The organism is Microvirgula sp. AG722 (genome assembly GCF_003269145.1).
In the GTDB taxonomy this organism is placed as follows: domain Bacteria; phylum Pseudomonadota; class Gammaproteobacteria; order Burkholderiales; family Aquaspirillaceae; genus Microvirgula; species Microvirgula aerodenitrificans.
In genome coordinates this window covers 55,942-112,141 of sequence record NZ_QLTJ01000005.1, presented here as the reverse complement: position 1 = coordinate 112,141, position 56,200 = coordinate 55,942, and the positions used below count along the sequence as shown (strand labels likewise).

Genomic DNA, 56,200 nt, shown 5'->3' with positions numbered 1-56,200 from the left:
GCCGGTATCAAAGAGGTCATCGAGCAACAAGGCGTTCCAGCAACCTTCGTTCGTGATGCACTCATTGATACTGATCCGGCCCGACAAAGCGGCGTCCTTCTGCTCTCTGGTGTACAGGTTCTTGAGTGCAGGGCTGCCGGGCAGGGCCGGAGCTTTCACGATCATCTCGTCAAACACCCGGATATCCGTCAGCCGGCCGAGCGCATGGGCCAGCTCGTACACAGGTTGTCTGGCACGCACGATCGAGGCCGGCATCGGGACGATCAGCCCAATCTTGCCGAACAGGGGCAGGAGCGTCTCCCTGACTTGCGCGGCCAGCAGTTCGACTTGCTTCCAGTCACTTTGATACTTGAGTTTATAGAGGGCTTCACCGGGTTCCGACCGCGTGTTGTCAAAGCGATCGTGCCCCCACTCGTCCACCCCGAGATAGACACTCGAAAGTGTGTGCTTGTGCAGCGCATAGCCCGCATCCCAGCTGCCTTCGATTTTCTTGACCTGGACGTCCATATTCGCGGGGCTTCCTTTGCCGTAGCCGCTGGACCTTCACTCGGGCCGGGCCAGAAATCTTTGCGAAAACCATACAAAATTTTGTATTGATTCGCAAGCCCTGCCCATTTCCCGTGCACCGTCAATGCAGGCTTCCACGGCCAATCATCATCTCGGCCTCGCTCGTACCCAGTGATCATATCCAGCCCCGTGCGGAGCTTGCCGTTGCATCAGCGCATCCAGTGTCCCGCAGACCCAGACATCCTTTTCGATTTCCTGAACCGCCGCGTCAAGCGGGCTGCGCTCTCCACTGAACAGAAGTCTGCTCATACAAACAGGGCATGGCCCACTCCGAGTGGGCCATGGAGTTGAGTTGCGGTGTGCCGTCATGCCTGCCTGGCGTTTTGAGGCCAACGAAACAGCAAGCAGCGTATCCACTCACACATGGGTTATCTGCACATGTTGCCCATTGCTCCAGTTCCCCGGAGTCAGAACAGCCGGGGTGCATGGTGCCTGTCCGGCAAAGCGGCCCGCGTCAGCCCGCCGGCTGCAGACAGCCGATGCACTGTTCGACGTAACGACGCACTTCGGCGTCGGTTTCCAGCAGCGCGTCGATCGACTCGCCATGGCGACCGGCAAAACGCGACATCGCCTGCGCATTCAGCCGCGGAATGTCGCCAAAGCCGATCCGCCGCGACAGGAAGGCATCGACCGCGATCTCATTGGCGGCATTCAGCACGGCGGACGCGTCACCGCCTTCCGCCAGTGCATCGAAAGCCAGTTGCAGGCACGGAAAGCTGTCGCGGTCCGGTTGTTCAAACGTCAAACCGCCCAGCGCCATGAAATCGAGCGGCGCCACACCGGCCTCGAAGCGGTCCGGCCAGGCCAGCGCATGGGCGATCGGCGTTTTCATGTCCGGCGTGCCAAGCTGGGCCACCACCGAACCGTCGCGGTAGCGCACCATCGAATGAATCACGCTCTGCGGGTGGACCACCACTTCGATGCGTGACGGATCGGCATTGAACAGCCAGCGCGCCTCGATGACTTCCAGCCCCTTGTTCATCAGCGAGGCCGAGTCGACCGAAATCTTGCGCCCCATCACCCAGTTCGGGTGGGCAACCGCCTGCTCCGGCGTCACGGCCTCCAGTGCCGCCGCCGTATAGCCGCGGAACGGCCCGCCGGAGGCGGTCAGCACGATGCGCTCGACCCCGACCGCGTCAAGATCGCCACGGAAGCTGGCCGGCAGCGACTGGAAAATCGCATTGTGTTCGCTGTCGATCGCCAGCAGCACGCTGCCCGACTTGCGGACCGCATCCATGAACAGGCGCCCTGCCACCACCAGGCTTTCCTTGTTCGCCAGCAGGATGCGCTTGCCGGCACGGACCGCTGCCAGCGTCGGCGGCAGGCCGGCAGCACCGACAATGGCCGCCATTACGGTATCGGTTTCCGGTGCGGCGGCGACCTCGGCCAGCGCGGCGGCGCCATGGCGGATATCGATCGGCAGCCCGTCCAGCAGACCAGCCAGCGCATCCGCGGCGGCAGCGTCCGCCACCACGGCGACTGCCGGCCGGAACTGCCGGCACTGTCCGGCCAGCAGTGCGATCTGTCGATGCCCGGTCAGGGCGTGGATGGCAAATCGCTCCGGATGGCGGGCGATGACATTGAGCGTGTTGACACCGATGGTGCCGGTCGAACCCAGAATGGTGAGGCGTTCAGTCATGTTCCTGCTGACTGCCGGTCAGACGCCGGCGAAATAACGCGCGGCACTGGCGACGGACAGTACCGCGATCAGGCTGTCGATCCGGTCGAGTACACCGCCGTGTCCGGGCAGCAACTGGCTGGAGTCCTTGATGCCGGCGGCGCGCTTGAACCACGATTCCAGCAGGTCGCCGACAATGCTGACCGCCGTCAGCCCCCAGCCGATCAGCAGCCAGCACGGCAGCGACATCTCGATGTCGAACAGCCCGGACTGCCGGATCCACAGGGTATAAAGGGTAACGGCGACCACGGCGCCGGCCACGCCCTCCCAGCTCTTGCCGGGACTGATTGCCGGTGCCAGCTTGTGCCGGCCGAAGGCCTTGCCGCTGAAATAGGCGGCGGTATCGGCCAGCCAGACCAGCGCCATCAGCGCCAGCAACTGCCAGGCCGCATCGGCATTGGGTCGCCAGTCCAGAAACGCCAGCCAGGTCGGCATCAGCAGCGCCAGCCCGAGGGCGGCAGCCGCCAGCCGGTTTTTCAGCACCCAGCGTCGGGCCAGCCACAGCGGCGCCAGCACGAACCACAGCGCCAGCACGCCGGCATGCAGCGACGTGCCGATCATCGGCGTCGCCAGCCACACCCAGGCGGCCAGCACCAGCGCCGTGCCAAGCAGCAGCACATGCTGCCACGGCCGATAGGCGAACATGCGCCCCCATTCCCACAGGCCAAGCAGGGTGATCAGCAGCGTGAATGCCGCCCAGCCCGCCTCGCCAAGACCGAACAGCGCGCCCAGCATGACAGGCAGAAGCACGAGAGCGGTCAGAATCCGGGTGATAAGCATGAGTCAGGGGCGCTGCTGCGCGGGGGGAAGTTGCTCGCTGGTCCGGCCGAAGCGTCGTTCGCGGCGGTGATAGGACGCAATGGCAGCCTCGAACGCCAGGCGATCGAAGTCCGGCCACAGCGTGTCGGTAAAATAGAGTTCGGTGTAGGCCAGCTGCCACAGCAGGAAATTGCTGATCCGCCGCTCGCCGCCGGTGCGGATGAACAGATCGGGCTCCGGCGCGTACGACATGGACAGATACGGGGCCAGATCGGCCTCGGTCAGGGTCTGCGACGGGTCGAAACCGGACTGCAGCAGTGCATTGGTGGCGCGCAGGATGTCCCAGCGGCCACCGTAGTCGGCACAGATGGTCAGTGTCAGGTCGCTGTTGCCAGCCGTCCGCGCCTCGGCCTGCTGGATGCGCTCCTGCAGGTCAGGGGAAAAGCGGGTCAGGTTGCCGACGATGCGCAGCCGGATGCCGCGCTGGTGCAGCCGGTCGACCTCGCGTTCCAGCGCCTGCAGGAACAGGCCCATCAGGAAACTGACTTCTTCCGGCGGCCGGCGCCAGTTCTCGCTCGAAAACGCGAACAGCGTCAGGAAATCGATGCCGGATTCGCAGCAGAAGCGAACCGCCTCGCGTACGGCTTCCAGCCCGCGCTTGTGCCCCGCGACGCGGGGCAACAGCCGTTTTTTCGCCCAGCGTCCGTTGCCATCCATGATGATGGCGACGTGGCGGGGCACGTCGCGGACTTCGGGAATCGTGAGGGTGCTGCTGTGCAAAGCCGTATCCTCAGATAGCCATCAGTTCTTTTTCTTTGTCGGCGAACGCCTTGTCGATCTCGGTGATGTACTTGTCGGTCAGCTTCTGGATTTCGTCCTGGGCGCGACGTTCCTCGTCTTCCGAAATCGACTTGTCCTTCAGCAGCGCCTTCAGGTCGTTGTTCGCGTCACGGCGGACATTGCGCACGGCAACGCGGGCGTCCTCGGCCTCGCCCTTGACCACCTTGGTCAGATCGCGACGGCGCTCTTCGGTCAATGCCGGCATCGGCACGCGGATCAGTTCGCCGCTGGAAACCGGGTTCAGGCCCAGGTCCGAGTCGCGGATGGCCTTTTCGATCTTGGCGGCCATGTTCTTTTCCCACGGCTGCACGCCGAGGGTACGCGCATCGACCAGCGTCACGTTCGCGACCTGGCTGATCGAGGTGGCGGCGCCGTAGTAGTCGACGGTCACCTGGTCGAGGATGCCGGTGTGGGCACGGCCGGTACGGACCTTGCCCAGGTTGTTCTTGAACGCTTCCAGCGACTTCTGCATCTTGCTGTCTGCGGTTTTCTTGACGTCGTTGATCATGACAACTCCGGGGGGAAAGCGGTTTTTCGTTGCGTCAGAATGGAACGGCGGAACGGCGTCGAACGCCGTTCCGCCGTATCGGGCTGAATTTTGTCAGCAGTGTACCAGCGTGCCTTCGTCCTCGCCAAGCACCACGCGCTTCAGCGCGCCGCTCTTGAAGATGCTGAACACCTTGATATTGAGTTTCTGGTCACGGCACAGCGCCAGCGCCGTCGCGTCCATCACCTTGAGGTTCTTGATGATGGCTTCGTCGAAGGTCAGCGACTGGTAGCGCACCGCTTCCGGGTTCTTCTTCGGATCATCGGTATACACGCCGTCGACCTTGGTCGCCTTCAGCATGATGTCGACGTTCATTTCCATGCCGCGCAGCGCTGCAGCGGTGTCGGTGGTGAAGAACGGGTTGCCGGTGCCGGCGGCAAAGATGACGATCTTGGACTCTTCCAGATACTGCATGGCCTTGCCGCGCACGTACGGCTCGGCAATCTGCTGCATGGTCAGCGCCGACTGCACGCGGGCAGTCAGCCCGGCACGGGTCATCGCATCCTTCAGCGCCAGCGCGTTCATCACCGTGGCCAGCATGCCCATATAGTCGGCCGTGGCCCGGTCCATGCCGCTCGCCGCGCTCGACACGCCGCGGAAGATATTGCCGCCACCGATAACGATGCCGATCTGCACGCCGAGTTCGGCGATTTCCTTCACCTGCGCGACGATGCCGTCGATCACCCCGCGATTGATGCCGTAGGCATCATCCCCCATCAGGGCTTCCCCCGAGAGTTTCAACAGGATGCGTTTATAGGCAGTGGCTTGGGTCATCGGGGGTCCTTGGCGGGTTTCATCATCGAGCAAGATATATCCACTTGGGCATAAAGCCAAATGCACATAGCTTGGCAGACGGCGGTCGAAAAAAGGCGCCCCCTCGGGGGCGCTTGGCGGCGGTCGAACGACCGGCCGCAAACGGCCGGATCGTCACGACGTCACATTACGCCTTGGCAGCAGCGGCGGCAGCGGCCACTTCAGCAGCGTAATCTTCCTTCTTCTTCTCGATGCCTTCGCCAACCACGAACATGGTGAACGCATTGACTTCGGCCTTCTGCTCGGCGAGCAGCTTTTCGACGGTCTGGTCCGGGTTCTTCACGAACGGCTGACCCACCAGCGTCACTTCGGCCAGGTACTTGGTCACGCGGCCTTCAACCATCTTGGCGATGATGTCGGCCGGCTTGCCCGACTGGGCAGCCTGTTCGGTGTAGATGCGGCGTTCGGTTTCCAGCAGCTCGGCCGGCACCTGGGCCTTGCTGACGCAGACCGGCTTCGAGGCGGCGATGTGCATGGCGATGTCGCGACCCAGCGCTTCGCTGCCGTTCAGGTCAACGATCACGCCGATCTTGGTGCCGTGCAGGTAGGTTGCCAGCTGGCCGGCGGTGTTGAAGCGCACGAAGCGGCGAACGGTGATGTTCTCGCCCAGCTTCGAGATCAGTGCCTTGCGGACTTCCTCGAGCGAACCCTGGGCGGTCGCGACATTGCCCAGCGCGTCGACATCGGCGGCGTCGCTGTTGGCAGCGGCTTCGGCAGCCAGCCGGGTGAAGGCGACAAAGCCGTCATCCTTGGCGACGAAGTCGGTTTCGCAGTTCACTTCGACCAGCGCACCCTTTTTGCCATCGGCGGCAACGAAGGTCGCCACGGCGCCTTCGGCAGCCACGCGGCCAGCCAGCTTGCCGGCCTTCGCACCCGACTTGATGCGCAGGATTTCTTCAGCCTTGGCGGCATCGCCGTCGGCTTCCACGAGCGCCTTCTTGCATTCCATCATGCCCAGACCGGTGGCGGCACGCAGATCGGCAACCATCTTCGCGGTAATATCAGCCATTGTTGACTCCTGTATTCAGTACATGACGTCACAGCCCGGCTGTGGCGTCGATCATTCTTTGGACAGCCGGCACGGACTCGAAAAAAGGGGCAAGAGGCCCCTTTTTTCAGACGGTGCCGATATGAATTACTCGGCGGCCGGCACTTCGGCGGCAGCAACGATCTCCTGGATCGATTGCGCACGGCCTTCCAGCACGGCGTCAGCGATGCCGCGAGCATACAGGCGAATGGCGCGAGCCGAGTCGTCGTTGCCCGGAACCACGTAATCAACGCCATCCGGATTGTTGTTGGTGTCGACGATGCCGATGACCGGGATGCCCAGCTTCTGCGCTTCGACCAGGGTACCCTTCTGGTAGCCGGTGTCGATGATGAAGATTGCGTCCGGCAGACCCTTCATGTCCTTGATGCCGCCCAGGCTGCGTTCGAGCTTCTCGACTTCGCGTTGCAGGTCGAGCAGTTCCTTCTTGTTGTAACCCGATTGCTCGGCGTCACCCAGCAGGGCCAGCTTGTCTTCCAGGCGCTTGATCGACTGCTTGACCGTCTTGTAGTTGGTCAGCATGCCGCCGAGCCAGCGGTAGTCGACGAACGGCATGCCGGCGCGGGAAGCTTCTTCACGCACGATTTCGCGGGCAGCGCGCTTGGTGCCGACGAACAGGACCTGGCCCTTGTTGGCGGCGAGGCGGCGAACGTAGTTCTGCGCTTCGACGAACAGCGGAAGGGTCTTTTCCAGGTTGATGATGTGGATCTTGTTGCGGCTGCCGAAAATGTACTGAGCCATCTTCGGGTTCCAGAAACGGGTCTGGTGGCCGAAGTGAACGCCGGCTTCCAGCATTTGGCGCATGGTGACTTGAGTCGACATGGTGCTGTGTTGTCCTTAAAGGGTTAGACCACGATTCGCGCGCTGTAACCGCCTGTGCGGCACCCTTATGGCGCGAATGTGCGAAATTTGCCCGAAATCGGGCAGGCCGAGACTATACAAGCTTTCCGCTTCCGGCCGCAAGCGAGCAAGTGGATTTAATTAGGCGCGCCGGCAATCACGGCCGGCGCCGGCGCGGCGCGATGAAGCCTTCGGCGCGCAGGCGCTGACGGCGCCGGATCACGAAAAACATCAGCAGGCTGGGCAGCACGCCGAGAAAGAACAGGATCAGTCCGCTGCGGACGAGCGAGTCCTGCCCGACCGCAATCATCAGCACCACATAGATCCAGCCTATCCAGACAACCAGCATGACACCCACCCCGCCTTGGCAGTTCGACCGGGCGGCATTGTAGAAGAAAACCACACCCGCCGGCTTGCCCGCCCCGTCCTTATTGGGGAAAATCGTCACCGCCCCGGCGGGAAGCAAAAATCGTTGCGCACAAAAGTGGGACTGATTATCATTCTCAAATGCTCAAAACCGACTCGCCCCCCGCCCCTCCGGCCCCCGTCAGCCGTCCGGACCCGCTCCGGCTGCAAAGCCGGGAACTGTTCGGCTCACGCAACGAAATCCTGATCGAGCACCAGGGCGAAACCTACCGCCTGCGCCTGACCCGCAACGACAAACTGATCCTCACCAAATAACCCGACCCTTCCCCTGCCCGCCAGCCCCTGCGTCACCGCAGGAATGCAAGCCAGCGAACCCCTTCCCCTTACAAGGAGCTGTTCCCGGCCATGCGTCCCCTGCTCTCCCCGTTCCTCGCCTGCGTCACCATCATCAGTCCGGCCCTCGCGCTGGCCGAAACCGCCCCGGCGGAACTGGACCCGGTCCAGGTCACCACCGACCGCAGCCGCAAGAAACTGTCCGAAACCGCACCCAATACCACGGTCGTCGACCGTGATCGGCTCGATGCCGGCCCGGCCGGCAACATGGCCGACGCCATCCGCTACGAGCCGGGCGTGAGCGTAGCCAGCGACCCGAACCGGCGCGGCAACGCGGGCTTTACCATTCGCGGCATCGGCGGCAATCGCATCCTGATGCTGATCGACGGCATCCGCCTGCCCGACGCCTACCTTGGCGGCGGCACCGCCATCTCCTCCCGCGACTACGTCGACATGGCGTCGCTGCAGGCCATCGAAATTGTCAGGGGACCGCAATCCAGCCTGTACGGCTCCGATGCCCTTGGCGGCGTGGTCGGCTATCGCAGCAAGCGCGTCGATGATGTGCTGAAACCCGGCGCCCGGATCGGCGGCGGCTTCAAGGGCTTCGGCGCCAGCGACGACGACTCGCACGGCGCCACCGCCAGCCTGGGCTTCCGCACCGGGCAGATCGACGGCCTGCTGGTCTACACCTACCGCAAGGGCCAGGCGACCGACACCATGGGCCGCAACGACAGCGACGGCTTCGCCCGCACTGCGGCCAATCCGCAGGACTGGCATCAGGATAATGTGCTGGCCCGGTTTGGCTGGCAGCCCGGCGAGCGGCACCGGCTGGAATTCACGGCCGAGAACTTCTCCCGCCTTGTCGATACCCGCCTGCTGGGCTCGCTCAACAATGCCCGCACCGGCCTCACCCCGCGTGCAGCGCAGGTCGACAGCCAGGACGCGAAAGACCGCCTTCGCCGCCAGCGTCTGTCGCTGGGCTGGCACGCGCACCAGCTCGGCCCGTTCCAGCGCCTCGCCGCGACGCTGTACCGGCAGGCGCTGAGCGAGCGCGACAGCGACGTGGCACTGGGTACGGAAACCGCCTGGCAGGGTCGGCGGCCGGTGTCCAGGCCGGGCACGCTGACCCGTTCGTCCCATGCCTTCACCCAGACCCAGACCGGCCTCAACCTGGAGCTGGAGCAGCAGTTCGACGCACTGGCCGCCTCGCACCGGCTGGTATGGGGGAGCGATCTGAGCCGGACCGACAGCGCCCGTCCACGCGACCGGTGGCGCACCTATGCCGACGGCAGCATGACCCGGCTGATCCCGTCGCCACGACCGGGCATGCAGGCGGAGCGCTATCCGAGCAAGACCTTCCCGGACAGTACGTCCGACCGGATCGGCCTGTTCGCCGAGGACGACATGCGCTTTGCCGGCGGACTGGTCGTCTCACCCGGACTGCGCTGGGACTTCTACCGGATGCGGCCGCGGCCGGACCTCGCCTACCGCAATGCCAATACCACCGGCCAGACCGTCAACCGTTTCCGCGACAGCGCACTGTCGCCGAAGCTCGGCGTTGCCCTGCCCTTCGCCAGCCATTACACCGGCTTCCTGCAGCTCACGACCGGCTTTCGCGCCCCGCCATTCGACGATGCGAACACCGCTTTCACCAATACCGCGCATGGCTACACCATCCTCAGCAATCCGGCACTGCAATCGGAAAAAAGCCGGGGAGCCGAACTGGGGCTGAAAGGCGCATGGCCGTCCTTCGATTTCGGCCTGACCGCCTTCCATACCCGCCACAGCGGCTTCATCGATTCGGTCTTCCTGCACGAGGACCACAACCGGGTCCAGTTCTACCAGTATCGCAACCTGTCGCGGGTCGACATCAGCGGCGCCGAAGCCCGCATGGCATGGCGCTTTGCCCCGGGCTGGCGGCTGGTCACCACGCTGGCCCATGCACAGGGCGAGGACCGGGACAGCAAGCGGCCCATCGACACGGTGGCACCGACCACCGCCATCACCGGGCTGCGTTACGGCAACGACACGTATGGCGCCGAGGGCTTTGTCCGGGCCGTCGCACGCCAGGGCCGGGTCCGGGATCCCGGCGGCTTCAGGGCGCCGGGTCATGCCACGCTGGACCTGAGCACCTACTGGCGGCCGGGCAAGCACATGACGCTGCGTGCCGATGTGTTCAATCTGTTCGACCGCAAGTACTGGCACGCCAGCGACATCAGGGGGCGCAAGCCCGGTGACCGTGCGCTGGATCGCCATACCCGGCCCGGTCGCAATTTCAGTGCAAGTTTCGAACTTGCCATATAGAATGTAAATCATTCTCATTTAAAAACTGAAAGTGCAGCTTGCGCGCTGACGGCCTCCCCCTCTGCCGTCGGCGCGGTTTTTTCACCAGCAACGGAATCACTCACCATGGAACGCGCACCTTCTGCCTTGTGGGATGCCTACCGCACTCTGAAATCCGGCACGCCGATGCTGCGTGCCCGCGACGCCGCCAGAGCACTGGCCGTTACCGAGTGCGAGCTGGCCGCCGCTGACCCGTCCAGCACCTGGCTGCGTCCGGACTGGAACGCCTTGCTGACCTCCCTGGCACCGCTCGGCACCGTCATGGCCCTGGTCCGCAACGAGGCCTGCGTCCATGAACTGACCGGCAATTATGCGAATGTGACCCTCGCCGGCCAGACCGGGCTGGCGCTGCGTCCCAATCTGGATCTGCGGCTGTTCCTGAATCACTGGCACCATGCGTTTGCCACCCGGACAGAGACTCCGCGCGGCCCGGTGCGCAATCTGCAGTTCTTCGACCGCCATGGCGAGGCAATCCAGAAAGTCTATCTGCGTGCAGACAGCCATGCCGACGCCTTCGACGCCCTGGTCGAGCGCTTCCGCGTCCCGCCGACGCTGCTCTGCATCGACCTGCCGCCCGCAGCGCCAGCGCTCCCCGCCGACATTGATGTCGAGGCTTTCCGTACCGGGTGGCTGTCGCTGCGCGACATTCACCAGTTCCATCCATTCCTGCGCCGCTGGGGACTGCCGCGCAGGCAGGCATTCGAACTGGCGCCGCCGGGCCACGCATGCCGCGTCGATGCCGGCGCGGCCGAGCGTCTGCTGAATGGCGCGGCTGCAGCCGGGGTGCCGATCATGGTCTTCGTCGGCAATCGCGGCGCAATCCAGATCCATACCGGCCAGGTGCATCGCATCAAGCGGCTTGGCGAATGGCTGAACGTGTTCGACCCGGGCTTCAACCTGCATCTGCGCACCGACCTGATTGCCGACGCCTGGGTGGTGCACAAGCCGGGGGACTGCGGTCCGCTCGGCTCGCTGGAACTGCTGGACGCAAACGGCGACAGCATCGTGACCTTCTTTGGCGAACGGCAGCCGGGCCACCCGGAGCGGGCGGAATGGACCGCCCTGCTCGCGTCGCTGCACCCGGAGGACCGCGCATGCGCCGGCTGATCTGCGCCCTGTCGCTGCTGCTCGTCATCGCGCCGGTCGCTGGCGCCGGGCGAGTGGTCGTGCTGACGCCGGATGTGGCCGACATCGTCGTCGCCATCGGCGCGGCGCGCGACGTGGTCGGCCGGGACAGGAGCACCACCCTGCCGGCGCTGCAGGCGGCACAGGAGATCGGCTTCTTCCGCAACCTGAATGCCGAGACCATCGCCCGCCTCAAGCCGACACTGGTCATCGGCAGTGCCACGGCACATCCGGTCAGCATCTGGCGCCAGCTGGACGGGCTGCAGATCCGCGCGGCCGAAGTGTCGTCACGGGAGGACGGCCGCGACTTCGCGACGGCCATCCGCCGCGTCGGCCAGTTGCTGGGCCGGGTCGACCAGGCCGACCGGCTGGCACGCGACTGGCAGGCCGGCATGCGCGAACGCCCCGCCACCGGCATCCGTTACGCAATCAGCTACGACGGCAGGCTGGTCGCCGGCAGGCATACCGCCGCCGATACGCTGATCCGCGCCGCAGGCGGCATCAATGCCGCGGCCGGGCTGTCCGGCACCAAAGTGCTGTCACGCGACGCCTGGCAATCACTGAAACCCGATGTCATCATCCTCTGCGCGCATACGGCCGCCGTCCACGGCGGCGTCGACGCCTTCCGCCAGCGCCCGGAAATCGCCGCGACACCGGCCGGCCGCGACGGCCGCATCCATCTGCTGCCGGCCAGCGACGCGATGATGATCTCGATCCGCAGCCCCGACGTGGTGCAGCGGCTGCGCGGGCTGTAACCGGCATGGCAGTCACGTCGTTGCTCCCTGCCCGCCATCCCGAACGTCTGGTCTGGTCACTGCTGCTGGCAGCCAGCCTGCTGCTGCCGCTGCTCGGTGCCAGCCTCGGCGGCGGCGAGTTCCGCTGGCCGGACCTGACCGACCCCATTTTCACCACCCTGCGCCTGCCACGCATCGCGGCGGCACTGCTGGTCGGCGCGTCGCTGGCGGCCAGCGGCGCCGCCCTGCAGGCGCTGTTCCGCAACCCACTGGCCGATCCGGGCCTGATCGGCACCTCGTCCGGCGCTGCGCTGGCCGTGGTGATCGTGCTCGCCACCGGCATTGCCGGCAGCATGCTGCCGTTCGCCGCCTTTGCCGGCGGGCTGGCGGCCACCTGGCTGATCGTGGCCCTGGCCAGGCTCAGTGGCGGCGGCATGGCCGGCCTGCTGCTGATGGGACTGGTGATCTCGGCCTTCTGCGGCGCGGTAACCAGTCTGGCGCTGTTCCTGTCCGATGACCTGACGCTGCGCGGTGCATCCACCTGGCTGGCCGGCAGCCTGTCGTCGGCCTCACCGTCGCTGCTGCTGACCTGTTCGCTGGTATCCGGACTCGGCCTGCTGCTGCTGTTTGGCATCGGCCGCGATCTCGACTGCCTGCTGCTTGGCGAGGATGCCGCGGCGTCACTTGGTGTCGACGTGGTCCGTACCCGCCGGCTGGCGGCAATCGGCGCGGCACTGGCCACCGGTGGCGCCGTCGCCCTGTCCGGCATCATCGGCTTTGTCGGCATGATGGTACCGAATGCGCTGGCCATTCTGGTCGGCGGCAGCCGGCGCCGGCTGATCGTGCTGTCGGCCTGGGTCGGCGCACTGTTCCTGCTCGGTGCCGACACGCTGGCGCGCAGCCTGGTCTGGCCGATTGACCTGCCGGTCGGCATCGTGGCGGCCTTTGCCGGCCCGCCCTTCTTCCTCTGGTTCTACCGTCGTCAAACAAGGAGTCTCCTCCATGGCTGATCCCATCGCCTTGTCCGCCCGTGATCTGGGCTACCGGATCAGCCGCAAGCCGATCCTGCAGGACATCAATCTGGACATTCCGGCCGGCAGCATCAGCGCGCTGCTCGGTCCCAACGGCGCCGGCAAGACCACGCTGCTGAAGCTGCTGGCCGGCCTGCGCTCGGCCAGCACCGGCGTGGTCCGCATCGACGGCATCGCCGTGTCGTCGATTCCGCCGGCCGAACGGGCACGGACCCTGGCCTTCGTCCCGCAGCACATCCCGGATGGCATCCCGCTGTCAGTATTCGAGTTCATTGCACTGGGACGCGTCCCGCACCTCGGTGCCTTCGGCCGGCTGGCGGCCGGGGACCGCGACGCCGTCTGTGATGCGCTGGAGACAGTCGAGCTGGGTGACAAGGCCGAAGTCCGCCTCGATACACTGTCCGGCGGCGAACGTCAGCGCGCAGCCATCGCCCGGGCGCTGGCGCAGTCGGCGCCGATCCTGCTGCTGGACGAACCGACCAACCACCTCGACCTGCGCCACCAGCACAAGCTGCAGCAGTTGCTGGTCCGGCTGGCGGAGTCCGGAAAAACCGTGATCGAAGTGCTGCACGACCTGGCCCTGGCCGCCAATTACGCCGACCACGTGGTCCTGATCGACCATGGCCGGCTGGTCGCCGACGGCAGCCCCGAGCAGGTCATGCGCGAAGACTGCCTGCGGGCCGTCTACGAGTGCCCGCTGCGGCTGGTTCGCCATGCGCCGCGTGGCTGGCATATGGAAATGCCGCAGGCAGCCTGAATACCCTGCAAAAACAACGCCTCCGGCAAAGGCCGGCACGGGAGGCGCGCGCGGCCGTCCGCGGGACCGGCTCGTGTGCCGGCCCCGAATCACGATATTACTGCTGCCAAAACCACAAATTCATGACTCGCGAATAATTTCACTTGCGCAGAATCCAAACATTCGTTTGAATCATCGCTCCCGCGAGTGGCGGCACGCGCTGCGTTGCCGATCCGGACAACAGATCCGGCCCGCCATCTCGCGCCCTGTCACGAGGAGGAGGGACACACTATGACACTCGGCGAATGGTTCATTCCCGCCAGCGTCCGCCAGGACGCGGACCGGCTGATCAAGGCACGCACTGTCGTCAACGTCGCGCTGCTGGCGGCGGTGCTGACACCGCTGTTTTCCATTTCCTATTTCAAGCTCGGCCATCTGGCGATGGGCTACGGCATTCTGGCCGGCGGCATGGCCATGGCACTGGGTGCACTGCTGCTGCGCCTCAGCGGCCTGGTCGGACTGACTGCCCAGTTCATCATCGCCATCATGTTTGCCATGGTCAGCTGGATGGTATTCGTCAACGGCGGGCTGATGGGCACCAGCGTGGTCTGGTATGCGTCGATCCCGTTTACCGCCGTCTTTGTCGGCGGACGGCGCTCGGGGTATCTGTGGGCGGCGCTGACGCTGCTGGCGCTGGTAGTGTTCCTGCTCGCCAATGGCGATCCCGGCATCCTGCCATCCACGCCGATTCCGGAAGCCGAACACCCACTGCTGCAGATGAAGTCGCTGGCCGGCCTGAGCATCGTCGTGCTGGTGCTGGCGCTGGCCTTCGACGGCGCCAAGCGCAAGGGCTTCAGCCAGCTGGAGCTGGCGCGCGAACAGGCCGAGACCGAACGCAACAACGTATCGACCATGCTCGACCACATCACCCAGTCGGTCCACGCCGCCAGCCAGGAAAGCCGCGATATCGCGGTCACCGCACGGCTGATGGTAGCCACCATGACCCAGCAGTCGGCGCGCACCCAGGAAATGGTCGTGACCGTGCAACAGATGAGCGCGCTGACCGAACACAACGCCGAGCAATCGTCGCAGGCCGCCGCCGTTGCCATCGATGCCCGCAAACAGGCGCACCAGGGCGGCGATATCATGAACAACGCCATGCAGCACCTCGACGAGGCCGGTACGGCCATGGCGCGCTCGTCAGAAGCGATCGAGTCGCTGGGACGCCGTTCGAGCGAGGTCAACGGCATCGTGCAGCTGATCGGCGAGATTGCCGACCAGACCAACATGCTGGCATTGAATGCCGCCATCGAAGCCGCCCGGGCCGGTGACGTCGGCCGCGGCTTTGCCGTGGTCGCCGACGAGGTACGCAAGCTGGCCGAGCGCACCCAGACCGCAACCAAGGATATCGAGACCAAGATCGGTCTGATCGTCAACGGCACCCAGGATGCGCTGGTGGCCATCCGCGAAGGTGTCGACCGCATGCAGGGCGGCGCCGGCAACTCGCGCGCCGCGCATTCCAGCCTGCGCGAACTGATCGGCGGCGCACAGAACCTGGCCGAGGTACTGGAGCAGGTGGCGGGCGCGGAAAGCAGCCAGTCGGCCGGTTTCAAGACCTTTGCCGGCGATATCGGCAATATCGGCCAGTCGACCCAGACGCTGTCGAACGAAACCGCTGCCATTGCCGAGGCGACGCGCCGGCTGGACGGGCTGATGGCGGAACTGGCGGAGCGAATTCACCATTTCGAGCAGTCCCGACGGCAGCCGGTCGCGATGGCGGCATGAGCCGCCGCTTCCCATCCGCCGCCGCCTTGACCAATGATCTTGCAGGCCCTGGCATAAAAGGCTCTAATTCGCCCTTATGGAATGGCTTTTCAAAAAAATAGGTCTGGTCGCCCGGCACTCGAAACCGGAAGTGGTCCAGTCGCTGCTGGAACTTGCCCGCCACCTGGAGCAACAGGGGCTGCACGTTTTCATTGACCGCGACAGCGTGACCCGGGCCGAGGCCCAGGGGCTGACGCTGATCGACCGCAATGATTTCGGCAAGATTGTCGATGTCGCGATCGTGCTCGGTGGCGACGGCACCATGCTGTCGGTCGCCCGCCTGCTGGCGCCGTACCGCATCCCGCTGATCGGCATCAACCAGGGCCGGCTCGGCTTCATGACCGACATCCCGCTGCACACGATGATCGCCTCGGTCAGCAGCATCCTGCAGGGCGAGTTCCTGCCCGAGGAACGCATGCTGCTGCAATCGAGCGTCATGCGCGACAACGTCGAGGTCGCCCAGCACCTGGCACTCAACGATATCGTCATCAATCGTGGCGCCATGGGGCAGATGATCGAATTCGAGATCTTCGTCGACAACCAGTTCGTCTACAGCCAGCGCTCGGACGGCCTGATCGTCAGCACGCCGACCGGCTCGACCGCCTACGCGCTGGCCTCCGGCGGGCCGATCCTGCACCCGACCGTGCCGGCCATCGCCCTGGTGCCGATCTGCCCGCAGTCGATGAGCAATCGTCCCATCGCCATCAACGACTCCAGCGAAGTCGAATTCATGCTGACGCGCGGCGAGGATGCCCGCGTTCATTTCGACGGCCAGTCGCACTGCGACCTGATGGAACTCGATCGCGTGCTGATCCGCCGCTACCGCAATCCGCTGCGCCTGCTGCATCCACTCGGCTACAACTATTACGACATGCTCCGTCACAAGCTGCACTGGGGTGAGCGTCTGCTGTAACCCCTGCCGCACCCCGCCCTCTGCCCAATCGCTACCGGAATCCGCCCGCCGATGCTGCTATCGCTTTCAGTCCGCAACTTCGTCATCGTCGACCAGCTCGAACTCGACTTCCGTCCGGGCTTTACCGTACTGACCGGTGAAACCGGCGCGGGCAAATCCATCATCCTCGATGCCTTGTCGCTGCTGCTCGGCGGCCGTGGCGATGGCAGTCTGGTGCGGCATGGCGAGGAGCGCGCCGAACTGTCGGCCACCTTCGCCATCGGCGACATGGCCGACGTCCGCAGCTGGCTGGTCGGCCAGGAACTGGCCGACGACGGCAACGATGAACTGCTGGTGCGCCGCGTCGTCGATGCCGGCGGCCGCTCGCGCTGCTGGCTCAACGGCCGCCCGGCCACGCTGGCCCAGCTGCGCGAGGCCGGCGAGTGGCTGGTCGACATCCATGGCCAGCACGCCCATCAGTCACTGGTCAAACCGGATACCCAGCGCCGGCTGCTCGATGCCTATGCCGGCGCACTCGATATCGTCCAGGCGGTAAAGGGCGCGTTCGAGCAGTGGCAATCGGTCAAGCGCCAGCGGGTAGCCGCCGAACAGCACGTGGCCGAATTCGAACGCGAACGCGAACGCCTGCAATGGCAGATCAGCGAACTGACCGAACTCGGCGTGCAGGCCGGCGAATGGGAAGACGTGTCCGCCAGTCATGGCCGGCTCGGCAATGCCCAGGAGCTGATCGAGGCCGCGCAGACCGCCATCGACACCCTGTCCGAGTCGGATCACGACATTCTGTCCGCCGTGGGCCAGGTGCAGAACCGCCTGTCGCGGCTGGTCGACGTCGACAGCAAGCTCAAGGACACCGTGGCCCTGCTCGACTCCGCCGAGGCCGAGTTGCGCGAGGCGGTCTATGCGCTCCGCGATTACGCGGAGGGAATAGACCAGGACCCGGCCGAATTCGCGCGCATCGAGAAGCGCATCGACGCGCTGTATTCGATGGCGCGCAAATACCGCGTCCGTCCGGAAGAACTGCCGGAGAAACTCGCCGCCTGGCGCGAGGAACTGGAGCGGCTGTCGCAGTCGGCCGACGTCGACGAGCTGGTGCGCCAGGAAAGCGATGCCGAGCGCCTTTACCGCGACCTGGCCGACCAGCTGTCGCTGAAACGCCAGCAGGCGGCCGTCGAACTGGCCGACCGCATCAGCGAGGAAATGCAGGGGCTGGCGATGCAGGGCGCGCGCTTCGCCATCGAACTGGCCCCGCTGGCGGCACCGGCGGCCAGCGGCATGGAATCGGTCGAATACCTGGTCGCCGCCAATGCCGGCACCGCGCTGCGGCCGATGTCCAAGGTTGCGTCCGGGGGCGAGCTGTCGCGCATCAGCCTGGCGTTCCAGATCGTCGCCAGCCAGGTGGCGGCGGTACCGACGCTGATTTTCGACGAAGTCGACGTCGGCATCGGCGGCCGGGTGGCCGAAGTGGTCGGCCGGCTGCTGAAACGGCTCGGCCAGCGCTACCAGGTGCTGTGCATCACCCACCTGCCGCAGGTGGCCGCCTGCGGCGACAATCAGTGGCAGGTCGCCAAGCATCTGGAGGCCGGCCGCACGGTCAGCAGCATCCAGACCCTGTCCGACCGCGAGCGGGTGGAGGAAATCGCCCGCATGCTCGGTGGCGAGCAGATTACCGACACGACCCGGCAGCACGCGGCCGAGCTGCTGGCGCTGGTCGCCTGAGCGGCTACCGGATACTCGTGCACGCTCGCTGACGCCGGCCCGTCCTTCCCTGCCTGCGCCCGCCACCATGGCGGGCGTATGCCTGTCGGACCATTACTGTTTCATTTCTCTCAGCCCGTTCTAAGTCACACGGTTTTACCATCCATGGTGTGCTACAAAGGATATCCCATCCGGATACCAGTAGCGGCAAACATGAGGATGGACAAATGCGTGTGCTGTTGATTGAAGACGACCCGATGATCGGGGATGCCGTGATGCTGGCATTGCGGGATGCGACCTATGCCGTCGACTGGGCACGCGACGGTGAAGCAGGTCTGGCCCTGTTTGCCAACCAGCAATACGAAATGGTGCTGGTGGACCTGGGGCTGCCAAAAATGGACGGCTACGCCGTACTGACCCGGCTGCGGCAGAAGGACGCCCAGGTACCGATCCTGGTCGTGACCGCCCGCGACGGGCTGGACGATATCGAAAAGGGGCTGGACCTCGGCGCTGACGACTATGTGTGCAAGCCGTTCGAATTCCGCGAACTGCTGGCCCGCATGCGCGCGGTGACCCGGCGCAAGGCCGGTTCGGCCGCCCCCATCCTGTCCAACGGCGAAATCGATCTCGACCCGGCCAGCCGCGAGGTCAGCTACCGCGGGCAGTCGCTGCGCATGACCAGCCGCGAGTTCTCGCTGCTGCAGGCGCTGCTGCAGCGCCCGGGCGCAATCCTGTCCCGCAGTGACCTCGAGGAACGCATCTACAACTGGGATCAGGAAATCGACAGCAATGCGGTCGAGTTCCTGATCCACTCGATCCGCAAGAAACTCGGTTCCGACATCATCCGCAATGTGCGCGGCCTCGGCTGGATGGTGGCCAAGCGCCAATGAACTACTCTCTCCGCTTTCGCCTGTGCGCCTGGATTACCGCAGCCGTGCTGCTGGCGGCCGCTCTTGCCGGCTTTGCCTCTTTCGAAAGTGCGCGGACGGAAGCCAACGAGCTGCAGGATGCCCAGCTGACCCAGATCGGCACGCTGCTCGATGCACGCGACCTGTCGGTGCCACCGCCGCAGAACCTGGCGTCGACCACCACCGACCCGGACCTGTATATCGAGGTGCAGATCCTCGGCCGGCCGGATGTCGGTGACAAGGCCGTGTTCCCGTCCAATCTGCTCGACGGTCTGCACACGCTGAGCATCAACCATGAGGAGTGGCGGCTGTACGTGATTTCGCTGGACAACGGTGACCGTATCGCCGTCGGCCAGCGCACGGCCGAGCGCGACGAGATCGCCAATATCGGCGCCATGTCGACCATCGTGCCGCTGCTGGTGCTGATCCCGATCCTGCTGACCATGATCATCGGCGTGATCACGCTGGCGCTGCGGCCGGTCGCCCGCCTGAGCCAGCAGATCGACCATGATCCGAACCGCTGCCTGCAAAGCCCGCTGTCGGTCGCACAGCTGCCGGACGAGGTGGCACCGCTGGTGCGATCGATCAACCGGCTGCTGGCGCGCCAGTCGCGACAGCTCGAGCAGCAGAAGCGCTTTATTTCCGACGCCGCGCACGAGCTGCGCTCGCCGATGACCGCGCTGATGCTGCAGGCGGAGAACCTGTCCGCCGCCGACATGTCCGAGACCGCCCGCGAGCGGCTGCAGCGGCTGCAGGCCGGGCTGGGTCGCAGCGCCGCGCTGATCGAGCAGTTGCTCAGCCTGTCGCGTGCGCAGGCGCAGACCGCCGCCGCCACCCAGTCGGTCAGACTGGTGGATGTGCTGCACAAAGTGCTGGAAGACCTGGTGCCGCAGGCACAGGCGCGCGATATCGATATCGGCGTCGTTGCCCACGATGACGTCGGCGTTGCCGCCTACGAGCTGGATGTCGCCACCCTGATGCGCAACCTGCTCGACAACGCCATCAAGTACACGCCGCCTGGCGGCACCATCGACATCGGCATCCACCATGTCGGCGACGAGGCGACTTTCGAAGTTCGTGACAGCGGGACGGGTGTGCCCGACAACCTGATCGACCAGTTGTGGCGGCCCTTCTTCCGCGTTCCCGGCACCACCGCGCCCGGCGCCGGCCTCGGCCTGTCCATCGTCAGCAATATCGTCGACAAGCTGTCCGGCCGCGTGTCGGTTCGCAATGTCGCCCCGGATGAAGGCAGCGGCCTGATCATCGCTGTCCACCTGCCCGCCCAACCCTGACCCCATCACAATGACTCTGAACCAGAAATTGCTTCGCCACTCCGGTGGCCTGGTGTTCTGGGCGTGCCTGGCCATCGTCTGGCTGGGTACGCTCGGCCAGCGCGCGCTGATCACACCGGACGAAGGCCGCTATGCGACCCTGTCGCTGGGCATGCTGCACAGCGGCGACTGGATTACTCCGCGGCTGAACAACCTGCTGTATTTCGAAAAGCCGGCCATGCAGTACTGGGCGGGCGCGATCGCGTTCAAGCTGTTCGGCGTCAACGAATTCGCCGCCCGCTTCTGGCCCGGCCTGACCGGCCTGCTGACGGTGGCGCTGGTCGGCCTGACCGGACGGAAGCTGTGGTCGCCGGCCGCCGGCCGCAACGCCGCACTGGTTGCGGCCGGTTGCGCCTGGATCGTCGGCAACAGCCATTTCCTGACCCTGGATACCGGGGTGACCTTCTTCCTGACCGCCGCGCTGTCCGGCTTCCTGCTCGCCCAGCGCGACGGCGCCGATACACGCGAGCGCCTGTTCTGGAACCTGTTCATGTGGGCGGCCATGGCCGGGGCCACGCTGAGCAAGGGGCTGATCGGCATTCTGATTCCCGGCACCACGCTGGCGCTGTACTCGCTGCTGGCCCGCGATGTCCGGCCGTGGACGCGGATGAACTGGCTGCCCGGGCTGGCGCTGTTCCTGGTACTGAGCGTACCGTGGTTCGTGCTGGTGTCGCAGCAGAATCCCGGCTTCGCCCGCTTCTTCTTCATTCACGAGCACTTCCAGCGCTTCCTGACCACCGAACACCGCCGCACCGGCCCGGTCTGGTATTTCGTGCCGCTGCTGCTGGCCGGCTTCCTGCCATGGACCTCCCTGCTGCCGGCCACGCTGCGTGCCGGCTGGCAACGGGAGCCGGGCCGGTTCCAGCCGCGTCGGCTGCTGCTGGCCTGGTCGCTGTTCGTGTTCGTGTTCTTCAGCGTGTCCGGTTCCAAGCTGCCGTCGTACATTCTGCCGATGTTCCCTGCGCTGGCGCTGCTGCTCGGCCGGGAGCTGGAAGCGATGACGGCGCCGCGCCTGGCCCGCCACCTGATCGCCCCGGCCCTGCTGTGGCTGGCGGTGCTGGCGGCACTGCCGTTCCATGCCCGCTTCGCCTCGGCCGAGACGCCGCCCGCCGCACTGCACGCGCTCGCCGTCGGTCTGGGCATTGCCGCCATCCTGTTTCTGCTGTGCGCGTGGTTTGCCTGGCGCGCGCTGCGCCGTGACGAACGCGGTCTGGCACTGGCAGCCTGGGCGCTGGGCGGCTTCCTGGCCGTCACTGCCGGGGCGCTGGGTCACAACACCTACGGCCAGCTGAAAAGCAGCAAGGCCGTTGCCGTGGCCGCCGCGCCGCTGCTGACGCCGGCCACGCCGGTGTTCTCGGTGGCGATGTATGACCAGACACTGCCGTTCTATCTGCGCCGGCCGGTCACCCTGGTCGCCTACAGCGACGAGTTCGCCTTTGGCCAGGCCGCCGAGCCGGACAAGTCGCTGCCCGATATCGCCTCGTTCATCCGACGCTGGCGCGAGCTGCCCGCCGCGGCCGCCATGATGGGCCCCGGCACCTTCACCACCCTGAGCCAGGGCGGCCTGCCGATGCGCGTGGTCTACCGCGATGCCCGCCGCCTGTTCGTCATCAAACCCGCCCCTCCGGCCAATGGAGCCAATTAGTGAAACCGCTTGAATTTCTGCTGATCCTGATCGGCGTGCTGCTGAATGCCGGCGCACAACTGCTGCTGAAGGCCGGCGTGCGCCAGATCGGGCACTTTGAATTTACCGCCGCCAATGTGTGGCCGATCGGCCTGTCGCTGGCCGGCAACCCGCCGATCCTGGCCGGACTCGGCTGTTACGTGATCAGTGTCGGCGTCTGGATCATGGCGCTGTCACGCGTGGACGTCAGCATCGCCTATCCGATGCTGTCGATCGGTTATGTCGTCAATGCGCTGCTCGCCTGGTGGCTGTTTGGCGAAGCGGTGACCGTCATGCGTCTGATGGGGATCGCCATCATCATCGTCGGCGTGCTCGTCGTCGCACGCAGTTAGCATCAAGGAGTCGTCATACATGGATTTCCTGCCCTTCACCCGCCCCGATATCGACGAGGACACCATTGCCGACGTGGTCGGCGTGTTGCGCTCCGGCTGGCTGACCACCGGCCCGCGCTGCAGCGAATTCGAAGCCGCGCTGTCGGCCCATGTCGGTGGCCGGCCGGTGCGGGTGGCCAATTCGGCCACTGCCACGCTGGAATTCGCATTGCGCATCGCCGGGGTCGGTCCCGGTGACGAAGTCATCACCACGCCGCTGACCTGGGTCGCCACCGCCAACGTCATTCTGGCCGTTGGCGCCACGCCGGTGCTGGTCGATGTCGATCCGGCCACCCGGCTGATCGATCTCGATCTGGCCGAAGCCGCCATCACCCCGCACACCCGGGCCATTATCGCCGTCGATCTGGCCGGCCTGCCGGTCGACCGCGACCGGCTGTATACGCTGGCCACCCGCCATGGCCTGCGGGTGGTCGAGGATGCTGCCCAGTCGATCGGCGCCAACTGGCGCGGCCGGCGCATCGGCAGCGACGGCGACCTGGTCAGTTTCAGCTTCCATCCGAACAAGAACATCACCAGTGGCGAAGGCGGCTGCCTGGTCATGAACAATGAAAACGAGGTGCGGCTGTTCGAGAAGCTGCGGCTGCAGGGCGTGACCCGCCATGACGACGGCACGATGGATGTCGACATGCTGGGCGGCAAGGCCAATCTGACCGATATCGCCGCCGCCATCGGCCTGGGCCAGCTCAAACGGCTGGACGCGTTCAACGCCCGCCGCCAGGCACTGGCGCGACGCTATTTCGAGCAACTGCCGGACGATCTGGGCCTGGTGCTGCCGCCGGAGGATTTCCAGCATGGCAACTGGCACATGTTCCAGCCGCTGCTGCCGCTGGCCGACATGCAGGGCACGCGTCACGACTTTATCGCCGGCATGCGCGAGCACGGCATCGGCATCGGCGTCCATTACCCGGCGCTGCACCTGTTCTCGCTGTACCGCGGGCGCGGCTTTGCCGAGGGGGATTTCCCGCATGCCGAGGATATCGGCCGCCGCACCGTCACCCTGCCGCTGTTCCCGGCCATGCAGGATGACGACGTCGACCGCGTCTGCACGGCAATCGCCCGCGTGCTCCCGCCCCTGCTGGGGAGAGCCGCGTGACCAGCCCGGCTATGCTTTCCGTGGTCATTCCGGTCTACAACGAGGAAGCCACCCTCCCTGCGCTGTTCGACAGGCTGTACCCGGCACTGGACGCACTGGATGTCCGCTACGAGATCATTTTCATCAATGACGGCAGCGTCGACCAGTCGACGTCACTGCTGGCCAGCCAGTTCCATGCCCGGCCGGACGTGACCCGCGTCATCCTGTTCAACGGCAACTTCGGCCAGCATCGCGCCATTCTGGCCGGCTTCGCCCATGCGCGCGGCGAACGCATCGTCACCCTGGACGCCGACCTGCAGAACCCGCCGGAAGACATCCATTTGCTGCTGGCCGAGATGGACAAGGGGCACGACTACGTCGGCACCATCCGCCGCAGTCGCCACGACAGCCTGTGGCGCCATGTCGCCTCGCGGATGATGAACCGGCTGCGCGAGCGCATCACCCGCATCCACATGACCGATCAGGGCTGCATGATGCGCGCCTACAGCCGGCGCATCATCGACACCATCAACCAGTGCAATGAACTGAATACCTTTATCCCGGCACTGGCCTACCAGTTCGCGCAGAACCCGGTCGAGACCGTGGTCGGCCATGAACAGCGCCATGCCGGCGAATCCAAGTATTCGCTGTACAGCCTGATCCGGCTGAACTTCGACCTGGTGACCGGGTTCTCGGTGGTGCCGCTGCAGATGTTCTCGCTGCTGGGCACGCTGATCTCGTTCGGTTCGGCCATCCTGGTGGTCTACCTGCTGCTGCGCCGGCTGATCGTCGGTCCCGAGGCCGCCGGGCTGTTCACGCTGTTCGCCATCAGCTTCCTGCTGATCGGCGTGGCGCTGTTCGGCATCGGCCTGCTCGGCGAATACGTCGGTCGCATCTACCAGGAAGTGCGCCAGCGGCCGCGCTACCTGATTGCCGGCATCCTGGAACACAAGGAAGACGCATCATGACCCGTGCCGTCGTTTTCGCTTATCACGACGTTGGCGTCCGTTGCCTGAAAACCCTGCTGTCGCACGGCATCGATGTGGCGCTGGTGGTGACCCACCGTGACCGGGCTGACGAGAACATCTGGTTCGCCAGCGTCGCCGATACCGCTGCCGACTACGGCATCGAGGTCATCACCCCGGACGATCCGGATACGCCCGAAGTGCTCGACCGCGTTCGCGCCGCGCATCCGGACCTGCTGTTCTCGTTCTACTACCGCCACCTGCTCGGCACGGCACTGCTCGACAGCGCGCCGCTGGGCGCCTTCAACATGCACGGCTCGCTGCTGCCGGCCTATCGCGGCCGCGTGCCGGTCAACTGGGCGCTGATCCACGGCGAGACGGAAACCGGCGCCACGCTGCACGCCATGACCAGCAAGCCGGACAACGGCGCCATCGTCGACCAGATGGCGGTGCCGATCCTGCGCGACGACGATGCGGCCGACGTGTTCGCCAAGATCACGGTCGCCGCCGAAATCGTGCTGTCGCGCAGCCTGCCCGCGCTGGCCGCCGGCCGCGCGACGCTGACGGCGCAGGACCTGTCGCGCGGCGGTTATTTCGGCGGTCGCCGGCCGGAAGACGGCCATCTCGACCCGGTCTGGGACGCCGCGCGCCTGCACAACTTCATCCGTGCCCTGACCCGCCCGTTCCCCGGCGCCTTCGCCAGTCTGGCGGGGCGACAGTTGCGGATCTGGCGCAGCTTCCGTGCCCCGTTCCCCGTCGGCGCCCCCCGGCCCGCACGCGCCAGCCTGATGGCGGCCGGCGGCACCCTGTGGCTGCTGGCGGCCGACGGCCAGGCACTGCGCCTCACCGACGCCGAACTCGATGACCAGCCGCTCGACGCGGCGGCCTTCCATACCCTTTTTGATCAACAGACCCTCGAGCTGGCCTGACGCCTGCCCCGGCCTCCACCTGCTGGAACCCACCATGAAAAAAGTCCTCATCCTCGGCGTCAACGGCTTTATCGGCCATCACCTGACCCGGCGCATCATCGACACCACCGACTGGCACATCTACGGCATGGACATGAACTGCGACCGGATCCAGCCGTGGCTCGACCATCCGCGCTTCCATTTCTTCGAGGGCGATATCGGCATCAACAAGGAGTGGATCGAATACCACGTCCGCAAGTGCGATGTGGTGCTGCCGCTGGTGGCCATCGCGACCCCGGCCACCTATGTGAAGGCACCGCTGCAAGTGTTCGAGCTCGATTTCGAGGCCAATCTGCCGATCGTTCGCCAGTGCGTGAAGTACAACAAGCGCGTGGTGTTCCCGTCGACCAGCGAGGTCTACGGCATGTGCGGTGACGCAGAATTCGACCCGGAGAACTCGCCGCTGGTCTACGGCCCGATCAACAAGCCGCGCTGGATCTACGCCTGCTCGAAGCAGCTGATGGACCGGGTCATTGCCGCCTACGGCCAGCAGGAAGGGCTCGACTACACGCTGTTCCGCCCGTTCAACTGGATCGGGCCGGGCCTGGACAGCATCCATACGCCGAAGGAAGGCTCGAGCCGGGTCATTACCCAGTTCCTCGGCCATATTGTTCGTGGCGAACCGATCAAACTGGTGGATGGTGGTCAGCAGAAACGCGCGTTCACCTTTGTCGACGACGGCATCTCGGCCCTGGTCAGGATCATCGACAACCCGGCAGGCCGCGCCAGCGGGCAGATCTACAATATCGGCAACCCGACCAACAATTTCTCGGTGCGCGAACTGGCGACCATGATGCTGGAACTGGCCGCCACCTATCCGGAGTATCGCGACAACGCGGCCAGGGTCGAACTGATCGACGTCAGCTCGGGCACGTATTACGGCGATGGCTATCAGGACGTACAGAACCGGGTACCGAAGATCGAGAATACCTGTGCCGATCTGGACTGGGCACCGCGCGTCAGCATGCTCAGCGCACTGAAGAGCCTGTTCGACTTCTATCGCGACGAAGTGGCCAGCCAGCGCGACCTGGTGAGCTGAGCGATGAGCACGCTGGCGCTGAAAATCGACGTCGACACCTGGCGTGGCACGCGTGAAGGCGTGCCACGCCTGGTCGAACTGCTGCAGCGGCACCGGGCCGGCGCGACCTTCCTGTTCAGCCTCGGCCCGGACCATACCGGCCGCGCCATCCGCCGGGTGTTCCGTCCCGGCTTCCTGTCCAAGGTATCGCGCACCTCGGTGCTCGAACACTACGGGCTGCGCACACTGCTGTACGGCACCGTGCTGCCCGGCCCGGATATCGGCCGGCGCGCGGCAGCCACCCTGCGCGCCGTGCGCGATGCCGGTTTCGAGGTCGGCGTGCATTGCTGGGACCACATCCGCTGGCAGGATCATGTCGCCGGCCTTGATGCGGCCTGGACCCGGCGCGAGATGGAGCGGGCCCGCGATCGCTTCAGCGATATCTTCGGTGAAACGCCGCGCGTTCACGGAGCCGCCGGCTGGCAGATGAACGACGCCGCCTATGCACTGGAACGCGAGCTGGGATTCGCCTACGCATCCGATGGCCGTGGCAGCGGGCCATTCCAGCCGGTTGACGCCAATGGCCGGCCATTCGGCGTGCCGCAGTTGCCGAGTACGCTGCCGACGCTGGACGAGCTGATCGGCATGGACGGACTGACGCCGGACAATGTGCACGCGCATCTGCTGGCGCTGACGGCCGACCCGCCAGCGCAGGGCCATGTCTATACGCTGCATGCCGAACTGGAAGGCATGAAACTGCTGCCGACCTTCGAACGCCTGCTGGACGGCTGGACGGCACAGGGCTACCAACTGGTGTCGACCGGCGAACAGTTCGCCCGGCTCGACCCGTTTGCCCTGCCGCACTGCAGGGTGTCGATGGGGGAAATCCCCGGCCGCAGCGGCGTGCTGTCGCTGCAGGGGGCGGCAGTCTGACACCGGCCGGGGAGCTAGCGTTCCCCGGCCGGCGCCACCCATGTCACCAGCAGCAGCGCCGCCAGCAGCGCACAGCTGCCGGAAAAGGCGAACGCCAGCAAGGGCGAGCCCAGGGTATACAACCAGCCGAACAGCAGGGATGCCGGCAGCAGCATGATGCCGGTCACCAGATTGAACCAGCCGAAGGCGGCCCCGCGCCCGCTGACCGGTGCCATGTCGGCCACCAGCGCCTTCTCCACGCCCTCGGTTGCGGCAATGAACAGCCCGTAACCGGCGAACAGCCCGAACAGCCAGGCGCCACTGTGCGTCGCCAGACCGAGCCCGGTGTAACACATCCCGTAGGCGGCATAACCGCAGACCAGCATGCGGATGCGGCCGACCCGGTCCGACAGCGCCGACAGCGGGGTCGAGAACAGCGTCGCCACCAGCGAGACTGCGGCCCACAGCAGCGGCACCTGCGCCTCCGGTACGCCCAGCTCCCGTGCGCGCAGCAGCAGGAACAGGTTCGACGCATTGCCCAGGGTGAACAGCGCAACCACCAGCAGGTAGCGGCGAAACGCCGGCGGCATGTCGCGCAGGCGCTGGCGACGGGCAAAGGCGGTTTTCAGCGCGCTGGCCGCATGCCGGGCGCCGATGCGCTCTGCAGTCACGACCGCCGGCTCGCGGATCGCGCACGCCAGCAGGATGCACAGCGCCGCCGGCAGGGCCGACCACAGGAACAGGTCGCGCAGCGGTACGCCGCGTGCCAGCAGCATGGCGGCCAGCAGCGGACCGATGACCGCACCGGCATTGTCCAGCGCCCGGTGCAGACCGAACACCAGCCCGCGGCGGTCGTCAGGCACGCTGGAAGCCAGCAGCGCGTCGCGCGGTGACGAGCGCAGCCCCTTGCCGACCCGGTCGCCGAAGCGGATCAGCAGCAGCCACGGCCACGAGCTCACGAAGGCGATCAGCGGCCGGCCAACGCCGGCCATGCCGTAGCCGACCAGTATCCACGGCCGCGCGCGGCGGGTGCTGTCCATGACGATGCCGGACAGCAGTTTCAGCAGGCTGGCGGTGGCTTCGGCTATGCCCTCGATCAGGCCGAGCACGCGCGGGCCGGCCATCAGCACCGATGACAGATACAGCGGCAGCAGCGGATAGAGCATCTCGCTGGCGCTGTCATTGACCAGACTGATCAGGCCGATCAGCCAGACCGTTCGCGGCAGGGCCCGCAACGCGGCGAACATATGCCGTCTCCGGTGAGGAATGGGAATGCGGGCAGTTTACCCCACAAGCATGGCCGTCTTGGCCAGCATGCCCAGCGCCACCGCCATCAGCACCAGGGCAAAACCCCGCTGGACCTGCGCCTGCGACCAGCGCCGCGACAGCCAGCGCCCGCCGAGCGCGCCCAGCGCCGTGGCAGCGGCAAAACCGAGCGTAATGCCGGCCGGCATGCTGACACCGTGTGCCAGTGCCGACAGCACGCTGCCGCTGCCGACCAGGGCGATGGTCAGCAGCGAGGTGGCAACGACCCCGTGCATGGACAGATTGGTGAACCGGCGCAATGCCGGCACGATGACAAAACCGCCGCCGACACCGAGCAGCCCGGTCAGCAGGCCGGTCAGCGCCCCGATGCTGCCGAGCAGGCCGGCGGTGGCCAGGTTCCAGTCGAAGCGCCCGGTTTCCGGATTGATCCGCGCCCAGCCCGGCGACGGGCGCTCCAGTTCATCATGGCGCCGCCACATCCGCCCCGCCGCCAGCAGCATGGCCACGGCGAACAGGCCGGTCAGCCAGACCTGTGATGCCTGATGGGCGATCCACAGCCCGAGCGACGAAAACGGCACCCCGGCCAGCGCCATCAGCAGTGACGCCCGGTAGCGTACCAGCCCGCGCCGCCAGCCCTCGAACGCGCCCACGGCGGAACTGCAGGCGACGGCGACCAGCGCGACCGGTGCCGCCTGCTGCATGCTCCAGCCAAGCCCGGCCACCAGTGCCGGCACGCCGAGAATGCCGCCGCCGGCACCGGTCAGACCAAGCACCACGCCGATCAGCACGCCCAGCAGCAGAACCATCAGCATGATCCGCCTCCGTCAGGGTGCCGGATGCCGGCGCGACCAGGCGGCAAACAGTGCCATGCCGGCCAGCATGGCCAGCGTAAACACGATGGCCTTGCCGACCCCTGCCCCGGTCAGCAGCAACGCCGGTCCCGGGCACAGGCCGGCCAGGCCCCAGCCGATGCCGAACAGCAGACTGCCGAGCCACAGCCGGCGATCGATCGCGGTCGCGGTCGGCAGCCGCATCGGCAAGCCCAGCCATGACACGGTCCGTCGGCGGGCCATGGCAAACGCCAGCAAGCCGACCACCACCGCACCGCCCATCACCAGTCCCAGCGACGGGTCCCAGTCGCCAGCCAGGTCGAGAAAGCCCAGCACCTTGGCCGGACTGGCCATGCCGGCCACGATCAGGCCCAGGCCAAAGACCAGGCCGGACAGCGCCGCAAACAGTATGTTCATCATTGTCTGTCTCACCCCGCCAGCAAATGGCGCATTACGTACACGGTGGCAAAGCCGGCGGCCATGAAGCCCAGCGTGGCGACCAGCGAGCGCGGCGACAGCCGTGACAGGCCACACACCCCGTGCCCGCTGGTACAGCCCGAGCCGAGCCGGGTGCCGAAGCCGACCAGGACGCCGGCCACGATCAGCAGCGGCCAGCCGGCATCGATCACGGCGGACGGCAGCGGCGCGGCAATCCGGTACAGCCACGGCGCCAGCATCAGCCCGGCCAGGAAAGCCACGCGCCAGCCGGTATCACCGCGCAGCGGGCGCAGCAGGCCACCGGCAATGCCGCTGATTCCGGCGATGCGACCGTTGCACAATACCAACAGCGCAGCCCCGATACCGATCAGCGCACCGCCGGCCAGGGCGGTCCACGGGGTGAAATGCAGCCAGTCAATGGTCATGGCGTGTCGTCCTTCGGGCAGTACAGCAGGTACAGTGTGCCAAGCAGTGTCAGCACCTTGTCGTCGGCAACCGAGTAGAAAATGCGCTTGCCGTCGCGGCGGGTCGTGACCAGCCCTTCGGCGCGCAGCACGCCGAGTTGTTGCGATAGGGTCGGCTGCCGGATGCCGAGCAGGCTTTCCAGTTCGCTGACCGAGCGTTCGCCCTGCGACAGCTGGCACAGCAGCAGCAGGCGATCCTCGTTGGCCAGCGTGCGCAGCACGGTAGCGGTTTCAGCGGCGGCCAGACGCATGACGCTGATGTTCAGGTCCGGATGGGGTATGTCCATCTTGCTTCCTTGATGCGGATTGCCAATATTATATTGAATGATATTATGTATATCAACATATCGTTTACCTGCCCCCGGAGCCGCCATGTCGCCCAGCATCGAAGCCCTGCATGACAGCACGACCGCCACCGTCACCTATGTCGTCTACGACGCGCCGGGCGGCTACGCGGCCATTATCGATCCGGTACTCGACTACGACCCGAAAGCCAGCCGGACCGGCACGGCCTCGGCCGAACGCGTGCTCGACTGCCTGCGCCGGCACGACTTGCGCGTCGCCTGGATCCTGGAAACCCATGCCCACGCCGACCACCTGAGCGCGGCGCAGTGGCTGAAGGCGCGGGTCGGTGGCACGGTCGCCATCGGCGAGCATATCCGCAGCGTCCAGCGGACCTTCAGCGCCCTGTACCACCTTGGCGACGGGGCGCCGGCCGATGGCGCGCCGTTCGATCACCTGTTCCGGGACGGGGACACCTTCGCCATCGGCGCGCTGACGGCCTGCGCCCTGCACGTGCCGGGACACACACCGGCCGACATCGCCTACCGGATCGGCGACGCGGTCTTTGTCGGCGATACGCTGTTCATGCCCGATGTCGGCACCGCACGTTGCGACTTTCCCGGCGGTGACGCACGCCGGCTGTACCACTCGATCCGCAAGCTGCTCGCCCTGCCCGGCGACACGCGGCTGTTCATGTGCCATGACTACCCGCCGCCGGGCCGCGCCGCCGCCTGGGAAACGACGGTGAGCGCGCAGCGCCTCGGCAATATCCATGTCCGTGACGGCATCGGCGAGGACGACTTCGTCCACATGCGCACGGTGCGCGACCGGACGCTGGACATGCCGGCGCTGATCTGGCCGTCCGTCCAGGTCAACATCCGCGCCGGCCAGTTGCCGGCGGCGGAAAGCAACGGCATGCGCTACCTGAAGATCCCGCTCGACGCGTCATAGCTCAGAGACGGAAGAACAGCCAGGTCAGCACCAGGAACAGTGGCAGCAGGATCGCGCACGACCACAGCAGGAAGCCGAAGAAGCTCGGCATGGCGATGCCGCGCTGCTCGGCAATTGCCTTGACCATGAAGTTCGGCGCATTGCCGATATAGGTCAGCGCCCCCATGAATACGGCCCCCATCGAGATCGCCAGCAGGGTCTGCGGCAGTTGCGTCATCAGCGTGAACGCATCACCGGCGGCCAGGTTGAAGAACACCAGGTAGGTCGGCGCATTGTCGAGGAAGCCGGACAGGAAGCCGGTCATCCAGAAGTACATGGCGTTGATCGGCAGGCCGTCCTCGCCGGACACCAGGCTGACGATGGCCGCCAGATGGCCGTCACTGCCGGCGCGCAGGATGGCGATGGCCGGCGCGATGGTAATGAAGATGCCGGCGAACAGCTTGCCGACTTCCAGGATCGGGTCCCAGTTGAATTCGTTGCCGGCCCGCACCTGCTTCGGCGTCAGCAGCAGCGACAGCAGCGCCAGTCCGATCAGCAGCAGGTCGCGCACCAGGTTCTGCAGTTCCAGCGGGGTACCGAGCACATCGAAGGCGATGCCGGGTTTCCAGAAGCCGGACAGCAGCACGGCACCGATCACACCAGGCAGCAGCAACAGGTTCAGACGGCCATACAGCTTCAGCGGCGTCGGCGGCGCGCCATCGTCCACGGCGGCGCCATCGCGGCGGAAGTAATAGCTGTCGATCACGTAGAACACGGCCAGCAGCGCCAGCGACAGCAGCAGCACCGGCAGCGCCATGGCCTTGACGGTCCAGAAGAAGTCGACCCCCTTCAGGAAGCCGAGGAACAGCGGCGGATCGCCCAGCGGCGTCAGGCCACCGCCGACGTTGGCGACCAGGAAAATGAAGAACACCACCACGTGCACGCTGCTGGCGCGGCCATGGTTGGCTTTCAGCACCGGCCGGATCAGCAGCATGGCCGCGCCGGTGGTGCCCATCAGCGAGGCCAGCAGTGTGCCGATGGCCAGCAGCCCGGTGTTCAGCGCCGGCGTCGCACGCAGCGTGCCCCACACCAGGATGCCGCCGGACAGTGTATACAGAGAGAACAGCAGGACGATGAACGGGATGTACTCGGCCACCAGCGCATGCGCCAGCAGCGCCAGGGTGGTGGAACTGCCGAAGGTGATGGTGAACGGCAGCAGGAACAGCACGGTCCACAGGGCGGTGATCTTGCCGAAATGGTGATGCCAGATGCCCGGCGCAAAGATCGGGAACAGGGCAATCGACAGCAGGATGCCGCAGAACGGCAGGGTCCAGCCCAGACTCAGTGTGGTGCCATCGAGGTCGGCAGCACTCGCCACGCCGGGCAGCAGGAACAGAAACGGCAACAAGTGTTTCAGGATCGGCTTCATTCAGTCTCCAGCCCGGCTGGTACCGGACATTCTGATGGGTCGAGGGAAATCGCAGGCGGAAAGCAGGCGGGAAACGCTAAAGTCGGCATAAAATATGCCGTTGAAAAAAAGCGAACGCACTGCACCATGCAGCAGCGAACAAGATAACGCCCTGTGACCACAAGACTCAAGTCGACGATCCATGCCGCCGCTCAGCCGGGTGCCGGTCGCCGGCCTGACACCGGACAAAACCATATCAAGTCATGAGTGAAGACAACAGCAACAGCAGTGGATACAACTATGCACTGGAAGTCAGGTTCGCCATCGGCGTCCAGCCGCGGGACGTCCGTATTCTCCACCGCTCAATGGCTTTCAAGTCGCATCTGGTCAGCGAATGGGCATTGATGCAGGAAGCCAAGGATTTTGCCCGCCGCCAGCTTGAGGATGAGGGTTTCCCGGCCAGCGAGGTCCGCATCCTCAATGTCACCGCCACGCTCGGCAAGAAGGTGATCGGCAACGAGAGTCGCTGAGCACCGCTTGCCGGTGCAGGCATGAAAAAACGGCGCGACAGATGTCGCGCCGTTTTTCACTTGATGACGCTCGCCAATCAGTGACCGCCGCCGATGGTTTCCAGCACGGTCCAGTTGCCGCCCTGGGCCTTGTAGACGGTGATGCCGCCTTCCTTCAGGTCGCCCTTGTCGTCATACGCCCAGGCCGACGAGGTCACGCCCGAGTAGTTGATCTTGGCCAGTTCCGGCAGGTACTTCGCCGGTTCGGCCGAGTTGGCCTTCTTCATGGCTTCGATCATTGCGCGGGTCGCGTCATAGCCGTACGGCGAGTAGGTCGCCACGTCCTGCTTGAAGCGGGCCTTGTAGCGGGTCTCGTAGTCCTTGCCCTTCGGCATCTGTTCCAGCGGCAGACCGGCCAGCGAGGCGATGGTGCCGTCGGCTTCGGCGCCAGCCAGCTTCAGGAAGGTCGGGGTCTTGGTCATTTCGCCGGAAACCAGCGGGGCCTTGATGCCCAGGCGCTTCATCTGCTTGGCCATCGGGGCCGATTGCGCATCGGCGCCACCGTAGTAGACCACGTCCGGGTTCACGCCCTTGATGGCGGTCAGGATGGCAGCGAAGTCGGTCGCCTTGTCGGTGGTGAACTCGCGCTTGAGGATTTCACCGCCGGCAGCCTTGGCCGCCTTCTCGAACTCGTCGGCCAGACCCTGGCCGTAAGCGGTGCGGTCGTCGATGACGACGATCTTCTTGCCGAGTTTTTCCACGACCCACTTGCCCATCACGCCACCCTGCTGGGTGTCGGACGTCATCGAACGGAAGGTGGTCTTGAAGCCCTGCTGGGTGTAGTTCGGTGCGGTCGCCATGGCGATGTTCGGAATGCCGGCATCGTCATAGATCTTCGACGCCGGGATCGCGGTGCCGGAGTTGAAGTGGCCGATCAGGCCGCTGATCTTCATGTCGGCGAACTTTTGCGCGATCTGCGTCGCGGTCTTCGGGTCGGCCTGGTCATCTTCAGCCACCAGTTCGAACGTCACCGGCTTGCCGTCGAGGGTCGGCTTTTCCGCGTTGGCATCTTCGATGGCCAGCGTGACGCCGTTCTTGTATTCCTCGCCGTAGTGGGCTTGCGGGCCGGTCAGCGGGGCGACGAAACCGATCTTCACCACGCTGGCGCCAGCGGCGGCAGCAGGTTGATCGGCAGCCGGCGCGGCCGCTTCATCCTTCTTGCCGCAGGCCACCAGGGCCAGGGCAGCTGCAACAGCAGCGGTAATCGTCAGCAGTTTGGTCTTGTTCATAGTCTTCCTCTCTACTTTGCAGGGCGAGCCCAAGAAAATATACGCCGTTTTGCCCGAGTGTCAGGCAAAGATGCCGTGCGGCATTCTAGCGAATTGTCATTGACCAAGGTATAGCCCTGGTTCTTCTTTTTTCGGGGTCGTGTTTTCGAGGGAGCGAGGGGCAAAGCCCCCCGCTCTCTCAGGCATCAGTCACCGATGCTCATCAGGCTGGCGTTGCCGCCGGCCGCCGTCGTGTTGATGCTGACGGCACGTTCGTGGACCAGGCGGAACACGTCGTAGCGGCCGTTGTCCCGCACCCGGTTCAGGCCGACGATTTCGCCGTCGCGACCGGCCAGTGCCGGCCGCAGCGAGGCGGCGACCTCGTCGTCATCGTACAGCGCAGCCTGTACCGGCGCCCGTTCGATACTGTCGGCCACGGCGATCTGCAGACCGGCCGGCAGGCGTGCAGCCAGCCCGGCGGCAGCCGATCCGGCCAGCACATAGGCCATGTTGCCGGTAGCAAAGACCGCGACCAGCTGGCGGACCAGTCCCGGCAGCGTCGTCGCCAGGCACAGCACATTGCCGCGCGGCACGAAGCGCAGGCGGTTGATTTCGCCGGTCGGGCCGGCAAACTCCATCGGCGTCAGCAGCGGCGAATGCTTGCGTTCATGACCGATCAGGCGGCTGATCGCCTCGCGATCGGCCTCGTCCAGTCCCAGCGTCGGCAGCAGGCCGGCCAGCGTTTCCAGCAGGGTCAGCCCGGCATCGCCGGCGGCAGTCCCCACCTTCGGCCGCTTGCCGGTCTCGCACAGGCGGTACAGATAGCACGGGCCGCCGGCTTTCGGACCGGTACCGGACAGACCCTCGCCACCGAACGGCTGCACGCCGACCACGGCACCGACAATATTGCGGTTCACGTACAGGTTGCCGACATGGGCCGTCTCGGCGATCAGGTCGATGGTTTCGTCGATGCGGCTGTGCACGCCCATGGTCAGGCCGTAGCCGGCGGCATTGATGTCGCGGATGACCTGGGCCATTTCGGCAGCGTGGTAGCGGACGATGTGCAGCACCGGGCCGAACACTTCGCGCTGCAGCTCGCCGATGGAACCGATCTCGCAGACGAACGGGGCGACGAAGGTACCGGTCGCCGGCACGTCCAGCGTGTGGAACCACCGGGCTTCGCGCTTCATCCGCTCGATATGCGCCAGCAGATTGCGCTGTGCCTCGCCGTCGATGACCGGACCGACGTCGGTCGACAGCACGCGCGGATCGCCGACCACCAGTTCGTCCATCGCACCGCGGATCATGGCGATGACCTTGTCGGCCACGTCATGCTGCACATACAGCACGCGCAGTGCCGAGCAACGCTGGCCGGCCGAGTCGAACGCACTGACCAGCACGTCGCCCACCACCTGTTCGGCCAGGGCCGAGCTGTCGACGATCATGGCGTTCATGCCGCCGGTTTCGGCAATCAGCGGAATGTCGCCGCCCCGGCGGGCCAGCGTACGGTTGATGATATGGGCGACATCGGTCGAACCGGTAAACAGCACGCCCTTGACGCGGCTGTCGGCGGTCAGGGCGGCACCGACGGTTTCGCCGCGGCCCGGCAGCAGTTGCAGCGCATCGCGCGGCACGCCGGCCTCGTGCAGCAGGCGCACGGCAAAGGCGGCGATCAGCGCGGTCTGCTCGGCCGGCTTGGCCAGTACCGGGTTGCCGGCAGCCAGGGCCGACACCACTTCGCCGCAGAAGATCGCCAGCGGGAAGTTCCACGGGCTGATCGCCACCACCGGCCCCAGCGGACGATGGGTGTCATTGCTGAACTCGTTGCGGGCCTGCTGCGCGTAGTAGCGGCAGAAATCGACCGCCTCGCGCACTTCGGCAATCGCATTGGACAGGGTCTTGCCCGCCTCGCGCACGGCCAGCGCCATCAGCGCCGGCATGTTTTCTTCCATCAGGTCGGCGAAGCGCTCCAGGCAATCGGCGCGTTCGGCCGGCAGGCGATGCGGCCAGTCGGCCGCTGCGGCGGCCTCGAGGGCGACCGGCACGTCCTGCAGCCCGGCTTCGACCACGCTGCCGACGATATCGGCCGGATCGGCCGGGTTGCGCACCTCGGTGCGGAGCTCGCCGCTGTGGCTGCCGCCGGCCAGCAGCGGTTCGGCCAGCCACTGGCGGGCGCAGGCGTCATCCAGTCCGAGCTGCAGCGCGGCCAGCGTCTGCTCGTGGCTCAGATCGAGGCCGGACGAGTTGCGACGTCCGGCACCGTACAGGTCACGCGGCAACGGAATGCGGGCATGCGGCTCGCCACCGATGCGCGCCGCTTCGGCCACCGGATCGGCCACCAGCTCGTCGATGGACACCGCCTCGTCGACGATGCGGTTGACAAAGGAACTGTTGGCACCGTTTTCCAGCAGCCGGCGCACCAGATAGGCCAGCAGCGTTTCATGCGAGCCAACCGGCGCGTAGATGCGGCAGGCGCGGCCGAGCTTGTCGCCGCCGACCACCTGGTCGTACAGCGTTTCGCCCATGCCGTGCAGGCACTGGAATTCGAACTGCTTGCCTTCGCCAAGGTGATAGACCGCCGCCAGCGTAAAGGCGTTGTGGCTGGCGAACTGCGGGAAGATGCAGTCCTGCGCGGCCAGCAGGCGCTTGGCGCAGGCAAGGTAGGACACGTCGGTGTAGACCTTGCGGGTATAGACCGGATAGCCGGACTGGCCATCGACCTGGGCGCGCTTGATTTCGGCATCCCAGTACGCGCCCTTGACCAGCCGGACCATGAAGCGACGACCGGCGCGGCGGGCGAGGTCGATCAGGTAGTCGATGATGAACGGACAGCGCTTCTGATAGGCCTGCACCACGATGCCGATGCCGTCCCAGCCGGCCAGGTCGGCGTCGAACGCCAGTTTCTCGACCAGATCGAGCGACAGCTCCATCCGGTCCGCTTCCTCGGCGTCGATGTTGATACCGATATCGTAGCGCCTGGCCAGCAGCATCAGCTGTTTCAGGCGGTCGTACAGTTCGCTCATCACCCGGTCGCGCTGGGCGCGGCTGTAGCGCGGGTGGATGGCGGACAGTTTTACCGAAATGCCCGGGCCCTCGATGATGCCGCGGCCATTGGACGCCTTGCCGATGGCGTGGATCGCCATCACGTAGTCATCCATATAGCGCTGGGCATCGGCTTCGGTCATCGCCGCTTCGCCGAGCATGTCGTAGCTGAAGCGATAGCCGCGCGATTCGCGCTCGCGACCATTGGCCAGCGCCTCGTCGATGGTTTCGCCGGTCACGAACTGCTTGCCGAGCATGCGCATCGCCATGTCGACGCCCTTGCGGATCAGCGGTTCGCCGCCCTTGGCGATCAGCTTGGTCAGCGCGTTCGACAGCCCGGCCTCGTTATGGGTGTTGACCAGCTTGCCGGTGATCACCAGCCCCCACGCTGCCGCATTGACGAACAGCGAGCGGCTGTTGCCGATATGGCTTGACCAGTCGCCACGGGCGATCTTGTCGCGGATCAGCTTGTCGGCGGTCGCCCGGTCGGGAATCCGCAGCAGCGCTTCGGCCAGACACATCAGCGCAATGCCTTCGTGGCTCGACAGCGAGAATTCGTGCATCAGTGCGTCGACACCGCTGGCCCGCGTACGCTTTTCCCGTACTTCGGTCACCAGCTTGCGTGCCAGCGACTGGACGCTCGCCAGCGTATCGGCACCCAGCGCCGCCTGCGGCAGCAGTGCCGATACGCACTCCTTTTCGTCGCGGCGCAAGGCGGCGGTAATCACGTCCATCAGCGGGCCCTGAGGGCGGGACAGCGTGGCGAAAGTCATTGCAGCTTCTCCTGATTTGCAGTTCTTCTACGTCTGTTGGTCTGTCCGACACGCGGTTTGCCAGATACTTGTAGCGCGCCAGTATTGGCTGCAATATTATGACAATGCATAGAAAACTACATTCTGATTACACGCGACATCGCAGAGTTTTGCTTGCCAAAAACACAAAAACACAGCATAAACCACGACAGTCGCAGCAAAACAACAAAACATAAATACCAGCCAGCCCGTCACGCTGAGCGGGTAACAAAATACAGATCATTCATCTACAAAAACGGAGAAACAGAGGATGAAAAGAAGCAAGCCAAGGAAGACGCTTGACCTCATCGACCGGAAAATCCTCGCGCTTTTGCAGGACAACGCCAAGATATCGAACGTTGATCTGGCCGAACAGGTCCACCTGTCGCCCACCCCCTGTCTGGAGCGGGTAAAGCGTCTGGAATCAGATGGTTATATCCGCAAGTACGCCGCTCACCTGAATCCTCAGGTGCTGGACGCCGGCATGCTGGTCTATCTCGAGGTCAGCCTGCAGAACACGACCAGTGAAATCCTCGAAGAGTTCAACAGCGCGGTGCAGGGCATCCCGCAGATCCTCGAGTGCCACATGGTTGCCGGCGGCTTCGACTACCTGCTGAAGATCCGCGTGCGCGACATCCACGAGTTCCGCGACATGCTGGGCGAAATGCTGTCCCACCTGCCCTACGTAAGGGAAACCCATACCTACGTGGTGATGGAAGAGGTCAAGGAGTCGTCGCAGATTCCGCTGCGCCCCTGAGCAGGACCGGCAACAGCGGCTATAACGAGGCGGACGGGCGCGATACCGTACATGCGATTGTCCTCGACTTGATGTCGATCAAGACGACGGGATGGGCGCTGTATTCGAATGCCCCTCTTGCCGTCCGGTTTTGCCGGCCCCGGCCTGATTCATTCATCATGCACAGGAGATCATTCATGATCCGCAAACTCCTCGTTACCGCCCTGCTCTGCGCCGCCGCCACCCCGGTGCTCGCTGCCGCCCAGTGTTCGGTCGATATCGAAGCCAACGACGCGATGCAGTTCAACAAGAAAAGCATCGATGTCAGCAAGAGTTGCAAACAGTTCACCGTCAACCTGAAGCATGTCGGCAAGATGCCGAAGACCGCCATGGGTCACAACTGGGTGCTGACGGCCAAGGCCGACGAGCAGGCCGTGATCAGCGACGGCTCCAAGGCCGGCCCGGCCGCCGACTACATCAAGGCCGGCGACGCCCGCGTCATCGCCCACACCAAGCTGATCGGCGGCGGCGAATCCGCCACGGCCACCATCCCGGTCGCCAAGCTCAAGGCCGGCACCGACTACGTGTTCTTCTGCTCGTTCCCGGGCCACGCCGCCATCATGAAGGGCACGCTGAAGCTCAACTGAGCCAGCGCATCGTCAGGAACCCCCAGGCAGCAGACCTTCCCGGTCTGCTGCTTTTTCATGCCCTGCCGCCGGTCGAAGCGGTTGGGCCGCGCGAACATCAGGAGTAACATCACGTTCGCGCATCCCCATACATAATCGGGCGTGCTGCGCGCGCGGGTCGAGCGCGCGCAACCCCGGACTGCTCACCCCCATCCAGAAGCAAACAAAGGAAAGAGAAAGTGGAACTCTCGCACCGCGTGAACGCCATCAAGGAATCGCCGACGCTCGCCATCAACGCCAAGGCGCAGAAACTGAAGGCGGACGGCCGCGACGTCGTCATTCTGGCCGCCGGCGAACCCGATTTCGATACCCCGGACCACATCAAGGCCGCCGCGATCGAAGCGATCAACAAGGGCTTCACCAAGTACACGCCGGTTTCCGGTACCCCGGGTCTGAAAAAGGCCGTGGCCGCCAAGTTCAAGCGCGACAACGGGCTCGACTACGCCGTCAACCAGATCCTGGTGTCGGTCGGTGGCAAGCAGAGCTTCTACAATCTGTGCCAGGCCTACATCAACGACGGCGATGAAGTGATCATCCCGGCGCCGTACTGGGTGTCCTACCCGGACATGACCCTGCTCGCCGGTGGCGTGCCGGTCATCGTCGAATGCGGCATCGAGCAGGGCTTCAAGCTGACCGCCGCCCAGCTGGAAGCGGCCATTACGCCGAAAACCCGCCTGCTGGTGATCAACAGCCCGTCCAACCCGACCGGCGCCGTCTACACGCTGGACGAGCTGAAGGCACTGGGCGACGTGGTCCGCAAGCACCCGAACGTGCTGGTCGCCTCCGACGACATGTACGAACACGTGATGCTCGGCGACACCCGTTTCCACACGCTGCTGAACGCCTGCCCGGATCTGAAGGAACAGGTCATCGTGCTGAACGGCGTGTCCAAGGCCTACTCGATGACCGGCTGGCGCATCGGCTACGCAGCCGGCCCGCAGAAGCTGATCAAGGCGATGGAAAACATCCAGTCGCAAAGCACGTCCAACCCGACGTCGATCTCGCAGGTGGCCGCTGAAGCCGCGCTGAACGGCGATCAGGGCTGCATTGCGCCGATGCTGAAGGCCTTCAACGAACGTCACCAGTACGTGGTCGACTACTTCAACCGCATGCGCGGTCTGAAATGCCTGCGTGCCGGCGGTGCGTTCTATGCCTTCGTCGACGCCCGCGAAGCAATCCGCGTGCTGGCCGCCGAAGGCAAGCTGGCCGAGCAGACCGACATGGCGCTGGCCGCCTACCTGCTGGAAACGCAGGATGTCGCCGTGGTGCCGGGCTCGGCCTTCGGCGCGGAAGGTTACTTCCGCATCTCGTTCGCCACCAGCATGCAGAACCTGGAAAAGGCCCTGGGCCGGATCGAAAAGGCGCTTGCTGCCTGAGCGGTTTGTCCGCCGTCGATCAGAAAGGACCCCGAGGGGTCCTTTTTTTCGCCTGCCGTCCATGCGACGTCCGGCCGCCCGGTTTGGCGGCGGTCCGTCGCTTTTTTTCCGATAACAAGAATGCCATGACAAGAAAACTGCATGTATCCGACGACGCCGACAGCGTCGCCTGCGCCGCGGCCGAGGCGCTGATCGTCCATCTCGGCCATGCCATCCGCACCCATGGCCGCGCGCTGCTGGCGCTGGCCGGCGGCCGCACGCCGGAGGCGCTGTACCGGCGGCTGGCGGCGCCGGCCCAGTCTGCGCGCATCGACTGGCCACACGTGGTCCTGATTGTCGGTGACGAGCGCTGCGTGCCCGTCGACCACCCGGACAGCAACGAAGGCATGATTCGTCATCACCTGCTCGACCGACTGCCGACGGCACCGGCCGCGCTGCTCGGCTGGCACTACCACGGCGACCCGCAGGCAGCCGTGAACGCGTTCAGCCATGCCTTTGCCGCGCTGGACGGCGGTGTCGCGCCGCGACTCGACATCGCCCTGCTCGGACTGGGCCGTGACGGCCACACCGCATCGCTGTTCCCGCAGCAACCCTGCCCGCCCGGTATCGCCGCCGTGACGCATGCACCGGACGGCCAGCCGCGCATGACGCTCGGCCACGACACCCTGGCCGCCGCCCGCGCCCGGCTGTTCCTTGCCTGCGGCCGCGACAAGGCACACGCACTCGGCCTGGTCTGGCAGGGCACCGACCTGCCAGCCACCGCGCTGGCCAATGCCGAGTGGTTTGTCGACGAGGCCGCCGCCATTCACGCCGATGACGAGATGTAGGGCAACCGCAACAGGCGGCACCCGGAATGACAAATATGGCCATATATGGCTATATTCGGATCAGGCAGGATTCACAGGGCAAAGACCATGAGCACCACTGCACTCGCTGAAGCCAAGAATCATCTCTCCAGGCTGGTGGATGAGGCGGTTGCCGGCCGGGAAGTCATCATTTCCCGCCATGGGCGCCCGGTAGCCAGGCTGGTCGCGATAGATCATTGCACGGCGCCGCGTTTCGGTGCGCTCAAGGGCCGGCTCGACATCCCGGACGACTTCGACCAGCCACTGAGCGACGCGGAACTGGCCCTGTTTACCGGCACTGACTGATGCACCTTCTGCTGGATACGCACATTCTGCTGTGGGCCCTGGCAGATGATGACAGGCTGTCCCCGAGAGCACGGCGCGTCATTCAGGAAGCCAGTGACATTCATGTCAGTGCCGCAAGCTACTGGGAACTCGCCATCAAGATCGGACAAGGCAGGCTGCGGGCAGACCTGGCGGAAATTCGTCTTGCTGCCGGGCAAAGCGGCTTTGCCGAGATCGCCGTCAGTGGCGGGCACGCCCAGGCGACCCTGCATCTGGCAAACCACCACAAAGACCCGTTCGATCGCCTGATTGTGGCGACAGCCATGACCGAACCCATGCGACTGCTGACGGCAGACAGTCTGGTCGCGCAGTACACGGAACTGGCTCTGCTCTGCCCGTAGCAGCGACTCACTTTCCCGGACCGGCCGTCCGGTGCCAGCCGCCATTGCGCTGGATAAAACGGTTGGCCTCCTCCGGCCCCCAGCTGCCTGCCGCATACGGATAGACCGGACCGTGATCGGCCAGCACCGGGTCGACGATGCGCCAGGCCGCGTCCACCTCGTCCTCACGGGCAAACAGCCCGCCGTCGCCGCGCACCGCATCCAGCAGCAGCCGCTCGTACGGGCCGGCCGCGCCACTGCTCTGGTGGGTGGCAAACAGCTCGGTGGTCTCGCCCATCAGCGTGTCGCCACTGGCCTTGACCTGCACCCCCATCGCAATCACCACTTCCGGGCTGAGCCGGAAGCGCAGGTAATTGCCGTGCCCCGGGTGGTGCTCGCCGAATACCGCCTGCGGCGGGCCGCGAAACTCGACCAGTACCTCGGTCGCCGACAGCGGCAGCTGCTTGCCGGCGCGCAGATAGAACGGCACGCCGGCCCAGCGCCAGTTGGCAATCGACAGCCGGACGGCGGCAAAGGTTTCGACCCGGGAATCTGCGGCAACACCGGCTTCCTGCCGGTAGCCGAGATACTGGCCGCGCACCACGTTGCGGCTGTCCAGCGGCTCGATGGCACGCAGCAGGCGGGCTTTTTCGTCGCGGATGGCCTCGTCGTCGCTGCCGGTCGGCGGCTCCATGGCCAGGCAGGCCAGCACCTGCAGCAGGTGATTCTGGATCACGTCCCGAATGGCGCCGGCCTCCTCGTAGAAATGCCCGCGGCTGCCGACGCCAAAATTTTCCGCCAGTGTGATCTGCACATTGTCGATGTAGATCCGGTTCCAGACCGGTTCCAGAAAGCTGTTGGCAAAGCGGAAATACAGCAGGTTCTGCACCGCTTCCTTGCCGAGGTAGTGGTCGATGCGGAACACCTCGCGCTCGCGGAACACGCCATGCAGCACCCGGTTCAGCGCCCGCGCCCCGGCCAGGTCGCGCCCGAACGGTTTTTCCACCACGATGCGCGCGCCACGGGCCGCACCGGACTGCTCCAGCCCCTTGATCACCGCCGGGAACAGCGAGGGCGGAATGGCCAGGTAGTGCAGCGGGTGCGCACTGCGCGCCAGGGCGATCCGCAGTCGCTCATAGGTCGCCGGGTCACCGTAGTCGCCGGCGACGAAGTCCAGCCGGGCTTCCAGCCGCGCCAGCGCGGCAGCATCGGCACCCGGGTCGGCCGCCAGCGCCGCCTCGCGCACCCGGCGGGCGAATGCCTGCCGGTCCAGTGCGGTCCGGGCCACCCCTATCACCGGCAAGTCGATCTGGCGGCGAGCGAACAGCACCTGCAGCGCCGGAAAAATCTTGCGGAAGGCCAGGTCGCCGCTGGCCCCGAAAATCACCAGCGCGTCGGCGGCGGCGGACTTCATTTCTCCGGCACCGGGCCCGGGCCGGCAACGTGGCCGCCGAACTGGTAACGCAGCGCCGACAGCAACCGGCGGCCGAAGGCGTCCCGGTCACGCGAGCTGAAACGCTGGTACAGCGCCGCGGTCAGCACCGGGCTTGGCACGCCTTCGTCCAGGGCGGCACGCACCGTCCAGCGACCGGCACCGGAATCGGGCACCTGCTCGCTGAAGTCCGCCAGATCGCCATCCAGCAGCAGCGACATGGCCGACAAGTCCAGCAACCATGACGAAATCACGCTGCCGTGACGCCAGACTTCGGCAATATCGGCCAGATTGAAGTCATAGGCATAGTGCGCCGGGTCGATGCCGGGCCCCACCGTCTCGCGGCGGGCAAAACCGGCGCCACGCAGGATGTCGAAGCCCTCGGCCAGCGCCGCCATCACCCCGTATTCGATACCGTTGTGCACCATTTTCACGAAGTGGCCGGCTCCGGCCGGCCCGCAGTGCAGGAACCCGCGCTCGGCCCCCGCCGCGCCACTGTCATCGCCACTCGCCGGCGCCAGCGTCATGAACAGCGGTTCGAGCCGCTGCACGACCGCCTGCTCGCCACCGATCATCAGGCAATAGCCTCGCTCGCGGCCCCATACCCCGCCGCTGACCCCCACGTCGACAAAGGACAGACCGAGCAGGCCGAGGGTGCGGGCCCGCCGGATCGAATCCTGATAGAAGGTATTGCCGCCGTCGATCACGCAGTCGCCGGCACTCAGGAGCGGCGCCAGGGCAGACAGCGTATTGCTGATCTGGCTGGCCGGCAGCATCAGCCAGATCACGCGTGGCGCGACCAGTGCATGCACGAGCGCTTCCAGCGACGCGGCAGCCTTGCCACCATGGGACTGCAATACGCTCACTGCCTGCGGATCGGCGTCATACCCGGTAATCCGGTGGCCGCCATGCAGCAACCGCCGACTCATGTTTGCGCCCATCCGGCCAAGTCCGACCATGCCGATATCCATCTCCATCCCCTTGCTGCCGTGCGGCGTGCCCGATTGTCGTTATAGCAAGGCATGCAGGGAGCGCGGCGGGATCAAGGCAAAAGGTGATGTCAGAACGAAATCAGCAGGTCTTCGGTCACGGCAATATGACAGGCCAGGCGCGGCAGGTCCGGCGAGTCAATGAAGTCATCGTCAGCCAGTGCCGTCTTTGGCAGGTAGCCCTGACGGATCATGACGTTGCGTTCCTTGCGCCCGAGCCGGAACGGCACCGGCTGGCCGGCGTGCGACACCCGCACCAGGCAGGCACCGCAAGTGCCGTGACCACAGCGCCACCACAGCGGCAGTTCGGCGCGCCGGACCACCTCGAGCAGCAGCTCGCCGGCCGCGGCCTCGACGCTGACCGGCGCCGGCAGGCGGTCGGAAACAAAGGTCACGGTCGGCATGGCGGCGGCGCGTTCATTCCTTCAGGACGGTATCGCGGCCATCGCGCACGCTGACATGGACCGGGACCCCGGCCGAGATGCTCTGCGAGACGGTGCAGAACGGCTCGAACTGGCCGAGGATGCGGTCGAGATGCTCGATTTCGGCCGCCTCCTTGCCCAGGCGCAGCACGACGTCGATCGACAGCACCCGCATCCGGCCTTCGGCATTGCGACCGACTTCGCAGCGGGCTTCGGCCGTCAGGCGACCCGCGTCCTGCTTGTACTTGGACAGGGAGAACAGGAAGCTGGCCAGCAGACAGTTGGCCGCGGCCGCCACCAGCAGGTGGGCCGGCGACGGACCGCTGTCCTCGCCCAGCGGCGGCGGTTCATCCGCCAGCAGCGTCGGCATGGCCGCACCGAAGTCGATCAGAAACTGGTAGCCCTGCTGCTGGGTCAAGGTGACGTGCACGATATCGCTCATGGTGGAGTCCTGCATGGTCAAAGGGAGGCCGGTGGGCACCCGGCCGGAAGCAGATCAGAGGGTGCGGCCGACCGCCTGGGCAATCAGGCGCAGCGAATCCATCAGCTCGGCCAGCTCGGCCGGCGACAGCGCCTGGTCGGCGTCGCACCAGGCATCGCACGGCGACGGATGCATTTCGATCAGCAGCCCGTCGGCGCCGGCGGCGATGGCGGCGCGCGCCAGTTGCGGCACCATCCACGCCTTGCCGCCGGCATGGCTCGGGTCGACGATGACCGGCAGGTGACTCTCGCGCTTGGCAACCATGACCGCCGTCAGGTCCAGCGTATTGCGGTAAGCGGTTTCAAAGGTACGGATGCCGCGCTCGCACAGGATGATGTGATGATTGCCGCCGGCGGCGATGTACTCGGCAGCCATCAGCCATTCCGACACGGTGTTGGCCAGTCCGCGCTTCAGGACCACCGGCTTGTTGATGCGGCCGACTTCCTTCAGCAGGTCGAAGTTCTGCATATTGCGCGCGCCGATCTGGATCACATCGACGTCATGCTCCATGAAGGTGTCGAGCATGCGCACATCCATCAGCTCGGTCACCACCGGCAGGCCGGCGGGCCGGGCCGCCGCCAGCAGCAGCTCCAGCCCTTCGACGCCAAGTCCCTGAAAGCTGTACGGACTGGTACGCGGCTTGAATGCCCCGCCGCGCATCATCCGGCAACCGGCAGCCCTGACGCCGGCGGCCGACAGTGCCATCTGTTCCGGCGTTTCCACAGAGCAGGGGCCGGCGATGACCTGCAGCTGCGGACCGCCGATCCTGACGCCATGGATGCTGACCACGGTGTCCTCGGGCTGGGTTTCGCGGCTGACCAGCCGGTACGGCTTGACCACATGCAGCGCACGCTCGACGCCGGGAAGGGGTTCGAAGTGGCGTGGCTCCAGCGGTCGTTCGTCTCCGATCGCGCCAATAATGGTGCGTTCGGAACCTTTTGACACATGTTCGCTGAGGCCGTGCTCGCGAATCCGGGCCACGACAGCATCGATTTCGGCGTCACTGGCGCCGCGTTGCATGACGATGATCATGGGGTCACGTCGTTCCGTTGCAAAAGCGCTACCTTACCGCGTTTTGCGCCCCGCGTGCAGCGAGGCTGCCAGCGCGCATTGCCGGACAATCGCACCGACCGACCGGCTTACCCGGAAACCCGATTCCTGTTCAATGATCCACATCAATTCATGCAAATGTAGGGTTTTGTTGCCGTTCGTCGACACAATTTACATATTTTCGACATAAATTCAGTCTTTATCGAAAATCCGGCAAGAAAATTTGATACGAATTGAAAATTTCTTGTTCATAACAAAAAACCAATAGTTATACTGCGCGACCTTGGCACCAGTGCAGCCCGACACTGGAGAATGACAGCTAAATAACCCGAAGGGGTGGCCATCGGCAGTCTGCCGGTGGTCATGGAGAGCTTCTATGCAGTCAAAACGACTAACACAATACATTCTGCTTGCCCTGGTGCTCGGCATCGTCTGCGGCTACATCGTCAACCAGCATGGCGGCGAAGGCGGCTTCATCACCGAGTTCGCCAGCTACATCTCGCTGCTGACCGATATCTTCCTGCGCCTGATCAAGATGATCATCGCGCCGCTGGTCTTCACGACGCTGGTGGTCGGGATTGCCCGCATGGGCGATGGCGCGACCATCGGCCGCGTCGGCGCCAAGACTTTCGGCTGGTTCATCTGCATGTCGCTGATGTCGCTGCTGCTTGGCCTGATCATGGTCAACCTGCTGCAGCCCGGCGTCGGCCTCCATCTGCCACTGCCCGACGTCAATGCGGCCAGCGGGGTGGAAAAGGCGGCGATGTCACTGAAGGACTTCCTGCATCACGCGTTCCCGACCAGCATCATCGATGCCATGGGCAAGAATGAAATCCTGCAGATCGTCGTGTTCGCCATCTTCTTCGGCGTTGCTGCCGCAGCCCTCGGCCCGAAGGCCGAGCCGCTGATCAAGGACATGGACATGGTCGCCCACATCATGCTGAAGGTGACCACCTACATCATGAACTTCGCCCCGGTCGCGGTGTTCGCCGCCGTGGCGGCGGTGGTGGCCGAAAACGGGCTGCGCGTGCTCGCCACTTACGGCACCTTCATGCTGAGCTTCTACGGCTCCATCCTGCTGCTGTGGCTGGTCATCATGCTGCTGGGCTCGCTGTTCCTCGGCAAGAGCGTGTTCCGCCTGGCGCGCTCGATCCGCGAACCGGTGCTGCTGGCCTTCAGTACCGCCAGTTCGGAAGCGGCCTACCCGAAGACGCTGGAGAACCTCGAACGCTTCGGCTGCAACAACAAGATCGCCTCGTTCGTGCTGCCGATCGGTTACTCGTTCAATCTGGACGGGTCGATGATGTACTGCACGTTCGCGACCATCTTCATTGCCCAGGCCTATGGCATCGAGCTGACGCTGACCCAGGAAATCATGATGCTGCTGATCCTGATGGTCACGTCCAAGGGCATGGCCGGGGTGCCGCGTGCCTCGCTGGTGGTGATTGCGGCGACGCTGGGCCAGTTCAACATTCCGGAAGCCGGTCTGCTGCTGATCCTCGGTGTCGACCACTTCCTCGACATGGCCCGCTCCGCCACCAACGTGCTCGGCAATGCCGTTGCCACGGCTGTGGTGTCGAAGTGGGAAGGCGAGCTGGACACCAGCAAGCACGGAGACATGTAGCCCGCAGTGGGACCGGAGGCGGATCTGCATCCCCTCCGGCTGCGAGGCAGCAAAAACAATGGCCGGGCAATTGCCCGGCCATTGTCATCCATGGTGCCGAAACCTTCAGGCGGCCTCGCCGACGGCCGGTCCGGCCAGGGCATCGGCCGGCATCGACAGTGCCGCGACCCGTTGCCGGGTGGCGCGGAACGCCTCGCTGTCCAGGTGGGCGCGCCAGGTATCGACATCGCCCTGCCCGGCCATGGCATCCAGCCGTGCCGCCAGCGCCGGCAGTGCCGGTGCGCTGAAGCGCGAGAACAGCTCGTCGACCACGTCCGGCCGGTTGCAGACCAGCGCCATGTCGCAGCCGGCGGCAAAGGCCGCTTCGGCACGGGCGACGATGTCGCCAACGCCGGCGGCGCCTTCCATGCACAGGTCGTCGCTGAACAGGGTGCCGGTGAAGCCGAGCCGCTCGCGCAGCACGGTGCCGATCCAGAACGGCGAGAAGCCGGCCGGATTCGGGTCGACATGGTCGTAGACCACGTGGGCCGGCATCACGGCGTGCAGACCGGCACGCACCAGACGCGCAAACGGCACCAGGTCGTCGCGCTCGATCTCGGCGTAGTCGCGATGGTCGACCGGAATCTCGTGGTGCGAATCGCCGGCCACGAAACCGTGCCCGGGGAAATGCTTGCCGCAGGCGATCATGCCGCCAGCCGCCAGCCCCCCGATCAGCGCGGCAGCCAGTTCGGCCACCACTTGCGGGTCGCGGTGGAAGCTGCGGTTGCCGATCACCGCGCAGACGCCATGATCGAGGTCGAGCACCGGCGTGAAGCTCAGATCGACGCCGCTGGCGCGCAGCTCGGCCGCCAGCACTTCACCGACGGCGCGAGCGGTGTCACGGGCCTGATCCGGCGAGCGCGCCCACATCTCGCCCAGCACGCGCATTGGCGGCAGGCGGGTAAACCCGTCCAGGAAGCGCTGGACGCGCCCCCCTTCGTGGTCGACCGCAATCAGCAGGTGCGGGCTGCGCAGCGCACGGATCTCGCCGGTCAGCGCACGCAGTTGTGCGACCGATTCGAAGTTGCGCCGGAACAGGATCACCGCACCGACCAGCGGGTTGGACAGGCGGCGCTTTTCTTCGTCGGTCAGGCGGACGCCGGCGACGTCGATCATCACCGGGCCGCGAGGCAGTTGCAGGGTCATGACAGGGTCCAGGTGGATTGACGGGTCAGCCTTGCACGGAGGCGCGAAGGCGGGCCAGCACCGCGTCGCGACCGATCAGCGCCAGCACGGCATCGACCGACGGCGTCTGCGCGGTTCCGCATACGGCCACCCGCAGCGGCATGCCGAGCAGGCCCATCTTGATGCCCTCGTCGGCGCAGAACGGCTTGAACAGTTCATGGATCGCTTCCGCGTTCCACTCCGGCAGCGCCGCCAGGCGCTCGCCGAAGCGGCCGATGCGCGCCCGGGCGTCAGCGTCGAAATGCTTGGCCAGATCGGCGTCGACCGGCGTGCGGCGCACATAGAAGTAGTCGCACTGCGCAGCCAGTTCGTTCAGGTCGTGCGCACGTTCCTTGACCAGCGCGATCACGTCGGCCAGCGCCGGACCGTTTTCGGCCTTCACGCCCAGCTTGTTCAGCCGCGGCTCGACCAGTGTGGCCAGCCGGCCATTGTCGGCCACCTTCATGTGCTGCTGATTGACCCAGAGGAATTTTTCACGGTCGAAGCGGCTCGGGCCCGGATTGACGGCCTCGAGACTGAACCATTCGACGAACTGTTCCATGGTGAAGAACTCGTCGTCGCCATGGCCCCAGCCCAGCCGGGCCAGGTAGTTCAGCAGCGCTTCGGGCAGAATGCCCTGCTCGTCGTACTGCACCACGCTGACCGCATCGCGCCGCTTGGACATCTTGTGGCCGTCGGCGTTCAGGATCATCGGCAGGTGCGCATACTGCGGCAGCGGTGCATTCAGCGCCTTCAGGATGTTGATCTGGCGCGGCGTGTTGTTGACATGGTCGTCCCCGCGGATCACCTGGGTGATATTCATGTCCCAGTCGTCGATGACCACGCAGAAATTGTAGGTCGGGCTGCCGTCCGGGCGGGCAATGATCAGGTCGTCGAGTTCTTCATTGGCAAATTCGATACGGCCCTTGACCAGGTCGTCCCAGGCGACGGTGCCATCCAGCGGCGTGCGGAAGCGCACGACCGGTTCGACACCTTCCGGCACCGGCGGCAGCGTCTTGCCGGGTTCCGGACGCCAGCGGCGGTCATAGCGCGGCTTCTCGCCGCGGGCTTCCTGACCGGCGCGCATTTCGTCCAGCTCTTCCTTGCTGCAGTAGCACAGGTAGGCATGGCCGGAAGCCAGCAGGTCTTTCACTACCGCCTTGTAGCGATCGAAGCGATGGGTCTGGTAAAACGGACCTTCGTCATAGTCGAGACCGACCCAGTGCATGCCGTCGAGGATCGCCTGCACCGACTCGGGCGTCGACCGCTCCAGGTCGGTGTCTTCGATGCGCAGCACGAAAGTGCCGCCATGCTTGCGGGCATAGGCCCAGGAAAACAGTGCGGTGCGGACACCGCCGATATGCAGGAAGCCGGTCGGGCTCGGAGCGAAACGGGTACGGATCATGTCGGAATGCATTCGGTAGGATCAGGCGAAGACCCGTATTCTACGCGGACCGCAGATTGTCCATAACCCTTGCGACGTACAACCGTCCGCGCCCACCGTCACGCCGTTCCACGAAGAACGGACGAGCGCAGCGAGGTCCCCTCGCGGCGGCGAGGGCGGAGGGTGTCGGAATCGGACAGGCTGACGGCGTGCCCACCACTTTCGCAATCAGTCGGGCCTGCACCGACGCCACTGCAGCCGGCCGCGCCCACACCGTCACGTCGTTCCACGGAGAACGGACGAGCGCAGCGAGGTCCCCTCGCGGCGGCGAGGGCGGAGGGTGTCGGAATCAGACAGGCTGACGGCGTGCCCACCAGTTCCGCAATCAGTCGGGCCTGCACCGACGCCACTGCAGCCGTCGGTGCCCACCCCCCGTTACCGTCAGAACAGCGGCGACGGATCCGTCTGCGCCGAGCCGCTGAGCCAGTGCACCGGCGCCAGACCGGCCTGGGCCACTTCCGGCCGGCTGCCGCTGCAGGTCACGCAGACCGGCTGGCCGGTCCGCTTGCCGAGCACCGCCTTGACCAGCCTGCCGTCGACCTTGCGATTGTGCTCGCTGCCCCACTTCTCGGCAGCGGCGGTGACTTCCGCCGGGCCGGTGGTCGCGGTCTTGTAGATGTCCGGATAGGACGTCAGCCACAGGTCGCCGCGCGCGTCGGTATTCATGATCACCGACTGGTTGATGACCGAGACCGGCACATCGGTCGACACCGTCCGGGCCAGGGTCAGCACGTCGTCGTTGCGCATGCGCACGCAGCCGTGGCTGCGGAAACCCGGCACGCTGGACGGCGCATTGGTGCCGTGAATGCCGAGACCCAGCCGGGGCTCGCCAAAGCGGACAAACACCTTGCCGAGCGGATTGTTCGGCCCGGCCGGCACCACGGTCTGCACCGTCCTGCCGTTTTTCTTCATCTCGGCCTGGATCGACTTGGGCACATGCCAGGCCGGGTTGTGATAAATGCCGGTCACCCAGTATTCGCCGGCCGGTGTCTGGGTCAGCGTCTTGCCGACCGCAACCGGGTAAATCGTGTCCAGTTTGCCGTCGCGATACAGGAACAGCCGGGTCTGCGGCAGATTGATCACCACGTGATAACCGGTCTCGCTGACCTGCACGTCCGGCACCGGCGCCGCGCGCGACGGGGCCGCCACGGCGGATGCGCCGAGCAGGACCAGGGTGAAAAGAGAACGTCGGATCGGGGTGAACATGGGCATTAGATACTCGTGGCCTCAGGAAAGGTCTGAACGACTGCGCGTTTTTTGAGAAAATAGCGTTTTCGCGTGAATTGTAAACATATGTTACCCATCGCCACCATCGAATCGCTCGACCATGACGGCCACGGCGTGGCCCACGTCGACGGCAAGACGCTGTTCATCGACGGCGCGCTGCCTTTCGAGCGTGTCGAATACCAGTCCTACCGGAGCAAGGCCACCTACGAGAACGCCGACTGTACCCGGGTGCTGGAAGAAAGCTTCATGCGCGCCAGACCGCGCTGCCCGCATTTCAATGTCTGCGGCGGCTGCTCGATGCAGCACGTCGAGTTCAATGCCCAGGTCGCCGTCAAGCAGCGCGTGCTGGAAGACAACCTGATCCGGATCGGCAAGGTCACGCCGGAAGTCGTGCTGCCGGCCATCTATGGCCCGGAATGGGGCTACCGTCATCGCGGCCGCATGTCGGCGCGCTGGGTCGCCCGCAAGGGCAGCGTGCTGGTCGGTTTCCATGAAAAGCGCTCCAGCTTTATCGCCGACATGACCGAGTGCCACATCCTGCCGCAGCGTATCTCGGTGCTGCTGGTGCCGCTGCGCGGGCTGATCGCCTCGCTGTCGATCTGCGAGCGCATGCCGCAGATCGAATATGCCGGCGGCGAGGATGTCGACGTGCTGGTGCTGCGCACCATGGACCCGCTGACCGCTGCCGACGAGGCGCTCGTGCGCGATTTCGCCGACCGCCACAATGCCGGTCGCGCCCTGCCGCTGCAATTCTGGCTGCAGCCGAAAGGTCCGGACACCGCCCACCCGTTCTACCCGCTCGACGCCCCGCGCCTGTGCTACCGCCTGCCGGAGTTCGGTATCGAGATGCCGTACAAGCCGACCGAATTCACCCAGGTCAACCCCGGCATCAACCGGGTGATGGTCCAGCGTGCGATGCGCCTGCTCGACCCGCAGCCGGGTGAACGCATCGCCGACATGTTCTGCGGACTGGGCAATTTCACGCTGCCGATCGCCCGCTCCGGCGCGACCGTGCTCGGCATGGAAGGCAGCGCACAGCTGATCGAGCGCGCCATCGAGAACGCTACCCACAACGGCCTCGATCATCGCGTCGACTACCGCATGGCCAATCTGTTCGACCTGACCGAGGCATCGCTGGCCGCCCTCGGCAAGTTCGACAAGATGCTGATCGACCCGCCGCGCGACGGCGCCATCGATCTGGTCAAATCGCTGAACGAAGACGCGCCATCACGCATCGTCTACGTGTCGTGCAACCCGGCCACCCTGGCACGCGATGCCGGCGTGCTGGTCAATATCAAGGGCTACACGCTGAAGGCAGCCGGCATCGTCAACATGTTCCCGCATACCGGCCACGTCGAGAGCATCGCCTGGTTCGAGAAGACCGGCCCGGGTCTGAGTCGCGAGGAAGTCGCCGCCCTCGATGCGGCTGAAGCCGAAGCGCGCGAGGCCGCCAAGGCCGCGAAAAAGGCCCGCAACGCGGCGGCGGCCAAGGCCAAGGCCGACGAGGAAGCAGCCCGCGTCGCCCGCAAGGCCGCGCGCCTTGCCCACTACCTGGCCAATCAGGCCGCGTACGACGCCCGCAGCGCGAAGAAGTAAGCCCCGGATGCCGTTGCCGGCGAATCAGGCCGGCAACGGCGTCGCCGCTCCCGGCGCCTGGGCGTAAAATGCCCGCCTCGGCCCATCCGGGCCCCGGCACTGACAGGAACATCACCATGGCACATTGCATCGAGGGCGGCCGTCTGGTCGCACTGACCAAGGACCCGCTGTTTGCCGACGATCAGGACTGCGACGACGTCGAGGCCTATCTGCAACAGCTCGGCTTTACCCGGGTCGGTGCGGCCGAGGGCGTGGGCTCGGTGTGGAGCACGGCGTTCGCCGAGCAACAGCCGGTGACGCTGGACGGTTTCGGCCCGGTCGCCTTTCTGCTCGACATCGAGATCGGCGGGCTGATCGAAACCATCCTGTGCCGTGATTTCGGCGAATACCTGCAGGCAATGAAGCTGAGCCAGGGCCACTTTGCCGCCGCGCCGTTGCTGTTCGCCGATATCGATGCGGTCCACGATCATGAACACGATCACGACGACCACGGCTGCGGTGAAGGCTGCGGCTGCTCGCACTGAGCTCGCCCCGCCACGGCAATCGTCATCCATGAGCGCCGAGCGCAAGATCATCCATGTCGACTGCGACTGCTTCTACGCGTCGGTCGAGATGCGCGACAACCCGGCGCTGCGCGAGGTGCCGCTGGCCATCGGCGGCGCCTCCGACCAGCGCGGCGTCATCGCCACCAGCAACTACCTGGCCCGCCGCTTCGGCGTGCGTTCGGCCATGTCCACCCGCCGCGCAATGCTGGCCTGCCCCGACCTGGTCCTGCTGCCGCCGGACTTCCCGCGCTACCGCGAGGCGTCGCAGGCCATCCGCCGCATTTTTCTCGAGTACACCGACCGGGTCGAGCCGCTGTCGCTGGACGAAGCCTATCTCGATGTCAGCGGTCAGCCCCACTGTCAGGGCAGCGCGACACTGATGGCCGAGGAGATCCGGGCGCGGATCGCGCGTGAGGTCGGCATCACCGCCAGCGCCGGCATCGCCGGCAACAAGCTGCTGGCCAAGATCGCCAGCGACTGGAACAAGCCCGACGGCCAGTTCGTGGTGCCACCGTCAGCCGTTGACGCCTTTATCCGCCCGCTGCCGGTGTCAAAGCTGTGGGGGGTCGGTCAGGCAACGGCCGCCCGGCTGGCCCGGCTCGGCGTCAGTGATTGCGCCAGCCTGCAGGCATGGACGCCGGAAGCGCTGGAGCAGCATTTCGGCAAGCTGGGCCGTTCGCTGTACTACCAGTGTCGCGGCATCGACAGCCGGCCGGTGGTCAGCGAGCGGGTGCGCAAGTCGCTGTCGGTCGAGTACACCTATGCGCAGGATCTGCCCGACCTGGCCGCCTGCCGGGCCGCGCTGCCGGCGCTGTGCGACGACTTCTTCCGCCGCCTGGCCCGCGCTGCCGATCCGCGCACGCCGCACAAGGCCATCGTCAAGATCCGCTTCCACGACTTCCGCCAGACCAGCATGGAATGCCTGTGCACGCAGCCGGACCGCGAGGTGTTCTCGCTGCTGCTCGACAGCGCCTGGGCACGCGGCGGCAAGCCGGTGCGCCTGCTCGGCGTCGGCGTCCGCTTCGGGGACGACGACGATGCCGGCATCGGCATCACGCTGCCGCTGTGGGACGCAGCATGAATCGCCACGCCCGCCAAATGTCTATACATATCCGGTAATGAATTCTTAAATATTCACTAATTCCCCACTATTCTGGGCGCAAACGGGAATAAATCGTCTTTCTGTCTGACAATATAGCCAGACGAATTGAC

55 protein-coding genes (1 of these 55 cut by a window edge) are annotated in these 56,200 nt (G+C 65.5%); 30 read left to right on the top strand and 25 right to left on the bottom strand.

Annotated elements, in window-relative coordinates:
- The 9 genes from DFO50_RS09445 to DFO50_RS09405 all read right to left on the bottom strand — a co-directional run.
- Positions 1-507 carry the 5' portion of a ComF family protein gene (locus tag DFO50_RS09445; protein WP_107889733.1) on the bottom strand. 84 nt of this gene lie to the left of the window's left edge, so only the first 507 of its 591 coding nucleotides appear in the window; its start codon is at positions 505-507; its stop codon lies beyond the left edge, outside the window.
- Between the two features lie 514 nt (positions 508-1,021).
- Positions 1,022-2,206, bottom strand: coding sequence for a 1-deoxy-D-xylulose-5-phosphate reductoisomerase (gene ispC / locus DFO50_RS09440; RefSeq protein ID WP_028498798.1), 1,185 nt, complete (start codon positions 2,204-2,206; stop codon positions 1,022-1,024).
- 18 nt (positions 2,207-2,224) lie between these two features.
- Positions 2,225-3,025 carry a phosphatidate cytidylyltransferase gene (locus DFO50_RS09435; protein ID WP_107889732.1) on the bottom strand — a complete coding sequence of 267 codons (801 nt, stop codon included), beginning with the start codon at positions 3,023-3,025 and terminating at the stop codon, positions 2,225-2,227.
- Positions 3,026-3,028: 3 nt separating this feature from the next.
- Positions 3,029-3,784, bottom strand: a complete 756-nt coding sequence (gene uppS, locus DFO50_RS09430; protein ID WP_028498800.1) for a polyprenyl diphosphate synthase — start codon at positions 3,782-3,784, stop codon at positions 3,029-3,031.
- A 10-nt stretch (positions 3,785-3,794) separates the two neighbouring features.
- A complete protein-coding gene (gene frr, locus DFO50_RS09425) occupies positions 3,795-4,352 on the bottom strand; it encodes a ribosome recycling factor (RefSeq protein WP_112692391.1) in 558 nt (185 codons plus the stop codon).
- A gap of 93 nt (positions 4,353-4,445) precedes the next feature.
- Positions 4,446-5,165: a UMP kinase gene (pyrH, locus tag DFO50_RS09420; protein WP_028498802.1), complete on the bottom strand. Its 720-nt coding sequence runs from the start codon at positions 5,163-5,165 to the stop codon at positions 4,446-4,448.
- Positions 5,166-5,331: 166 nt separating this feature from the next.
- Complete coding sequence (gene tsf / locus DFO50_RS09415; protein ID WP_107889731.1) at positions 5,332-6,213, bottom strand: translation elongation factor Ts; 882 nt, start codon at positions 6,211-6,213, stop codon at positions 5,332-5,334.
- A 126-nt stretch (positions 6,214-6,339) separates the two neighbouring features.
- Entirely contained in the window at positions 6,340-7,071 is a 732-nt protein-coding gene (gene rpsB, locus DFO50_RS09410; RefSeq protein ID WP_028498804.1) for a 30S ribosomal protein S2, read from the bottom strand.
- Positions 7,072-7,246: 175 nt separating this feature from the next.
- On the bottom strand, positions 7,247-7,537 hold the full coding sequence (locus DFO50_RS09405) for a hypothetical protein (protein WP_233495229.1): 291 nt from the start codon (positions 7,535-7,537) through the stop codon (positions 7,247-7,249).
- A 59-nt stretch (positions 7,538-7,596) separates the two neighbouring features.
- Between DFO50_RS09405 and hemP the strand changes: the two genes are divergently transcribed.
- The 18 genes from hemP to DFO50_RS09315 all read left to right on the top strand — a co-directional run bounded on the left by hemP (position 7,597) and on the right by DFO50_RS09315 (position 27,460).
- The gene (gene hemP / locus DFO50_RS09400) at positions 7,597-7,770 is read left to right on the top strand and encodes a hemin uptake protein HemP (protein WP_112692390.1); all 174 of its coding nucleotides are present in this window, start codon (positions 7,597-7,599) and stop codon (positions 7,768-7,770) included.
- A 90-nt stretch (positions 7,771-7,860) separates the two neighbouring features.
- Positions 7,861-10,092, top strand: a complete 2,232-nt coding sequence (locus DFO50_RS09395; RefSeq protein ID WP_112692389.1) for a TonB-dependent hemoglobin/transferrin/lactoferrin family receptor — start codon at positions 7,861-7,863, stop codon at positions 10,090-10,092.
- 105 nt (positions 10,093-10,197) lie between these two features.
- On the top strand, positions 10,198-11,238 hold the full coding sequence (locus DFO50_RS09390) for a hemin-degrading factor (RefSeq protein ID WP_112692388.1): 1,041 nt from the start codon (positions 10,198-10,200) through the stop codon (positions 11,236-11,238).
- Entirely contained in the window at positions 11,226-12,011 is a 786-nt protein-coding gene (locus tag DFO50_RS09385) for a hemin ABC transporter substrate-binding protein (protein WP_107889728.1), read from the top strand. Before DFO50_RS09390 ends, DFO50_RS09385 begins: the two co-directional genes overlap by 13 nt.
- Positions 12,012-12,016: 5 nt before the next feature.
- Positions 12,017-13,000, top strand: coding sequence for an iron ABC transporter permease (locus DFO50_RS09380; RefSeq protein WP_112692387.1), 984 nt, complete (start codon positions 12,017-12,019; stop codon positions 12,998-13,000).
- Complete coding sequence (locus tag DFO50_RS09375; protein WP_036385616.1) at positions 12,993-13,778, top strand: ABC transporter ATP-binding protein; 786 nt, start codon at positions 12,993-12,995, stop codon at positions 13,776-13,778. The genes DFO50_RS09380 and DFO50_RS09375 overlap by 8 nt, the downstream gene beginning before the upstream one ends.
- 270 nt (positions 13,779-14,048) lie before the next feature.
- Entirely contained in the window at positions 14,049-15,542 is a 1,494-nt protein-coding gene (locus DFO50_RS09370) for a methyl-accepting chemotaxis protein (RefSeq protein WP_107889725.1), read from the top strand.
- A gap of 76 nt (positions 15,543-15,618) precedes the next feature.
- A complete protein-coding gene (locus DFO50_RS09365) occupies positions 15,619-16,494 on the top strand; it encodes an NAD kinase (protein WP_028498811.1) in 876 nt (291 codons plus the stop codon).
- Positions 16,495-16,545: 51 nt separating this feature from the next.
- Entirely contained in the window at positions 16,546-18,210 is a 1,665-nt protein-coding gene (gene recN / locus DFO50_RS09360) for a DNA repair protein RecN (RefSeq protein ID WP_028498812.1), read from the top strand.
- Positions 18,211-18,416: 206 nt separating this feature from the next.
- Complete coding sequence (locus tag DFO50_RS09355; protein WP_028498813.1) at positions 18,417-19,079, top strand: response regulator transcription factor; 663 nt, start codon at positions 18,417-18,419, stop codon at positions 19,077-19,079.
- Positions 19,076-20,389, top strand: a complete 1,314-nt coding sequence (locus DFO50_RS09350; RefSeq protein ID WP_112692386.1) for an ATP-binding protein — start codon at positions 19,076-19,078, stop codon at positions 20,387-20,389. The genes DFO50_RS09355 and DFO50_RS09350 overlap by 4 nt, the downstream gene beginning before the upstream one ends.
- Positions 20,390-20,399: 10 nt before the next feature.
- The gene (locus DFO50_RS09345) at positions 20,400-22,073 is read left to right on the top strand and encodes a phospholipid carrier-dependent glycosyltransferase (RefSeq protein WP_112692385.1); all 1,674 of its coding nucleotides are present in this window, start codon (positions 20,400-20,402) and stop codon (positions 22,071-22,073) included.
- Positions 22,073-22,444, top strand: coding sequence for an SMR family transporter (locus DFO50_RS09340; protein ID WP_028498816.1), 372 nt, complete (start codon positions 22,073-22,075; stop codon positions 22,442-22,444). Before DFO50_RS09345 ends, DFO50_RS09340 begins: the two co-directional genes overlap by 1 nt.
- 19 nt (positions 22,445-22,463) lie before the next feature.
- Entirely contained in the window at positions 22,464-23,597 is a 1,134-nt protein-coding gene (locus DFO50_RS09335; protein WP_112692384.1) for a DegT/DnrJ/EryC1/StrS aminotransferase family protein, read from the top strand.
- A complete protein-coding gene (locus DFO50_RS09330) occupies positions 23,594-24,544 on the top strand; it encodes a glycosyltransferase (protein ID WP_028498818.1) in 951 nt (316 codons plus the stop codon). The genes DFO50_RS09335 and DFO50_RS09330 overlap by 4 nt, the downstream gene beginning before the upstream one ends.
- Entirely contained in the window at positions 24,541-25,470 is a 930-nt protein-coding gene (locus DFO50_RS09325) for a formyltransferase (RefSeq protein WP_028498819.1), read from the top strand. The genes DFO50_RS09330 and DFO50_RS09325 overlap by 4 nt, the downstream gene beginning before the upstream one ends.
- A 34-nt stretch (positions 25,471-25,504) precedes the next feature.
- Positions 25,505-26,548, top strand: a complete 1,044-nt coding sequence (locus DFO50_RS09320; protein WP_028498820.1) for a bifunctional UDP-4-keto-pentose/UDP-xylose synthase — start codon at positions 25,505-25,507, stop codon at positions 26,546-26,548.
- Positions 26,549-26,551: 3 nt separating this feature from the next.
- On the top strand, positions 26,552-27,460 hold the full coding sequence (locus tag DFO50_RS09315) for a polysaccharide deacetylase family protein (protein ID WP_107889719.1): 909 nt from the start codon (positions 26,552-26,554) through the stop codon (positions 27,458-27,460).
- A gap of 14 nt (positions 27,461-27,474) precedes the next feature.
- Here DFO50_RS09315 and DFO50_RS09310 read toward each other — a convergent pair whose 3' ends face one another.
- From DFO50_RS09310 to DFO50_RS09290, 5 genes are read right to left on the bottom strand one after another with little or no spacing between them, the layout of a single operon-like run.
- Positions 27,475-28,686, bottom strand: coding sequence for an MFS transporter (locus DFO50_RS09310; RefSeq protein ID WP_107889718.1), 1,212 nt, complete (start codon positions 28,684-28,686; stop codon positions 27,475-27,477).
- A 36-nt stretch (positions 28,687-28,722) separates the two neighbouring features.
- Positions 28,723-29,517: a sulfite exporter TauE/SafE family protein gene (locus DFO50_RS09305; RefSeq protein WP_028498823.1), complete on the bottom strand. Its 795-nt coding sequence runs from the start codon at positions 29,515-29,517 to the stop codon at positions 28,723-28,725.
- A gap of 12 nt (positions 29,518-29,529) precedes the next feature.
- Entirely contained in the window at positions 29,530-29,955 is a 426-nt protein-coding gene (locus DFO50_RS09300) for a DUF6691 family protein (protein WP_233495228.1), read from the bottom strand.
- Positions 29,956-29,963: 8 nt separating this feature from the next.
- Positions 29,964-30,398 (bottom strand): YeeE/YedE family protein, encoded by a 435-nt coding sequence (locus tag DFO50_RS09295; RefSeq protein WP_107889717.1) that lies wholly within the window; start codon positions 30,396-30,398, stop codon positions 29,964-29,966.
- On the bottom strand, positions 30,395-30,688 hold the full coding sequence (locus DFO50_RS09290; protein WP_084299967.1) for a metalloregulator ArsR/SmtB family transcription factor: 294 nt from the start codon (positions 30,686-30,688) through the stop codon (positions 30,395-30,397). Before DFO50_RS09290 ends, DFO50_RS09295 begins: the two co-directional genes overlap by 4 nt.
- A gap of 121 nt (positions 30,689-30,809) precedes the next feature.
- Here DFO50_RS09290 and DFO50_RS09285 point away from each other — a divergent pair, with 121 nt between their 5' ends.
- Positions 30,810-31,670, top strand: a complete 861-nt coding sequence (locus DFO50_RS09285) for an MBL fold metallo-hydrolase (RefSeq protein WP_112692383.1) — start codon at positions 30,810-30,812, stop codon at positions 31,668-31,670.
- A 1-nt stretch (position 31,671) separates the two neighbouring features.
- Here the strand turns inward: DFO50_RS09285 and DFO50_RS09280 are convergent, their stop codons facing one another.
- The gene (locus DFO50_RS09280; protein ID WP_107889715.1) at positions 31,672-33,078 is read right to left on the bottom strand and encodes a sodium:proton antiporter; all 1,407 of its coding nucleotides are present in this window, start codon (positions 33,076-33,078) and stop codon (positions 31,672-31,674) included.
- A 242-nt stretch (positions 33,079-33,320) separates the two neighbouring features.
- Here DFO50_RS09280 and DFO50_RS09275 point away from each other — a divergent pair, with 242 nt between their 5' ends.
- On the top strand, positions 33,321-33,587 hold the full coding sequence (locus tag DFO50_RS09275) for a hypothetical protein (RefSeq protein ID WP_028498829.1): 267 nt from the start codon (positions 33,321-33,323) through the stop codon (positions 33,585-33,587).
- A gap of 77 nt (positions 33,588-33,664) precedes the next feature.
- Here the strand turns inward: DFO50_RS09275 and DFO50_RS09270 are convergent, their stop codons facing one another.
- Together DFO50_RS09270 and putA are read right to left on the bottom strand one after the other, a co-directional pair.
- A complete protein-coding gene (locus tag DFO50_RS09270) occupies positions 33,665-34,855 on the bottom strand; it encodes a branched-chain amino acid ABC transporter substrate-binding protein (RefSeq protein WP_028498830.1) in 1,191 nt (396 codons plus the stop codon).
- 185 nt (positions 34,856-35,040) lie between these two features.
- Positions 35,041-38,649, bottom strand: coding sequence for a trifunctional transcriptional regulator/proline dehydrogenase/L-glutamate gamma-semialdehyde dehydrogenase (gene putA / locus DFO50_RS09265; protein ID WP_112692382.1), 3,609 nt, complete (start codon positions 38,647-38,649; stop codon positions 35,041-35,043).
- Between the two features lie 289 nt (positions 38,650-38,938).
- Here putA and DFO50_RS09260 point away from each other — a divergent pair, with 289 nt between their 5' ends.
- From DFO50_RS09260 to DFO50_RS09235, 6 genes are all read left to right on the top strand, one after another.
- Positions 38,939-39,424, top strand: coding sequence for a winged helix-turn-helix transcriptional regulator (locus tag DFO50_RS09260; protein WP_028498832.1), 486 nt, complete (start codon positions 38,939-38,941; stop codon positions 39,422-39,424).
- Positions 39,425-39,600: 176 nt separating this feature from the next.
- On the top strand, positions 39,601-40,050 hold the full coding sequence (azu, locus tag DFO50_RS09255) for an azurin (protein WP_028498833.1): 450 nt from the start codon (positions 39,601-39,603) through the stop codon (positions 40,048-40,050).
- Between the two features lie 218 nt (positions 40,051-40,268).
- Complete coding sequence (locus DFO50_RS09250; protein ID WP_028498834.1) at positions 40,269-41,465, top strand: pyridoxal phosphate-dependent aminotransferase; 1,197 nt, start codon at positions 40,269-40,271, stop codon at positions 41,463-41,465.
- Between the two features lie 125 nt (positions 41,466-41,590).
- Positions 41,591-42,292, top strand: coding sequence for a 6-phosphogluconolactonase (gene pgl, locus DFO50_RS09245; RefSeq protein ID WP_146745039.1), 702 nt, complete (start codon positions 41,591-41,593; stop codon positions 42,290-42,292).
- 87 nt (positions 42,293-42,379) lie between these two features.
- Positions 42,380-42,616 carry a type II toxin-antitoxin system Phd/YefM family antitoxin gene (locus DFO50_RS09240; protein ID WP_107889712.1) on the top strand — a complete coding sequence of 79 codons (237 nt, stop codon included), beginning with the start codon at positions 42,380-42,382 and terminating at the stop codon, positions 42,614-42,616.
- Positions 42,616-42,996 carry a type II toxin-antitoxin system VapC family toxin gene (locus tag DFO50_RS09235; protein WP_028498836.1) on the top strand — a complete coding sequence of 127 codons (381 nt, stop codon included), beginning with the start codon at positions 42,616-42,618 and terminating at the stop codon, positions 42,994-42,996. The genes DFO50_RS09240 and DFO50_RS09235 overlap by 1 nt, the downstream gene beginning before the upstream one ends.
- Positions 42,997-43,003: 7 nt before the next feature.
- Here DFO50_RS09235 and zwf read toward each other — a convergent pair whose 3' ends face one another.
- The 5 genes from zwf to aroF all read right to left on the bottom strand — a co-directional run bounded on the left by zwf (position 43,004) and on the right by aroF (position 47,331).
- Positions 43,004-44,389 (bottom strand): glucose-6-phosphate dehydrogenase, encoded by a 1,386-nt coding sequence (zwf, locus tag DFO50_RS09230; RefSeq protein ID WP_028498837.1) that lies wholly within the window; start codon positions 44,387-44,389, stop codon positions 43,004-43,006.
- Positions 44,386-45,366, bottom strand: coding sequence for a phosphogluconate dehydrogenase (NAD(+)-dependent, decarboxylating) (gene gnd / locus DFO50_RS09225; RefSeq protein ID WP_233495227.1), 981 nt, complete (start codon positions 45,364-45,366; stop codon positions 44,386-44,388). Before gnd ends, zwf begins: the two co-directional genes overlap by 4 nt.
- A 101-nt stretch (positions 45,367-45,467) precedes the next feature.
- Entirely contained in the window at positions 45,468-45,800 is a 333-nt protein-coding gene (locus tag DFO50_RS09220; protein ID WP_028498839.1) for a 2Fe-2S iron-sulfur cluster-binding protein, read from the bottom strand.
- 13 nt (positions 45,801-45,813) lie between these two features.
- Complete coding sequence (locus DFO50_RS09215; RefSeq protein WP_028498840.1) at positions 45,814-46,260, bottom strand: OsmC family protein; 447 nt, start codon at positions 46,258-46,260, stop codon at positions 45,814-45,816.
- Positions 46,261-46,314: 54 nt separating this feature from the next.
- Complete coding sequence (gene aroF / locus DFO50_RS09210) at positions 46,315-47,331, bottom strand: 3-deoxy-7-phosphoheptulonate synthase (RefSeq protein ID WP_028498841.1); 1,017 nt, start codon at positions 47,329-47,331, stop codon at positions 46,315-46,317.
- 394 nt (positions 47,332-47,725) lie between these two features.
- Between aroF and DFO50_RS09205 the strand changes: the two genes are divergently transcribed.
- On the top strand, positions 47,726-48,973 hold the full coding sequence (locus DFO50_RS09205; protein WP_028498842.1) for a dicarboxylate/amino acid:cation symporter: 1,248 nt from the start codon (positions 47,726-47,728) through the stop codon (positions 48,971-48,973).
- Positions 48,974-49,078: 105 nt separating this feature from the next.
- On the opposite strand, the gene nagZ is transcribed toward DFO50_RS09205, so the two are convergent.
- The 3 genes from nagZ to DFO50_RS09190 all read right to left on the bottom strand — a co-directional run bounded on the left by nagZ (position 49,079) and on the right by DFO50_RS09190 (position 52,826).
- Positions 49,079-50,158, bottom strand: coding sequence for a beta-N-acetylhexosaminidase (nagZ, locus tag DFO50_RS09200; protein ID WP_112692381.1), 1,080 nt, complete (start codon positions 50,156-50,158; stop codon positions 49,079-49,081).
- A 25-nt stretch (positions 50,159-50,183) separates the two neighbouring features.
- A complete protein-coding gene (gene gltX / locus DFO50_RS09195) occupies positions 50,184-51,581 on the bottom strand; it encodes a glutamate--tRNA ligase (RefSeq protein WP_112692428.1) in 1,398 nt (465 codons plus the stop codon).
- Between the two features lie 420 nt (positions 51,582-52,001).
- Positions 52,002-52,826, bottom strand: coding sequence for a L,D-transpeptidase (locus tag DFO50_RS09190; RefSeq protein WP_107890353.1), 825 nt, complete (start codon positions 52,824-52,826; stop codon positions 52,002-52,004).
- An 87-nt stretch (positions 52,827-52,913) separates the two neighbouring features.
- On the opposite strand from DFO50_RS09190, the gene rlmD reads away from it, so the two are divergent.
- From rlmD to dinB, 3 genes are all read left to right on the top strand, one after another.
- Positions 52,914-54,443: a 23S rRNA (uracil(1939)-C(5))-methyltransferase RlmD gene (gene rlmD / locus DFO50_RS09185; RefSeq protein ID WP_028498845.1), complete on the top strand. Its 1,530-nt coding sequence runs from the start codon at positions 52,914-52,916 to the stop codon at positions 54,441-54,443.
- Positions 54,444-54,559: 116 nt separating this feature from the next.
- A complete protein-coding gene (locus DFO50_RS09180; protein WP_028498846.1) occupies positions 54,560-54,967 on the top strand; it encodes a hypothetical protein in 408 nt (135 codons plus the stop codon).
- Positions 54,968-54,995: 28 nt separating this feature from the next.
- The gene (gene dinB, locus DFO50_RS09175) at positions 54,996-56,069 is read left to right on the top strand and encodes a DNA polymerase IV (protein WP_112692380.1); all 1,074 of its coding nucleotides are present in this window, start codon (positions 54,996-54,998) and stop codon (positions 56,067-56,069) included.
- The last annotated feature ends 131 nt before the right edge of the window (positions 56,070-56,200 follow it).

What these genes read in the sequence shown, in the direction of transcription:
- ispC (WP_028498798.1), bottom strand. Translation starts at nt 2,206, where the DNA reads ATGACTGAACGCCTCACCATTCTGGGTTCGACCGGCACCATCGGTGTC.
- DFO50_RS09435 (WP_107889732.1), bottom strand. Translation starts at nt 3,025, where the DNA reads ATGCTTATCACCCGGATTCTGACCGCTCTCGTGCTTCTGCCTGTCATG.
- frr (WP_112692391.1), bottom strand. Translation starts at nt 4,352, where the DNA reads ATGATCAACGACGTCAAGAAAACCGCAGACAGCAAGATGCAGAAGTCG.
- pyrH (WP_028498802.1), bottom strand. Translation starts at nt 5,165, where the DNA reads ATGACCCAAGCCACTGCCTATAAACGCATCCTGTTGAAACTCTCGGGG.
- tsf (WP_107889731.1), bottom strand. Translation starts at nt 6,213, where the DNA reads ATGGCTGATATTACCGCGAAGATGGTTGCCGATCTGCGTGCCGCCACC.
- rpsB (WP_028498804.1), bottom strand. Translation starts at nt 7,071, where the DNA reads ATGTCGACTCAAGTCACCATGCGCCAAATGCTGGAAGCCGGCGTTCAC.
- hemP (WP_112692390.1), top strand. Translation starts at nt 7,597, where the DNA reads ATGCTCAAAACCGACTCGCCCCCCGCCCCTCCGGCCCCCGTCAGCCGT.
- DFO50_RS09395 (WP_112692389.1), top strand. Translation starts at nt 7,861, where the DNA reads ATGCGTCCCCTGCTCTCCCCGTTCCTCGCCTGCGTCACCATCATCAGT.
- DFO50_RS09390 (WP_112692388.1), top strand. Translation starts at nt 10,198, where the DNA reads ATGGAACGCGCACCTTCTGCCTTGTGGGATGCCTACCGCACTCTGAAA.
- DFO50_RS09385 (WP_107889728.1), top strand. Translation starts at nt 11,226, where the DNA reads ATGCGCCGGCTGATCTGCGCCCTGTCGCTGCTGCTCGTCATCGCGCCG.
- DFO50_RS09380 (WP_112692387.1), top strand. Translation starts at nt 12,017, where the DNA reads ATGGCAGTCACGTCGTTGCTCCCTGCCCGCCATCCCGAACGTCTGGTC.
- DFO50_RS09375 (WP_036385616.1), top strand. Translation starts at nt 12,993, where the DNA reads ATGGCTGATCCCATCGCCTTGTCCGCCCGTGATCTGGGCTACCGGATC.
- DFO50_RS09370 (WP_107889725.1), top strand. Translation starts at nt 14,049, where the DNA reads ATGACACTCGGCGAATGGTTCATTCCCGCCAGCGTCCGCCAGGACGCG.
- DFO50_RS09365 (WP_028498811.1), top strand. Translation starts at nt 15,619, where the DNA reads ATGGAATGGCTTTTCAAAAAAATAGGTCTGGTCGCCCGGCACTCGAAA.
- recN (WP_028498812.1), top strand. Translation starts at nt 16,546, where the DNA reads ATGCTGCTATCGCTTTCAGTCCGCAACTTCGTCATCGTCGACCAGCTC.
- DFO50_RS09355 (WP_028498813.1), top strand. Translation starts at nt 18,417, where the DNA reads ATGCGTGTGCTGTTGATTGAAGACGACCCGATGATCGGGGATGCCGTG.
- DFO50_RS09350 (WP_112692386.1), top strand. Translation starts at nt 19,076, where the DNA reads ATGAACTACTCTCTCCGCTTTCGCCTGTGCGCCTGGATTACCGCAGCC.
- DFO50_RS09345 (WP_112692385.1), top strand. Translation starts at nt 20,400, where the DNA reads ATGACTCTGAACCAGAAATTGCTTCGCCACTCCGGTGGCCTGGTGTTC.
- DFO50_RS09335 (WP_112692384.1), top strand. Translation starts at nt 22,464, where the DNA reads ATGGATTTCCTGCCCTTCACCCGCCCCGATATCGACGAGGACACCATT.
- DFO50_RS09325 (WP_028498819.1), top strand. Translation starts at nt 24,541, where the DNA reads ATGACCCGTGCCGTCGTTTTCGCTTATCACGACGTTGGCGTCCGTTGC.
- DFO50_RS09320 (WP_028498820.1), top strand. Translation starts at nt 25,505, where the DNA reads ATGAAAAAAGTCCTCATCCTCGGCGTCAACGGCTTTATCGGCCATCAC.
- DFO50_RS09315 (WP_107889719.1), top strand. Translation starts at nt 26,552, where the DNA reads ATGAGCACGCTGGCGCTGAAAATCGACGTCGACACCTGGCGTGGCACG.
- DFO50_RS09310 (WP_107889718.1), bottom strand. Translation starts at nt 28,686, where the DNA reads ATGTTCGCCGCGTTGCGGGCCCTGCCGCGAACGGTCTGGCTGATCGGC.
- DFO50_RS09305 (WP_028498823.1), bottom strand. Translation starts at nt 29,517, where the DNA reads ATGCTGATGGTTCTGCTGCTGGGCGTGCTGATCGGCGTGGTGCTTGGT.
- DFO50_RS09300 (WP_233495228.1), bottom strand. Translation starts at nt 29,955, where the DNA reads ATGATGAACATACTGTTTGCGGCGCTGTCCGGCCTGGTCTTTGGCCTG.
- DFO50_RS09295 (WP_107889717.1), bottom strand. Translation starts at nt 30,398, where the DNA reads ATGACCATTGACTGGCTGCATTTCACCCCGTGGACCGCCCTGGCCGGC.
- DFO50_RS09290 (WP_084299967.1), bottom strand. Translation starts at nt 30,688, where the DNA reads ATGCGTCTGGCCGCCGCTGAAACCGCTACCGTGCTGCGCACGCTGGCC.
- DFO50_RS09285 (WP_112692383.1), top strand. Translation starts at nt 30,810, where the DNA reads ATGTCGCCCAGCATCGAAGCCCTGCATGACAGCACGACCGCCACCGTC.
- DFO50_RS09280 (WP_107889715.1), bottom strand. Translation starts at nt 33,078, where the DNA reads ATGAAGCCGATCCTGAAACACTTGTTGCCGTTTCTGTTCCTGCTGCCC.
- DFO50_RS09275 (WP_028498829.1), top strand. Translation starts at nt 33,321, where the DNA reads ATGAGTGAAGACAACAGCAACAGCAGTGGATACAACTATGCACTGGAA.
- DFO50_RS09270 (WP_028498830.1), bottom strand. Translation starts at nt 34,855, where the DNA reads ATGAACAAGACCAAACTGCTGACGATTACCGCTGCTGTTGCAGCTGCC.
- putA (WP_112692382.1), bottom strand. Translation starts at nt 38,649, where the DNA reads ATGACTTTCGCCACGCTGTCCCGCCCTCAGGGCCCGCTGATGGACGTG.
- DFO50_RS09260 (WP_028498832.1), top strand. Translation starts at nt 38,939, where the DNA reads ATGAAAAGAAGCAAGCCAAGGAAGACGCTTGACCTCATCGACCGGAAA.
- azu (WP_028498833.1), top strand. Translation starts at nt 39,601, where the DNA reads ATGATCCGCAAACTCCTCGTTACCGCCCTGCTCTGCGCCGCCGCCACC.
- pgl (WP_146745039.1), top strand. Translation starts at nt 41,591, where the DNA reads ATGACAAGAAAACTGCATGTATCCGACGACGCCGACAGCGTCGCCTGC.
- DFO50_RS09240 (WP_107889712.1), top strand. Translation starts at nt 42,380, where the DNA reads ATGAGCACCACTGCACTCGCTGAAGCCAAGAATCATCTCTCCAGGCTG.
- DFO50_RS09235 (WP_028498836.1), top strand. Translation starts at nt 42,616, where the DNA reads ATGCACCTTCTGCTGGATACGCACATTCTGCTGTGGGCCCTGGCAGAT.
- zwf (WP_028498837.1), bottom strand. Translation starts at nt 44,389, where the DNA reads ATGAAGTCCGCCGCCGCCGACGCGCTGGTGATTTTCGGGGCCAGCGGC.
- gnd (WP_233495227.1), bottom strand. Translation starts at nt 45,366, where the DNA reads ATGGTCGGACTTGGCCGGATGGGCGCAAACATGAGTCGGCGGTTGCTG.
- DFO50_RS09220 (WP_028498839.1), bottom strand. Translation starts at nt 45,800, where the DNA reads ATGCCGACCGTGACCTTTGTTTCCGACCGCCTGCCGGCGCCGGTCAGC.
- DFO50_RS09215 (WP_028498840.1), bottom strand. Translation starts at nt 46,260, where the DNA reads ATGAGCGATATCGTGCACGTCACCTTGACCCAGCAGCAGGGCTACCAG.
- aroF (WP_028498841.1), bottom strand. Translation starts at nt 47,331, where the DNA reads ATGATCATCGTCATGCAACGCGGCGCCAGTGACGCCGAAATCGATGCT.
- DFO50_RS09205 (WP_028498842.1), top strand. Translation starts at nt 47,726, where the DNA reads ATGCAGTCAAAACGACTAACACAATACATTCTGCTTGCCCTGGTGCTC.
- nagZ (WP_112692381.1), bottom strand. Translation starts at nt 50,158, where the DNA reads ATGACCCTGCAACTGCCTCGCGGCCCGGTGATGATCGACGTCGCCGGC.
- gltX (WP_112692428.1), bottom strand. Translation starts at nt 51,581, where the DNA reads ATGATCCGTACCCGTTTCGCTCCGAGCCCGACCGGCTTCCTGCATATC.
- DFO50_RS09190 (WP_107890353.1), bottom strand. Translation starts at nt 52,826, where the DNA reads ATGTTCACCCCGATCCGACGTTCTCTTTTCACCCTGGTCCTGCTCGGC.
- rlmD (WP_028498845.1), top strand. Translation starts at nt 52,914, where the DNA reads ATGTTACCCATCGCCACCATCGAATCGCTCGACCATGACGGCCACGGC.
- DFO50_RS09180 (WP_028498846.1), top strand. Translation starts at nt 54,560, where the DNA reads ATGGCACATTGCATCGAGGGCGGCCGTCTGGTCGCACTGACCAAGGAC.
- dinB (WP_112692380.1), top strand. Translation starts at nt 54,996, where the DNA reads ATGAGCGCCGAGCGCAAGATCATCCATGTCGACTGCGACTGCTTCTAC.